Origin of the sequence: Streptomyces scabichelini (genome assembly GCF_011045015.1) — a bacterium.
GTDB classification, from domain to species: Bacteria; Actinomycetota; Actinomycetes; order Streptomycetales; family Streptomycetaceae; genus Streptomyces; species Streptomyces scabichelini.
Genome location: NZ_JAAKZY010000023.1, coordinates 1 through 57671 on the forward strand (window position 1 = coordinate 1; position 57671 = coordinate 57671).

The window sequence follows — 57671 nt, forward strand, 5'->3', positions numbered from 1 at the left end:
CGCGGCCCACGCCCCACACCCGACACAAACTCCGGCGCAGGCAACGCCCCCCGATCCACCTTCCCGTTCACCGTCAACGGCAGCCGCTCCAACTCCACGAACGCCACCGGCACCATGTACTCCGGCAGTTCGCGGGCGGTGTGGGCGCGCAGGTCCGCCGGGTCGGCGCCGTCGCCCTCCGGCACCACGTACGCCACCAGTCGCCGCTCGCCGGGGCGGTCCTCCCGCGCGACCACGACCACCTGGGCCACCGACGCGTGGCCGGCCAGAACCGCCTCCACCTCGCCCAGTTCGATGCGGAAGCCGCGTACCTTCACCTGGAGGTCGGCACGGCCCACGTACTCCAGTCGTCCGTCGGCCCGCCACCGGACGAGGTCCCCGGTGCGGTACATGCGCTCGCCGGGAGCGCCGTACGGACAGGCGACGAACCGTTCGGCCGTCAGGTTCGGACGGTTGTGGTAGCCGCGGGCCAGTCCAGTGCCCGCCACGTACAGTTCGCCGACGACGCCGACCGGCGCCGGTCGCAGGCCCGCGTCCAGGACGTACGCCCGCATGTTGTCCAGCGGTGTGCCGATGGGCGGAACGGTGCCGATGTCGTCGGCGGACCGTGCGAGCGCGGTCACGGCGAACGTCGTGGTCTCCGTGGGGCCGTAGCCGTTGCCCACGGTGATGCCGGGGCAGGCCTCCAGGACACGGCGCATCGCCGCCGCGGAGGCCGCGTCACCGCCTGTCCACACCGTGCGCATCCCGGCGAAGGCCTCGGGGTGCTCATCGGCGATCAGGTTGAACAGGGCCGTCGTCAGGAAGGCGGCGGTCACGCCGTGTTCGGCGGTCATGCGCTCCACCACTGCGCCGTCCACCTGTCCCGGTGGGGCGACCACGACCCGGCCGCCGTTCAGGAGCGGCACCCAGAGCTCGTAGGTGGAGGCGTCGAAGGACTGCGGGGCGTGCATGAGGACGCGGTCGTGGGCGCCGCCGCGCCAGCGCCGGTCGAAGGCGAAGTCCACGACGTCGCGGTGCCGGACCCCGACGCCTTTGGGCACCCCGGTCGAACCCGACGTGTACATCACGTACGCCAGTTGGTCCGGGAGCACGGTGATGTCGGGAGCCCCGGGGTTCTCGTCCTCCGACTCGCCCGACCATGTCTCCCTGTCGAGGGTCACCACACGCGTCGAGAGGCCGGGCACGTCCCGGTCGGTGAGCAGCACCGAGGCGCCGACGTCGTCCAGTACCCACGCCATCCGCTCCGGCGGGAGGCCCGAGTGCAGCGGCACGTAGACGCCGCCCGCGCGCACCACCGCCATCGTCGCCACCACCGCGTCCACGGAGCGCTCCAGCAGCAGCGCCACCGGCGACTCCGCCGTCACGCCGAGCGTCACCAGCCGTCGCGCCAGCCGGTTCGCGCGCGCGTCCAGTTCGGCGTACGTCAGCTCCGCCCCGTCGGCCGCCACGGCGACCTCGTCCGGGGTGGCCGCCACCTGCGCCGCGAACAACTCGCCCAGAGGACCGGCCGGCACTGCCCGGTCCGTCGCGTTCCACTCCGTCAGCAGCCGCTGCCGCTCGCCGGGCGACAGCACCTCGATCCCGCCCGTCGGGCGCTCCGGCTCGGCCACCACGCCCTGGAGGAAGCGCAGGAAACGGTCCTGGTGGGCGGCGAGCAGGCCGGCGTCGTAGTAGTCCGGGTTCGCGTCGAAGGCGAGGATCAGGCCCTCGCCGTCGGCCCGGTGGTACGCCGCGAAGGACAGTTCATCGACGGGGCCGTTGGACAGGTTGTGGGCGGTGGTGCGCAGGCCCGCGAAGTCCAGGTCGTAGTCGAGGTCCATCATGTTGACGACGGGGCCGGTCAGGGTCTGGCCGTCGCCGAGGCGCTTGAGGTCGCGTCGGATGTCCTCGTAGCGGTAGCGCTGGTGCTTCAGGGCCGCACGGGTGGCACGGGTGACCTGGGCGACCAGTTCCGCGAGGGAGTCGCCCGGGGTGACACGGACCCGGAGGGGCACCACGTTGGAGCGCAGAACGGGAGTACGGCGGTCGGCCGGCGTCTTCCGGGCGGTCACCGGGAGGCCGAGGACGATGTCCTGTCTGCCGGTCATCCGCGCCACGTAGGCGGCCGTGGCGGTGATGGTCAGGACGGGCCACATCGTGCGCAGTCCCCGGGCCACGTCCCGCAGCCGGTCGAAGTCGGCCGCGGGCAGCCGGGTGGTCCGCCGCAGGAACAGGATCTGCTCGTCCGCCGGCGCGAGCCCGAGGGTGTCCGCCAGCCGGGGCGGTTCCGGGGTGTCGGCGAGGAGGCCGGCCCAGTAGTCCCGGTCGGCGGTGAAGACCGGTGAGCGCCGGTAGTCCGCGTCCTCCTCCACCAGCTGGGTCAGGGGGGCGAACCCGCTCGGGCCGAACTCCTCGCCGCGGGCCAGGGCGGAGTAGACCTGAGCCATCCTGCCGGTGATCAGCGGTCCGCCGGAGGCGTCGATCAGGATGTGGTGGATGCGCTCGTAGAAGTGGAAACGGTCGTCGGCCACCTTCAGCAGGGCGAAGGTGGTGAGGCCGCCCTCGGCGAGGTCGACGGGGCGGTGCCGGTCCTGGTGCATCCAGTCCTGGGCCGCGGCCTCCGGGTCGTCCTCCCCGGTGAGATCGATCAACGGCAGTCCGGGGCGCAGCTCCGCAGCGACCAGCTGGCGCAGTTCCTCGCCCTCCTTGACGACGACGCGCACACGGAGCGTCTCCGCGTCCTGGAGCAGTTGGTGCCAGGCGGCCTCCAGCAGCCGGTGGTCGACGGCGCCGTGGAGGGTGATGTACTCGGAGATGTTGTACTTCGCACCGGACGGGTCGAGTTCATGCCCTGCCCAGACACCCGCCTGCGCTGCCGACAAGGGGAGACTCACGGTTCGTGCTGTTTCGGGTATGGGCATGGCTATCCACCACCAGGATCCGGGTACTGAGGAGAAGTCGGGCGACGGCGCGAGTGCGCGGGCCAGAAGGAGGCAGGGGAGTGCGCGGCTACGGCGGCGTGGTCACGCCATCTGCCGGCGCAGGCTCCGGGGGCGCATGTCCGTCCAGTGGGCGTCGACGTACTCGACGCACGCCTGGCGCGCGGCCTCGTGCAGGACGACGGCCCAGCCGGCCGGGACGTCCGCGAACGCGGGCCACAGGGAGTGCTGCCCCTCTTCGTTGACCAGGACGTGGTAAGCGGTGTCCCGGTCCTCGAACGGGTGAGTGCTCATGGGTTGATCACCTCCTCTTCGTCACGTCGCTCAGCGTGTCGGCCACCAGCGTCACGAGTTTGTCGGTGGCCGTCTCGGTGTAGAAGTGACCGCCGGGAAGGGTCTGCAGGTCGAACGGCCGGGCAGTGTGGCGGGCCCAGTGCCGGGCCTCGTCCTCGCTCACCGAGCCGTCCTCGTCACCGATGACGGCGGTGACGGGGCAGTCGAGCAGGGCTCCGGGGACGTAGCGGTAGGAGGCGACGAGCCCGAAGTCGTTGCGCAGCATGGGCAGCATGAGCTGGAGCAGGTCGCCGTCCTCCAGCAGTGCGGCGCCCGAACCGCCCAGGTTCCGGACGTAGTCCATGATCTGCTCCTCGGTGCCGAACCGGACGGTGTCAGGGCGGGGTACCGAGGGGGCCTTGCGCGCGGAGACGAACAGCCGGTTCAGCGCCGGTGCCCCGGAGGCCCGCAGGGCGCGGGCGACTTCGTAGGCCACGGTCGCGCCGAGGCTGTGGCCGAAGAACGCCACGGGCCGGTCCAGGCAGGGGAGGACCGCCCGTGCGGCCTTCGACACCAGGGTCGGGAAGTCCCCGATGAGCGGCTCGGCGTACCGGTCCTGCCGGCCGGGGTACTGGACGGCGATCAGCTCGATGTCGGGCGGCAGCAGCTCCGGCCAGCCGCGGAACGCGCTGGCGCTGCCACCGGCGTGCGGGAAGCAGACCAGCCGCAGCCGGGCGTCGGCGCGTGGAACGTACCGGCGCAGCCACGCGCCCGAGGTCGTGGAGTGGTGCCAGGTCATGGCGTGGTTCACTCCCCGGCGCTCTCGGACCGCGCGTCCGGTGCGTAGGGCTCGGCCATGGCGACGGCGATGCGGCGCGTGCCGGTGAACGGTTCCCGGCCGTGCGCGGCCAGCATGTTGTCCACGACGAGCACGTCGTCCTGCTGCCAGTCGAAGCGCACCGTCGCCGCGCGGTAGCAGGACCTCAGATGGTCCGTCACCTCGTCGGGGAGGCGGCCGCCGTCACCGTAGTAGGTGTTGGTCGGCAGGCCTTCCTCGCCGAACAGGCCGAGCAGGCCCTCCTGGACCTCGGCGGGCAGTGTGGTGTGGTGGAAGAACACGACGTGGTTGAACCACACCGTCTCCCCCGTCTCGGGGTGGGTGTGGATCGCCTTGCGGCGTGCCGTGGTGCGCAGCCCGTCGGCTCCCAGCCACTCGAACTCGATGTCCTTGGACCGGCAGTACGCCTCCACCTCGGCGCGCTCGTCGGTGTTGAACAGCTCCCGCCATGCCACGCCGAAGCGCTCGTGGAAGTTGCGCACGACCATCCAGCCGCGGCGGCCGAACTCCTCGCGGACTGCCGGGTCGAGGGCGGCGTACACCTGCCGGACGTCGGTCAGCGGGGTGGCCCCCTGTGTCTCGGGCGGGTGGTCGCAGTAGAAGTAGAGCGTCCGGGGCCAGCTCGACTGGTAGGAGTTCTCGTTGTGGACGAAGATCTCCTCCTCCGGCGGATAGTCGGTGGAGGTGTAGACGTTGCCCTTGATGGTGCTGCGCGGGGACGACCGCTCGGAGTAGGTCAGCGGGTCGCCGGACAGGTCCCTGACCACCTGGTCGAAACCGTCGATGCCGCCGATGTCGAAGCCGCGCAGCAGCAGCGCGCCGTGTGTCCTGAGCGACGCGCGCAGCCGTTCTCGGTCCGACTTGATGAGGCGGGTGACGTCCCGGTCCTCCGGATCGGCCTCGACCAGGTGGGGCAGCGGCTGTCCCGCTGGTGCTGTGCGGTGGGCGGACATCGTCGTGGCGTGCCTTCCTGAAAGGGTGTGAGGTGCCGAAGGCGGGCGTCGTTGCGCGCCGCGGCCCCGGACCGCGTGATGCGCGGGCGCTCGTGCGCGAGCTGGTCCCGTCCGTCTCCCCACTGTGTGGGTTCGGCCTATATTTCTTCGGTCATTTCTCCGGTGTACGTCTCGGCGCATCCTCGGTGTGCGCCGCCGCGTCCTCGTCGGGGCGCGGCTCGACGGGTTCCTGTCCCGCGGTCCTGATGGCCGGGCTCGCCACGGCGGCCAGCGCCATGACGGCCATCGCGGCCGCGACTCCGGCGACGGTCGGCGTGGTGCCGAAGGCCGCGAGGAGCAGTCCCCCGACGAGTGCCCCGGCGGAGTTCATGCCCGAGCCGATGAGCGCGAAGACACTGGTCACCCGGCCCTGCATGGCATCCGGTGTGATCTGCACCTGGTAGACGCCGGCGGCCACGTTCAGCAGCGCCCCGGCGAAGGACATGCCGGCGAACAGCGCCCCGATGACCACCGGCCGGGTGACCACGGCGAGCGGCAGCATCAGCAGCGCCCACACCGCCAGCGTGCCGGTGACGAGGGCGCCGGGCGACAGCCGCTTCAGCCACCACGCACCGGTGAAGGCCCCGCAGATGCCGCCCACGCCGGACACCACTCCGATGAGGCCGATGGTGGCCGGGGACCCGCCGTGCTCCTTGATGATGAGCACCAGGGCCAGGGCCAGCACCTGGAAGAGGATGTTGCTGCCCGCGATCAGCCCCACGGCGGCCCGCATGAACCGCTGCCGCCACACCCACACGAGGCCCTCGCGCACTTCCCGGCGCAGGTCGTGGGGCTCCTGCGGGCGCTCGGTCTGGAACTTCTTCCGGATCAGCAGCAGAGTGACCAGGGCGCACAGGTGGGCCACGGCCGTGAGCAGGAACGGCAGCCATTTGGCCAGGGCGTACAACGAGGTGCCGGAGAGCTGGCCGAGCAGCCCGGCGCCCTGTCCGCGTGCCTCGTTGCGCGTGAGTGCCACGGTCAGGTGGTCGGGGTGGACGAGGTTGCGCACAGCGGCCCGCTCGGCGAGCCGGTAGAAGATCACCGCCGAGCCCTCGACGAACGCGGCGGCCATCAGGTGCGGCAGCCACAGGTGTCCGCTGATCAGCGCGGCCGCGACACTGCCCATGGCGGTCAGCCCGGCGAGGTCGCACGCGATCATCAGCCGGCGGCGGTCCCAGCGGTCCACCAGGGCCCCGGCCGGCAGTTGCAGGAGCAGTTGGGGCAGCAGGGCGGCGAACCCGACGAGTCCGGCGCCGGTCGGGGAGCCGCCGTACCAGATCATCAGCAGCGGGTAGGCGGCGGTGCTCGCCCGGGTGCCGAGCAGGGAGAGCCCGGCGCCGGTCCACAGCAGCAGGAAGTCCCGGTTCTTCCGCAGCGGGGGCGGCGCCGTGCCGGTCCGGGCGCCGTCTTCGCCGTGGTGCTCCTCGGTCAGGCTCATTCGGCCGGGCCGGGCGTGCCGACGGCGCCGAGGCGGCACCATTCGAGCACCGCCATGGCGCTGTGCATCTTGTTCTCGGCCTGGTCGAAGGCGATGCTCGCCGGGCCGTCGAGTACCTCGGCGGTGACCTCCTCGCCCCGGTGGGCGGGCAGGTCGTGCATGAACACCGCGTCGGCGTTGTGCGTCCACAGGTCCCGGGTCACCTGGAACGGGGCGAAGAGGGTGCGCCAGTCGGGGTCGGGCTTGCTGGTGCCGGTCGTCTGCCAGCGGGTGGTGTAGACGACGTCGAGGTCCTTGGGCAGTTCGTCCATCGTGTGCCGCTCGGTCACGGTGGCGCCGGAGCGCCGCGCGTGGGCCTGGGCGCGGGCCAGGACGCCGCCCGGCAGTCCGTAGCCGGGCGGCGTGCGCAGCTCCAGTTCGGTACCGGCGAACCGGGACAGGCCGAGCGCCAGCGCGACGGCGGTGTTGTTGCCCTCCCCCACGTACAGGAGCCGCAGTCCCTCGACGCGGCCGAAGCGGCACTTGAGGGTGGTGAGGTCGGTCAGCCCCTGGGTGGGGTGCTCGTCGGAGCTCATGGCGTTGATCACGGACATCCGGGACTGGGCCGCCCACCCCCGCATCTCCGCGGGGTCGTCGGACGTCCTGGCGACCAGGACGTCGAGCATCCGGGAGAAGACCTGCCCGGTGTCCTCGCTGGTCTCCCCCGTGTTGATCTGCAGGTCGCCGCCGTTGTACGCGATGATCCGCGCGCCGAGCCGCAGCGCCCCCGCCGAGAAGGCCGTACGGGTACGGGTCGAGGTGCGCCGGAAGTAGATGCCGGCGATGGTGCCGTCGAGCACCGGGCCGGGCCGTGCCGTGCCGTTCGAGAAGGCGGCTCCCCGGTCCACGAGGTGGCGCAGGTCGGCGTCGGAGAGGTCGTCGAGGGATATCAGGTGTCGGGCGGTCATACGGCGCTCCTCGGAATGCGTCGTGCGGGTGGAAGAGGGGCCGGCGGCGTCTGTGGACGGGCATCGCCGGCCCCGGGCGGCGCCGGCGGACCACGGGGTCCGCCGGCGCCCGCCGGTCAGCCCTGGTCGGGCAGCCCCAGCGGGGAGCGCCGGCCGCTGTGGCCCAGCGCTTCGGCGACGGCGGCGACGACGTTCTTGCCGGCCGCACCGTTGGTGAGGGCGACGAAGCCGTCACCGCTGTGCAGGTTGCACAGGGACACCGCCTGGTAGCCGACCGGGGAGCCGGCGTGGCCGAACTGCACCTCGTCGTTCGTGCCGTCCACGACCGTGCCCAGGCCGTAGAAGCTGTCGCTGCTCGGGGACAGCATCAGGCGTGCCGTCTCACGCGACAGCAGGCTGAGCGGACGGCCCAGCGCGGAACGGCGGAGCTCCAGCGCGGCCTTGGCCAGGTCGGCAGCGGTCGTCCACAGACCGGCCGCGGCCTGGTCCGGGCGGACCAGCCAGCCGCCGTCGACCGGTCGGCCCTCCTCGTCGTGCCCGAGGGCCACCGGGCGGCCGTACCGCTCGGGAAACGCCTGGTCGAAGCTGGTCGCCCGCACGCCGATCGGTTCGAGCACAAGGTCCCGCATGGCTTCGTCGAACGGGCGGCCGGTGATGTCGGTCAGGAGCTGCTGGAGCACCGAGTAGTGGACGTTGGCCTTGCGGAACTCCTTGCCCGGGACGCCCTCGCGCCCGACCGGGGGTGTCGTCGCCGGTGCCCGGCCGTGCAGCAGGTCGAGCAGCGAAGGCACCGGACCTCCGGCGCGCGGGAAGCCCTTGCCGGGGGTCGGGGTGAGCCCCGACAGATGTCCCAGCAGGTGCCGGGCGGTCACCGGTGCCGCGTCGGCGTCTCCCGGTACCCGCCAGTCGACGAGGTACCGGTTGACGTCCGCGTCGAGGTCCAGTCGTCCCTCGTCCACGAGCCTGAGCACGCCGAGCGCGGTGATGTGCTTGCTCAGCGAGCCGACGTGGAAGACGGTCTCCTGGGTGACCGGGTCGGTGCCGTCCGCGGCCAGGGTGCCGAAGCTCTCGACGGCGACGAGTTCGCCGCCCTCGACGACGGCGACCACGGCGCCGGGGACCCGGTGCTGGGCCAGCGCGGCGGGCAGGCCGGACAGGGCCGCTCCGGCCGACGGCACGGTGGGCGCCGCCTGCTGTTCGGCGCTACCGGCCTCAGCCTCGGCCTCGGCGGCCGCGTCGACCAGGGCGGCCAGTTCCGCCAGGTCCCGCGCCTGGTAGTGCATGAACAGTGACAGCGGCAGTCCTTCCCGGCGGGCGGCCGCGATCACCTGGATGACCAGGATCGAGTGCCCGCCCAGCTCGAAGAAGCTGTCCGTCGAGCCGATGTGCTCCCTGCCGAGGACCTGGCTCCAGATCTCGGCGAGTCTGCGTTCGGTGGGCGTACCGGGTGCGACGTGCTGTGTGTCGTCGGTGCCGTCGTCCGGGGCGGGCAGGGCCTTGCGGTCGACCTTTCCGTTGGCGTTCAGCGGGACGGCGTCCAGTTCCATGAACGCCGACGGCACCATGTACTCCGGCAGCAACTCGGCCAGGTGGGCGGCCAGTTGGTCCGCAGGAGCGGTGCCTGGGCCGTCAGCGGGTACGACGTATCCGACCAGACGTGTTTCGTCGCCATCGGTGCGGGCGACGACCACGGCCTCGCCGACCAACGGGCAGCCCGCCAGTACGGCGGCGACCTCGGCCGGCTCGATCCGGTAGCCGCGGATCTTCACCTGGTCGTCCACGCGCCCGAGGAAATCGACCGCGCCCTCGGTGTTCCACCGCACCATGTCCCCGGTCCGGTACAGCCGTTCACCGGCGGCGCCGAACGGATCCGGCACAAAGCGCTCCGCCGTCAGCTCCGGCCGGCCCACATAGCCGCGGGCCACGCCGACGCCACCGACGTACAGTTCGCCCACGGCGCCCACCGGCACCGGCCGCATCCGCTCGTCCAGCACGTGGACGCGCATTCCCGGCAGCGGGTGGCCGATCGGCACCACCGCGTCCAGGTCCGCGCCGGCCGGCACTGGGTGGATCGTGGTACCGACGGACGCCTCGGTCGGCCCGTACTCGTTGATCAGCCGGCCCTCGCCCAGCCATCCGGCCCAGCGTGCGGCCAGGGTGCCCGCGAGCGCCTCACCGGCCACCACGACCACGCCCGCAAGGCCGGCGGCCTGCTCGGGTGTGACCTGATGCGACAGCACTTCCAGGTGACCTGGGGTCAGTTTCAGGAAGCTGAACGGCCCGTGGGCCAGCAGCCAGCCGCCCAGTTCGTCCAGTCCCGCGTCGGAGGGGAAGAGCGCGACGCGCTGTCCGGCGCACAGCGGTGCCCACAGGTTCGGCACGACCAGGTCGAACGCCACCGACGAGAACACCGCCCCGCCACCGGTGCCCCGGCCCGCCAGTTCCCGCACGGCCCAGCCCACGTGGTTGCCCAGGCCGCGATGCGAGACCATCACGCCCTTCGGACGGCCCGTGGACCCCGACGTGAACACCACGTACGCCACACCGTCGGCGTCGGCACGCCCCTCGGGCCGCGACGACGGCCGCCCCGCGATCGTGTCCGCGTCGGCGTCCACGTCGACGAGAGTGCCGTCGAAGCCGGCCACCGGGCCGCGGCCGACCAGGACCCGGGCTCCGGCGTCCGCCAGCATGCCGGCCACCCGCTGCCCCGGAAGCACCGGATCCAGCGGAACGTACCCGGCCCCGGCCTTCCACACGGCGAGCAGACCCACCATCAGGTCGGCGCCGCGCTCCAGCAGGACACCGACGACGGACCGGGAACCGACACCCAGTGCCCGCAGGTGATGCGCGAGCCGGTTCGCCCGCGCGTCCAGTTCCGCGTACGTCAGCGACACCTGACCGGCGACCACCGCCACCGCGTCGGGCACCCGGGCGGCCTGCTCCTCGAACATCTCCACCACCGGCCGCTCCACCACCGGCCCCGCGCCCACCGACCAGCCGCCGAGGGTCTCCGCCTCCTCCGCCGGCAGGTGGACGAGGCGGGCGTCGCCGTCCGGGTCGGCGGCCATCGCCTCCAGCACGGCCCGGTACATGCCGGCGAGCCGGGTGGCGTGCGCACGGCTCAGCGTGCGGGAGTCGGCCCGCAGGTTGATCCGGCCCGGTGCGGTCGACACCGAGAAGCCGAACTCGTTGGTGCTGTTCCCGGTGCTGGCGGAGGCGTCGATCATGCTGGTGTCGCTGCCGCTGAAGTCCTGGTAGCTGAAGTACACGTCGACGAGCCGGCTGCCGCCGCCCAACTCCTGCTGGAGGGCGGGCATCGGGAAGTTCCGGTGTTCCCACATGCCGAGTTCCTGCCGGAAGACGTTCCGCACCATCTCCTGCCAGGTCCGGGCCGTGCGGTCCACCGCGAACGGCAGGATGTTGAGGTACATGCCGTACACCCGCTCGGCGCCCACCGCCTCGGGCCGGACGTGCGCGACCAGGCCGGTGAAGAACTCCTGCTCGCGGGTGAGCTGGCCGAGCACCTTCAGATGCGCGGTGTGCAGCACGCTCTTCAGCGACACCCTCGCCGCTGTCGCGAGGAGCTGGAGCCGGTCCGTCAGATCGTCGAAGGCGACCTCCAGCTTGTACTTCTCCGGTTCGGCGTCCCCTGCGTCACCCCAGCCCTCGGGCATGGTGAACTTCTCACGCCCGACGACGACATCACGCCAGTAGTCCCGGTGCCGCTCCGACGCCAGAGCGGAGAGCTCGGCGGCGACGGTGTCGGCGAACCGTATGGCCGGGGCCGGCGGCCGCTCGGGCTCGCGGCCTTCGGCGTACGCGCGGTAGATCTCCAGCAGTTCGGTCAGCAGGCCGCTGAAGCTCCAGCCCTCCAGGATCACGTGGGACTGCGCGATGGTGAACTGCCAGCTCCCGTCGGCGCATTGGTGGATCGTGATGCGCACGAGGGGTGCGGCGGCGTGGTCGAGCGCCGTCGTGTTCTCGCTGTCGACGAACTCCCGCAGGGCACGGTCCTGTTCGTCCTGGGCCAGGGCGCTCAGGTCGAAGAACCGGACGGGCGTGGGCACGTCGGCGTGCACCAGCTGCATCGGCACCGAGAAACGGTCGAGCTCCAGGGAGGTGCGCAGCACGTCGTGCCTGCGCAGCAGTTCCGCGACCGCCGACCGCATGGCCTCCTCCACCACCGGCCGTCCGTCCCGGACCCGCAGGGACGTCACGAGGTGGTAGTTGAGCCGGTCACCCGCGCCGAGCATCTCGACCAGCATGCCGATCTGGTTCTGCATCATCGGGTAGGCGTCGGCCAGTCCGTCGGGCAGCAGTGCCCGGTCGGCGTCGCCGACCAGCGCGAACGGTGCGACCGCCGCCGAGGTGACGGGGCCGCCGTCGACCGCGCTTCCGGAGAGCCGCTCGCACAGCGCGCCGAGCGTCTGCGCCTCGAGCGTCTCGCGGACGGTGACGTCGTAACCGGCCTCCCGCAGGGCACCCACCAGCATCACGGCCCGGATGGAGTCGCCGCCCAGTTCGTAGAAGCCGTCGTCGACACCGACCCGCCGTACGCCCAGTGTCTCCTGCCAGATGGCGGCGACCCGTTCCTCCAGCGGGGTGCGGGGGGCGGTGTAGTCCCGCCCGGTGCTCACGGCCGAGGCGTCGGGCGCGGGCAGGGCACGACGGTCCAGCTTGCCGTTGACCGTCAGCGGGATCCGCTCGACGGTCACGAAGACCGCCGGGACCATGTACTCGGGCAGCTCCAGAGCCGTGAACGCCCGCAGGTCTGCCACGGCCGGCAGCTCACCCTCCGCGACAACGTAGGCGACCAGCCGCTCGTCGCGGACGATCACCACCGCTTCCCGGACCGCCGGGTGCGCCGCCAGCCTGGCGCTGATCTCGCCCGGTTCGATCCGGTAGCCGTGCAGCTTGACCTGGTCGTCGATGCGGCCGAGGAACTCAAGACTGCCGTCCTGTCGGCGGCGCGCCAGGTCGCCGGTGCGGTACAGGCGGGAGCCGGGCGGGCCGAACGGGTCCGGCACGAAGCGTTCCGCGGTCAGCTCGGGGCGGCCCAGGTAACCGCGCGCCACGCCGGGACCACCGATGTGCAGTTCGCCCGCGGTGCCCACCGGGACCAGCTCACCGAACCGGTCCAGCAGGTGGATGGTGGTGTCGCTGAGCGGACGCCCGATCGGGGCGACCGCGCCCGGGGCGACATCGCGCTGGGTGAGCCGGTGGTAGGTGCAGTAGACCGTGGCCTCCGTCGGCCCGTACATGTTGACCAGGGCCGTGCGGCCAAGACCCAGCCGTTCGACCCACGGGCGTACGTCGGCCACCTCCAGCTTCTCGCCGGCCAGCACCACCGCGCGCAGCGACAGCTGCTTGAGCCGCCTGTCGCCCGGCGCGGTCGCCGTGGCGAGAAGTGAGCGGAAGGCGGTCGGGGTCTGCGCCAGCACCGTGACCTCGCGCTCGACCAGCAGATCCAGGAACTCCTCCGGAGAACGCGTCACCTCACGCGGCACCACCACCAGGGTCCCGCCGTGCAGCAGCGCACCCCACATCTCGAACACCGACACATCAAAGGCGTACGAGTGGAACAGAGCCCACACGTCATGCTCGTCGAAGCCGTAGTGCTCCTGCATCGTGTCCAACAGGCGCACCACCTGCGCGTGCGCCAGCGTCACACCCTTCGGGCGGCCCGTCGAACCCGACGTGTAGATCACGTACACGACGTTCTCCGGCACCGTCAGCGCCACCGGGGCGGCCTGGGGGCGGGCCACGATAGCGTCCGCGTCCCTGTCCAGGACGACGAGTTCACCGTCGTACACGTCCTCCAGCACCGACACCAGACCGCCGGAGGTCACCACAGCCCTGGCACCCGCGTCCGCCAGCACGAACCCCAGACGATCCGCCGGGTTCGCCGGATCCAGCGGCAGATAGCCCGCCCCTGCCTTCAGCACACCCAGCAGCGTCGGCATCAGATCCGGGCCGCGCTCCAGGCACACCCCCACCAAAGACTCGGGACCCACACCCAACGACCGCAGATGATGGGCGAGTTGGTTGGCCCGCGCGTCCAGCTCCGCGTACGTCAGCGACACCTCACCGGCGACCACCGCCACCGCGTCCGGCGTCAGCGCGGCACGCTCCTCGAAGAGCTCGTGAACACACCGCTCCACCGGAGCGGTCTGCGCCGCCGACACCGCGCCGATCAAGGCCTCCCGCTCACCGGCGGGCAGGTACACCGCACGCGCGTCGCCGTCCAGGTCCGCGGCCATCGACTCCAGCACCGCCCGGTACATCCCCGCCAGCCGGTCGCCGTTGGCGCGGCTGATGGCGTGGCTGTGAGTGGCGAGCGTGAGGTGGTGCGTGCCGTGGCCGTGCACGGACAGCTCGAACTCGTTGGGCGCGTCGTTGATCCCGGTTCCGGTGTCGACGACGTCCGTGTCCACCTGGTGGAAGTCGACGTAGTTGAAGTAGGCGTCGATCAGACGGCGGCCGCCGCCCCACTGGCGCTGGATCTCGGGCATCGGGTAGCGCCGGTGCCGCCAGCCGGCCAGTTCCGTCGCGAGTACCTGGCGCACCGTCTCGCGCCAGGTCCGGGTTCCGCGGGAGAACGCGAACGGCAGCGTGTTGAGGTGCATGCCGAGTACCCGCTCGGCGCCCGGGGCCTCCGGACGGGTGTGGTAGACGACGCCGGTGTGGAAGGCGTCCTCCTCCGTGAGCTGGCTCAGCACCTTCAGGTGCGCCGCCAGCAGCACGCTCTTGACCGGGACCTGCGCCTCGGTGGCCAGGGCGCGCAGCCGGTCCGCGAGGTCGTCGACGGGGACGCGGACGCTGTACACCTCCAGCGGGCGGCTGGGGGCGTCGGCCCAGTCGTCCGGCAGGGTGAGCGGCCGGTGGTCGAGGGCGACCCGCTCCCAGTACGCGCGGTCCTCGGCCGAGGCCAGGGACTCCAGTTCACCGGCGACGCAGTCCGCGAAACGCACGGCGGGGGCCTGGTAGGGCTCCGGTGCGCGGCCGTCCCGCAGGAGCCGATAGCACTCCAGCAGTTCCGTCTGGAGCGAGTGGTGGCTCCAGCCCTCCAGGATGACGTGCGACTGGGTGAGCGTCAGCCACCACGCGTCGTCGCTCTCCAGGTGCGCGAAGACCCTCAGCAGCGGCGCCTCCGTCAGGTCGAACAGGGTGGCGCGTTCCTGTGCCGCATGGTCGACGAGCAGCTGCTCGCCGGCCTTGCGGTCGGTCGTCCCGCGCAGGTCCGCCCAGCCGACCGGAACCTCGGCCGTCGCGTGGACGATCTGCACCGGCACCGAGTAGCCCGACAGGTGCAGCGACGTCCGCAGCACCTCGTGCCGCTCCACCAGCAACGCCACGGCATCGCGCAGCGCCTCGGCGGAGAACGGGCCCTCGTCCCGGATCCGGACCATGGTGACGTTGTGGTAGTTGTTCCGGCCGTCGTCGGAGAGCAGTTCGGCGGCCATGCCCAGCTGCGCCCGGGTCAGCGGGTACGCGTCCACCGCGTCCTCCGGCAGCCGGGCCAGGTCCGCCTCGGGCAACAGTGTGAACGGCCGTACGGCGTCCTCGTCCACCGCCCGGCCGACGGCCGGGGTGCGGCCCGCCAGCAGCACGGCCATCCGTGCGACCGTGTGGTACTCGAAGACCTCCTGGACGCCGACCTCGAAGCCGGCCCCGCGCAGCGCGCCCGCCAGGGCGACGGCCCGGATGGAGTCACCGCCCATCTCGAAGAAGCCGTCCTCGACACCGATCCGTTCGAGGTCGAGCACCTCGCACCACACGGCGGCGACACGGGCCTCCAGCCAGGAGCGCGGCGCGACGTACTCACCGGCCGCGAAGGCGTCCAGGCCGGGTGCCGGAAGGGCACGCCGGTCGGCCTTGCCGTTGGCGCCCAGCGGCATGACGTCCAGCCGTACGTACGCCGACGGGAGCAGCGCCTCGGGCAGTTCGTGGGCGAGCCGGGCGCGCAGCTCGGCCGGGTCGGCCGACTGGCCCGGGGCCGGGACGACGTAGGCGACCAGGCGGGGCAGGCCCGCGCTGTCCTCGCGGACCACGACCACGGCGTTCGACACCTCGGGCAGCGCGCTCAGCGCGGCCTCCGTCTCACCGGGCTCGACGCGTGCGCCGCGGATCTTGACCTGGTCGTCGGTGCGGCCCAGGAACTCCACGGTGCCGTCGGCCCGCCACCGTGCCCGGTCGCCGGTCCGGTAGAGGCGGGCGCCCGCGGGTCCGAACGGGTCGGGCACGAAGGAGCGCGCGGTCAGGTCCGGCCGGTTCAGGTAGCCGAAGGCCAGCGCGACACCGCCGATGTACAGCTCGCCCGGGGTGCCGACCGGGACCGAGTGCATCCGGGAGTCGAGGATGTGGATCGTGACGTTCTGCATGGGCGCACCGAGCGGCACGCGCTGCAGTCCCTCCAGGCCCTCGGGTGTGCAGTGCCAGGCCGAGACGTCGACCGCGGCCTCACAGGGCCCGTACTGGTTGTGCAGTTCCGCCCACGGCAGGCGGGTGGTGAACTCCTTCGCGAGGGCGACGGAGAGGTCTTCGCCGCCGGACACGACGATCCGCAGGGAACCCAGTTCGGACAGGTCGTCGACGGCGAGGACGGCGGCCAGCATCGACGGCACGAAGTGCAGGTTCGTCACCCCGTACCGGGCGATCGCCGTACGCAGGTAGGCGGGGTCGCGGTGGCCGCCGGGCCGGGCCACGGCGATGCGGGCGCCGGCCATGAGCGGTCCGAAGATCTCGGCGAGCGACGGGTCGAACCCGATCGGGATCTTCTGGAGCACCACGTCGGCGGCGGTGAGCCGCAGGTAGGTGCGCTGCGTCCAGTCGAGCCGGTTGACCAGGCCCCGGTGGTCGCAGAGCACACCCTTGGGACGGCCGGTCGAGCCGGAGGTGTAGATGAGGTACGCGGCGTCGTCCGGGCCGGTGACGGGCTCCGGGTCGTGCGAGCCCTGCCCGCTCCAGCGGGCCTCGTCGTCGAGCAGCACCTCGGTGGCGCCGCTGCCCTCGACCAGCGGGAGCAGTTCGCGCCGGGTGACCAGGACGGCGGCCTTGGCGTCGCGGACCATGTGGGAGAGCCGGTCGGCCGGGTAGTCCGGGTCCAGCGGCACGTATACGCCGCCCGACTTGAACACCGCGAGGACAGTGGCGACCAGCTCCACGGACCGCTCGACGCAGACGCCGACGAGGGTGCCCGGGAGCACGCCCGTGCCCCGCAGGTGGTGGGCGAGCCGGTTGGCACGCGCGTTGAGCTCGGCGTAGGTGAGCTCCTCGTCCTCGTAGACCAGGGCCACGGCGTCGGGGGTGGCCGCGACCTGGCGCTCGAACAGTTCGTGCAGACAGGCGTCGACCTGCTCGGCGCCGGTGTCGTTCCAGGTCCCGAGAATCCGTTCCAGCTCCCCGGCGGGCAGCCGCGGCACAAGGGCGTCGCCCTCGTCGTCGGCGGCCATCGACTCCAGCACCGCCCGGTACATCGCGGCCAGCCGCTCCCCGTCGGCCCGGCCGAAGTGCTGGGTGCCGGTCTTCAGGACCAGGCCCTCGGCCGCCGTGGTCACGGCGAGCGAGAACTCCATCGAGCCGGCGCCAAGACCCGCATCCACGTCGATGACGTCGGTGTCGACGGCGCCCGTGAAGTTCAGGTAGTTGAACATCACGTCCAGCAGCCGTCGGCCGCCGGCGGCCTGGCGCTGGATCTCGGGCAGCGGGTGCCGCCGGTGCGGCCAGAGCTCGACCTCGCGGTCGAAGACCCGCTGGACCAGCTCGCGCCAGGTCCGCGCGCCGCGGTCCACAGCGAACGGAAGGGTGTTGAGGTACATGCCCGGCACCCGGTCGGCGCCCAGCGCCTCGGGGCGCGCGTCGCAGACCAGACCGGTGTGGAAGGCCTCCTCGTCGGTGAGCTGGCTCATCACCTTCAGATGCGCCGCCAGCAGCACGCTCTTCAGCGAGACCCTGGACCGGGTGGCGAAGGCACGCAGCGGCGCCTCCAGGTCCCGCAGCGGGACGACGACCGCGTAGTCCTCAGCCGGCTCGCCGGACAGGGCCGGCGCGGAAGGCAGCGACAGCGGCGTGTACTCCTCGACGACGTGCTGCCAGTAGGCGCGGTCCTCGGTGCCGGCCAGGGACTCCAGCTCGCCGGCCACGAAGTCGGCGAAGCGCACGCTCGGCACCTCGTACAGCTCCGGCTCCAGACCGTCGCGCAGCCGCCGGTAGCAGGAGACGACCTCCGTCAGCAGGGAGTGCTGGCTCCAGCCCTCGGTGATGGCGTGGGTCTGGGTGAAGGTCAGGCGCCAGCCGGCGTCGTCCTCCACGTGCACGGCGGCCCGCAGCAGCGGCGCGGCCGCCAGGTCGAAGACCGCCTCCCGCTCGGCCGCCACGAAGTCCCGCAGCACCTGCCGGCGCGCGTCCTCGTCCAGCTGCCGTACGTCGTGCACGGTCAGCGGGATGGCCGCCTCGGCGTGCACCAACTGCATCGGCACGGAGTAGGTGTGCATGTCGAACGACGTGCGCAGCACGTCGTGCCGCGCGGCGACCAGGTCTACGGCGGCCCGCAGGGCGTCGGCGTCGAAGGGCCGGTCGTCCCGGATCCGGAAGCCGCTGACGTTGTGGTAGTTGTTGCGGCTGTCGTCGACCAGCATCTCGACGACCATGCCGAGCTGCACCTGCGACAGCGGATAGGCGTCGACCACGCCCTCCGGGAGCTTCGCCCGGTCCTGCGTGCCGATCAGCGCGAACGGCTCCACACCACGATCCGCGTCCGACACCGCCGGCCGACCGGTGATCAACTCCGAAAGCCCGGCGACCGTACGGTGCTCCAGGACGTCCCGCACCGCCACGTCGAACCCGGCCGCACGCAACGCACCCACCAGCGCCACCGCCCGGATCGAGTCACCGCCCAGCTCGAAGAACCCGTCCTCGACACCGACCCGCTCGGCCCCCAGCACCTCCTGCCAGACAGCCGCCGTCCGCTCCTCGGTCGGCGTACGGGGCGCGATGTAGGTGTGACCGGTCTCCACGGCGGACGCGTCGGGCGCGGGCAGGGCACGACGGTCCAGCTTGCCGTTGACCGTCAGCGGGATCCGCTCGACGGTCACGAAGACCGCCGGGACCATGTACTCGGGCAGCTCCAGAGCCGTGAACGCCCGCAGGTCGGCCACGGCCGGCAGCTCACCCTCCGCGACAACGTAGGCGACCAGCCGCTCGTCGCGGACGATCACCACGGCGTCGCGGATCGCGGGGTGAGCGGCCAGGCGGGCACTGATCTCACCCGGCTCGATCCGGTACCCGCGCACCTTGACCTGGTCGTCGACCCGGCCGAGGAACTCAAGACTGCCGTCCTCCCGGCGGCGCGCCAGGTCGCCGGTGCCGTACAGGCGGGAGCCGGGCGGACCGAACGGGTCCGGCACGAAGCGCTCCGCCGTCAGCTCGGGGCGGCCCAGGTAGCCACGCGCCACGCCGGGACCACCGACGTGGAGCTCGCCAGGAGCACCCACAGGCACCAACTCGCCGAACCGGTCCAGCAGATGGAGGGTGGTGTCGCTGAGCGGACGCCCGATCGGGGCGACCGCACCCGGGGCGACATCGCGGGAGGTGAGCCGGTGGTAAGTGCAGTAGACCGTGGCCTCCGTCGGCCCGTACATGTTGACGAGACCCGGCCGCTCAAGGCCCAGCCGGTCCGTCCACGGACGCAGGTCACCGACTTCCAGCTTCTCCCCCGCGAAGATCACCGTACGGAGGCTCAGCCGCCCGATCCGCGGGTCGTCCTGGCTCGCCGCCGTCGCCAGTGAGCGGAAGGCGGTCGGGGTCTGCGCCAGCACCGTGACCTCGCGCTCGACCAGCAGATCCAGGAACTCCTCCGGCGACCGCGTCACCTCACGCGGCACCACCACCAGAGTCCCGCCATGCAGCAACGCACCCCACATCTCGAACACCGACACATCAAAGGCGTACGAGTGGAACAGAGCCCACACGTCATGCTCGTCGAAGCCGTAGTGCTCCTGCATCGTGTCCAGCAGCCGCACCACCTGCGCGTGCGCCAGCGTCACACCCTTCGGGCGGCCCGTCGAACCCGACGTGTAGATGACATACACCGTGTTGTCCGGCACCGTAAGCGACACCGGGGCCGACTCCGGACGCGACGCGACGAGATCGGCATCCCGGTCCAGGACAACCAACTCGCCGCCGTACACACCCTCCAGCACCGACACCAGGCCACCCGAGGTCACCACGGCCCTGGCACCCGCGTCCGCCAGCACGAACCCCAGACGATCCGCCGGGTTCGCCGGATCCAGCGGCAGATAACCCGCCCCCGCCTTCAGCACACCCAGCAGCGTCGGCATCAGATCCGGCCCACGCTCCAGACACACACCCACCAAAGACTCCGGGCCAACGCCCAACGACCGCAGATGATGGGCGAGTTGGTTGGCCCGCGCGTCCAGCTCCGCGTACGTCAGCGACACCTCACCCGCGACCAACGCCACCGCGTCCGGCGTCAGCGCGGCCCGCTCCTCGAAGAGCTCGTGAACACACCGCTCCACCGGAGCCGATGCCTTGACGGGCAGAGCGGACGCCGCCAGCAGCTCTCGGTCGGCGGCGGGCAAGTACACCGCGCGCGCGTCGCCGTCCAGGTCCGCGGCCATCGACTCCAGCACCGACCGGTACATGCCGACCAGCCGCTCGACGTTGGCCTGACTGATGACGTGGGAGTCCCCCCGTACGCCGAGCATGCCGCTGATCGCCGTCACGGCGAGGGAGAACTCGTTGGGGTTCTCCCCCATCTCCGCGCCCTCGTCCACCAGGTCACCGTCGACCTGGTGGAAGTCGAGGTAGTTGAAGAAGATGTCGACGAGGCGCTCGGTCGCTCCGACCTCACGCTGGATCGCCGGCATCGGGAAGTGCCGGTAGGACCAGTTGGCGATCTCACGCGCGAAGACCTGCTGGACCAGCTCGCGCCAGGTCCGGGCGGTGCGGTCGGCCGCGAACGGCAGGGTGTTGAGGTGCATGCCGAGCACCCGGTCGGCGCCCGGGGCCTCCGGACGGATGTGGTAGACGACGCCGGTGTGGAAGGCGTCCTCGTCGGTGAGCTGGCTCATCACCTTCACGTGCGCGGCCAGCAGCACGCTCTTCAGGGAGGCCTGGGCCGCCGAGGCGAGCGCGCGCAGTCCCGCTTCCAGGTCGTTCAGGCGGAACGCCGTGCCCACCGGCTCGGCGGGCACGGAGAGATCACCGTGCCAGCCGGACGGCAGGGAGAACTTGGTGTGCCCGGTGACCACCTCGCGCCAGTACGCGCGGTCCTCCTTCGACTCCAGCGCCCGCAGTTCCGCTGCGATGGCGTCGGCGAACCGTACGGGGGGCGCCCGGTGGGGCTCCGGCCGTGCACCGTCGCGCAGTCGGCCGTAGACCTCCAGCAACTCGCTGCACAGCGAGTTGATGCTCCAGCCCTCGAGGACGACGTGCGACTCCGTCAGACCGAGCCACCATGCCCCGTCGCTCTCCAGGTGCGCGGACACCCGCAGCAGCGGGGCCGCCGACAGGTCGAACACCGTGGCGCGCTCCGCGGCGACGAAGTCCCGCAGCGCACGCTCGCGCCTGTCGGCGTCGTCCACCGTGCGCAGGTCGCGCACCGTCACCGGAACCTCGGCGGCCCGGTGGACGACCTGCACCGGAACCGTGTACCGGTCCAGGTGGACGGAGGTGCGCAGCACCTCGTGCCGGTGTACGAGGATGCTCGCGGCCTCGCGCAGGGCGTCGGCGTCGAAGGGCCGGTCGTCGCGGATCCGGAAGAGGCTGACGTTGTGGTAGTTGTTCCGCCGGTCGTCGGCGAGTTGCTCGGCGATCATGCCGAGCTGCACCTGTGACAGCGGGTAGGCGTCGACCACGCCCTCCGGGAGCAGGGCCCTGTCCTCCTCGCCGATCAGCGCGAAGGGGGCGACGGACTGCTCCTCCAGCTCGGGAGCGGGCAGGCCGGTGATCAGTTCGCCGAGTCCGGCGACCGTACGGTGCTCGAAGACGTCCCGTACCGCCACGTCGAATCCGGCGGCACGCAACGCGCCCACCAGCGCCAGGACCCGGATCGAGTCACCGCCCAGCTCGAAGAACCCGTCCTCGACACCGACCCGCTCGACCCCCAGCACCTCCTGCCAGACGGCCGCCACCCGCTCCTCGGTCGGCGTACGCGGCGCGACGAACGCCGACTCGGCGAACGCCCCCTCACCCGGCTCGGGCAGGGCACGACGGTCCAGCTTGCCGTTGACCGTCAGCGGAATCCGCTCCAGCTCCACGAACGCCGCCGGCACCATGTACTCCGGCAACGCCTCGCCCACGAACGCCCGCAGCTCGGCGGTCGACGGCACTTCCCCGTCCGTGACCAGGTAGGCCACCAGCCGTTCGTCGCGGACGATGACCACGGCCTCGCGGATCGCGGGATGAGCGGCCAGCCGGGCACTGATCTCACCCGGCTCGATGCGATACCCGCGCACCTTCACCTGGTCATCGCTGCGGCCCAGGAACTCCAGACTCCCGTCCGCCCGCCGCCGCGCCAGATCACCACTGCGATACAGCCGCCCACCCGCAGGACCGAACGGATCGGGCACAAACCGCTCCGCCGTCAACTCCGGCCGGTTCAAATACCCCCGCGCCACCCCCGGGCCGCCCACATGAATCTCACCCGGCACCCCCACCGGCACCAACTCACCGAACCGGTCCAGCAGATACACCGACAGGTCACTGAGGGGATACCCGACGCGGTTGGCCGCCGACGGCTCGAAGTCCTCCCCGGTGACCTGGTAGTAGGTGGTGTGCACGGTGGTCTCGGTGATGCCGTACATGTTCGCCAGCACGGGCCGCTCAAAGCCCAGCCGGTCCGTCCACGGACGCAGGTCACCGACCTCCAGCTTCTCCCCCGCGAAGATCACCGCACGCAGGGCCAGCCGGCCGATCCGCGGATCACCCTGGCCCGCCGCCGCCACCAGCGACCGGAAGGCCGTCGGCGTCTGCGACAACACCGTGACCTTCCGCTCGACCAGCAGATCCAGGAACTCCTCCGGAGAACGCGTCACCTCACGCGGCACCACCACCAGAGTCCCGCCATGGAACAACGCACCCCACATCTCGAACACCGAGACGTCAAAGGCATACGAGTGGAACATCGTCCACACGTCATCCGCACCGTAGGCATAGTGCTCACGCGCACTCTCCAGCAGCCGCACCACCTGCGTATGCGCCAGCGTCACACCCTTCGGACGACCCGTCGAACCCGACGTATAGATCACATACACCGTGTTATCCGGCACCGAGAGCGACACCGGGGCCGACTCCGGACGCGACGCGACGACCTCCGCATCCCGGTCCAGGACCACCAGTTGGCCGTCGTACACGTCCTCCAGGACCGGCATCAGAGCGCTGGAGGTCACCACGACCCGGGCCCCCGCGTCCGCAAGCACGAAACCGAACCGGTCCGCCGGGTTCGCCGGATCCAGCGGCAGATAACCCGCCCCCGCCTTCAGCACACCCAACAGCGTCGGCATCAAGTCCGGCCCGCGCTCCAGACACACACCCACCAACGACTCCGGACCGACACCCAACAACCGCAGATGATGGGCAAGTTGATTCGCCCGCCCGTCCAGCTCCGCATACGTCAGCGAGACGTCACCCGTGACCACCGCCACCGCATCCGGCGTCAGCGCAGCCTGCTCCTCGAACACCTCATGCACACACCGCTCCACCGGAGCCGATGCCTTGACGGGCAGAGCGGACGCCGCCAGCAGCTCTCGGTCGTCGCCGGGCAGGTACACCGCCTGTGCGTCGCCGTCCGCGTCGGCGGCCATGGCTTCCAGGACGGCGCGGTACATGCCCACCAGCCGCTCGGCGTTGGCGCGGCTGAGCATGCGGGGGTCGGCGGTCAGGATGACGTGACCGGCACGCGTTGAGACCGTCAGCGGGAACTCGGTGGGGCTGTCGTCCAGGCCGGCCCGGTCGTCCACGACGGTGGCGTCCATCTGCCGGAAGTCCTGGTAGTTGAACATGACGTCCAGCAGCCGTCGGCCGCCGGCCGCGTCCCGCTGGATCTCCGGCATGGGGAAGCGCCGGTGCGGCCAGAGCTCGACCTCGCGGGAGAAGACCCGCTGGACCAGCTCGCGCCAGGTCCGCGCGCCGCGGTCCAAGGCGAACGGAAGGGTGTTGAGGTACATGCCGAGCACCCGGTCGGCGCCGAGAACCTCGGGGCGCGCGTCGCAGACGACGCCGGTGTGAAAGGCGTCCTCGTCGGTGAGCTGGCTCATCACCTTCAGGTGGGCCGCCAGCATCACGCTCTTCAGCGATGTCTTCGAGTTTGTCGCCAGCTTGCGCAGGTCGCGCTCCAGGTCCTCCCACGAGGTCCCGGCCTGGAACAGCTCGTACGGTCCGTCCTGCTGCTCACCCCAGCCGGTGGGCAGGGAGAACGGGGCGTGCCGGTCGACGATGCCCTGCCAGTAGGCGCGGTCCTCCGCCGAGGCCAGGGACTCCAGCTCGCCGGCCACGAAGTCGGCGAAGCGCACGTTCGGGGCGTCGTACGGCTCCGGCTCCAGACCGTCCCGCAGCTGCCGGTACAGGGCCAGGATCTCCATCAGGAGGGAGTGGTGGCTCCAGCCCTCCAGGACCGGATGGCATTCGGTGACCGAGATCCACCAGCAGTCGCCGTCGGTGACGTGCGCGAAGAAGCGCATCAGGGAGGGCGTACCGAGATCGAACAGGGTGGCGCGCTCGCGAACGGTGAAGTCGCGGAGCTCCTGCTCCACCGACTCCGGGGTGAGCCCGCGGAGGTCCTGTGTGCCGAGCGGGAGTTCGGCGGTGGCGTGGACCAGCTGGAGGGGCATCGAGTAGGCGTTGAGGTCGATCGAGGTGCGCAGTGCCTCGTGCCGCTCGACCACCAGCCGGCCCGCGGCCTCCAGGGCCGCGAAGGAGAACGGCTGGTCGTCCAGGACGCGGAACGTGCTGACGTTGTGGTAGTTGTTGCGGCTGTCGTCGACCAGCATCTCGACGACCATGCCGAGCTGCACCTGCGACAACGGGTAGGCGTCCACCACGCCCTCCGGGAGCTTCGCCCGGTCGGCGTCGCCGACCAGCGAGAACGGCTCCACACCGCGGTCCGCGTCCGAAACCGCCGGCCGACCGGTGATCAACTCCGAAAGCCCGGCGACCGTACGGTGCTCGAACACGTCCCGTACCGCCACGTCGAACCCGGCGGCACGCAACGCGCCCACCAGCGCCACGGCCCGGATCGAGTCACCGCCCAGCTCGAAGAACCCGTCCTCGACACCGACCCGCTCGACCCCCAGCACCTCCTGCCAGACGGCCGCCACCCGCTCCTCGGTCGGCGTACGCGGCGCGACGAACGCCGACTCGGCGAACGCACCCTCACCCGGCTCGGGCAGGGCACGACGGTCCAGCTTGCCGTTGACCGTCAGCGGAATGCGCTCCAGCTCCACGAACGCCGCCGGCACCATGTACTCCGGCAACGCCTCGCCCACGAACGCCCGCAGCTCGGCGGTCGACGGCACTTCCCCGTCCGTGACCAGGTAGGCCACCAGCCGCTCGTCCCGTACGACCACCACGGCCTCGCGCACAACCGCGTGCTCCGACAGCCGGGCGCTGATCTCACCCGGCTCGATGCGATAGCCGCGCACCTTCACCTGGTCATCGCTGCGGCCCAGGAACTCCAGACTCCCGTCCGCCCGCCGCCGCGCCAGATCACCACTGCGATACAGACGCCCACCCGCAGGACCGAACGGATCGGGCACAAACCGCTCCGCCGTCAACTCCGGCCGGTTCAGATACCCCCGCGCCACCCCCGGACCACCCACATGAATCTCACCCGGCACCCCCACCGGCACCAACTCACCGAACCGGTCCAGCAGATACACCGACAGGTCACTGAGGGGATACCCGACGCGGTTGGCCGCCGACGGCTGGAAGTCCTCCCCGGCGACCTGGTAGTAGGTGGTGTGCACGGTGGTCTCGGTGATGCCGTACATGTTCGCCAGCACGGGCCGCTCAAAGCCCAGCCGGTCCGTCCACGGACGCAGGTCACCGACCTCCAGCTTCTCCCCCGCGAAGATCACCGCACGCAGGGCCAGCCGGTCGATCCGCGGATCACCCTGGCCCGCCGCCGCCACCAGCGACCGGAAGGCCGTCGGCGTCTGCGACAACACCGTGACCTTCCGCTCGACCAGCAGATCCAGGAACTCCTCCGGCGAGCGCGTCACCTCACGCGGCACCACCACCAGAGTCCCGCCATGGAACAACGCACCCCACATCTCGAACACCGAGACGTCAAAGGCATACGAGTGGAACATCGTCCACACGTCATCCGCACCGTAGGCGTAATGCTCACGCGCACTCTCCAGCAGCCGCACCACCTGCGTATGCGCCAGCGTCACACCCTTCGGACGACCCGTCGAACCCGACGTATAGATCACATACACGACGTTGTCCGGCACGGCGAGCGGCGCCGGTGCGGACTCCGGACGAGACGCGACGACCTCCGCATCCCGGTCCAGGACCACCAATTGGCCGTCGTACACATCCTCCAGGACCGGCATCAGAGCGCTGGAGGTCACCACGACCCGGGCCCCCGCGTCCGCAAGCACGAAACCGAACCGGTCCGCCGGGTTCGCCGGATCCAACGGCAGATAACCCGCCCCCGCCTTCAGCACACCCAACAGCGTCGGCATCAGATCCGGCCCACGCTCCAGACACACACCCACCAACGACTCCGGACCGACACCCAACGACCGCAGATGATGGGCAAGCTGGTTCGCCCGCACGTCCAATTCCGCGTACGTCAGCGACACCTCACCCGCGACCACCGCCACCGCATCGGGCGTCAGCGCAGCCTGCCGCTCGAACACCTCATGCACACACCGCTCCACCGGAGCCGGTGGGACATGGCCGTCGAGGGCTCCGCTGACGATGGCGCGCTCGGCGCTGTCGAGCATGTCCAGCCGGAAAACCGGGGTGGACGGAGCCGCGACGGCGCTCTGCAGGAGCTGGAGGAAGTGGCGGGCCGTGCGCCGGGCGGTCTCCGGGTCGAACAGGGCGCTCGCGTACTCGATGCGCCCGTGGAACGAGCCGTCGGTCGCCTCCTCGACCTGGAGGGTCAGGTCGCACTTGGCCACGGGGACGCCGCCGGAGAACGGTTCGATACGCAGACCCGGCAGGTCGACGGCGTCGAGCCGGGACTCGTGCATGGTGAACGCGACCTGGTACAGCGGGGTGCGCGACAGGTCGCGTTCCGGCTGGAGTTCGTCCACGAGCCGGGCGAACGGCACCTCCTGGTGGTCGAAGGCGTCCAGCACGGTACGACGGGTCCGGTCGAGCAGCTCGGTGAAGGCGGGGTCGGCGTTCTCGTCCCAGTGTCCGCGCAGGACCAGGCTGTTGATGCCGTAGCCGATGAGCGACTGGAGCTCGGGCCGGGCCCGGCCGGTGACGACCGTACCCACGGAGATGTCGCTCTGGCCGGTGCTGCGGGCGATGACCGCCTGGAACGCGGCCATCATGACCGTGAAGGGGGTCGTCTCGTGCGCGGCGGCGAGTCGGCGCACCGACTCCGGCAGTCCCGCGGGGAAGTCGAAGAGCACCTCGGCGCCGGTGTGGTCGCGCACGGCGGGGCGCGGCCGGTCCGTCGGCAGTTCGGTGGGGGCTGCGTCCTCCAGCACCTGGCGCCAGTGGGCGAGCTGCCGCCGCAGGGAGTCGCCGGTCAGCTGCTCCCGCTGCCAGGCCGCGTAGTCGCCGTACTGCACCGGCAGCGGCTCCAGCGGTGACGGCCTGCCCTGGGTGAACGCGCCGTACAGAGTGCTGAGTTCGGTCAGGAGGATGCGGGTGGACCAGGCGTCGCAGGCGATGTGGTGGAAGACCAGGCACAGGACGTGGTCGTCGTCGGCGAGGCGCAACAGCCTGGCCCGCAGCGGCCAGTCGGTCTCGAGGTCGAACGGGGCCGAGGTCTGCGCCGCGACCAGTTCGGTGAGCCGGCGCTCGCGCTCGGCGGAGGACTCGCCTGGTACCTGTTCCCGCGGTAGGACGGCGGCGGACTCGGCGGGCGGGTCGACGACCTGGACCGGCTGCCCGTCCTGCGTCATCTCGTAGCGGGTGCGCAGGATCTCGTGCCGTGCGCTGATCTCGCCGAGGGCACGCTCCAGCGCCCCGGCGTCGAGGGTGCCCCGCAGACGCACCACGAGGGGAATCAGGTACTCGGTGCTGTCCGGGTCGAGGCGCTGGAGGAACCACATCTGCTGCTGTCCGGAGGACAGTGGCAGCGGCGCGGTCCGCTCGGCCCTGGGGATCGCCGAGCGGCGGCCGCCCGACCGCCGGCCGGCCAGCCGTCGGCGCAGCAGCTCCTCACGGGCAGATCCGGCGGCGGAAGGAACGGCGTTGGACTCGGGGCCCCCGGTGCTCATCAGTTCTGCTCCTTCAGCAGCGTCGAGTCCGCCACGTCGAGGTCGGACATCATGTCGATTTCGTTTCTGATGCAGGTCTCGACCGACTCGGCGAGCGCGGCGACGGTCGGGCCCTCGAACAGGGCGCGGACCGGGAGGTCGATCTCGTACTCGGCGCGGAGTGCGGCGATCAGGCGGATGGCGAGGATGGAGTTGCCGCCGACGGCGAAGAAGCTGTCGTGCACGCCGAACCCGGACTCGCCGAGGACCTCCTGCCACAGCTCGGCGATCCGCTCTTCGACGTCGTTGCGCGGCGCGACCCGTTCGGGGTCGTCGGTGCCGTCGGCCGGGGCGGGCAGGGCCTTGCGGTCGACCTTGCCGTTGGCGTTCAGCGGGACGGCGTCCAGTTCGACGAAGGCCGAGGGCACCATGTACTCCGGCAGCGCCTGTGCGAGATGGGCCGCCAGCTCCTCCGCCGGTGCCGTGCCCGCGCCGGCCGCGGGAACCACGTACCCGACCAGGCGTGGCTCGCCGTGCTCGGCGCGGGCCACGACCACGGCCTCGCGCACCAGCGGGCATGCCGCCAGCACCGCGCTCACCTCGGCGGGCTCCACCCGGTACCCGCGGATCTTCACCTGGTCGTCCACCCGTCCCAGGAACTCCACGGCTCCGGTCGCGTTCCAGCGCACCATGTCCCCGGTCCGGTACAGCCTGTCGCCCGCGGCACCGAACGGATCGGGCACGAACCGCTCCGCCGTCAGCTCCGGCCGGCCCACATATCCGCGGGCCACACCGGCCCCGCCGACGTACAGCTCGCCCACGGCGCCCACCGGAACCGGCCGCATCCGCTCGTCCAGCACATGCACCCGCATCCCGGGCAGGGGGCGCCCGATCGGCACCACCGCGTCCACGTCCGCGTCGAGCGGCACCGGGTGGATCGTGGTGCCGACGGATGCCTCGGTCGGCCCGTACTCATTGATCAGCCGGCCCTCACCCAGCCACCCCGCCCAACGAGCGGCCGGCGAACCCGGCAGCGCCTCACCGGCCACCACGACCACACCCGCCAGAGCGGCCGCCTGCTCCGGCGTGACCTGGTGCGACAGCACCTCCAGATGCCCGGGAGTCAGCTTCAGGAAACTGAACGGCCCCTGCCCCACCAGCCAGCCGCCCAGCTCGTCCAGCTCCGCATCCGGCGGGAACAGCGCCACCCGCTGACCGGCACACAACGGCGCCCACACATTCGGCACCACCAGGTCGAACGCGATGGAGGAGAACACCGCCCCGCCACCGTCCCCGCACGACGCAAGCTCACGCACCGCCCAGCCCACGTGGTTGCCCAGACCTCGGTGCGAGACCACCACACCCTTGGGACGGCCCGTGGAGCCGGAGGTGAAGACGACGTACGCCACGTGGTCGACGTCGATCCGGCCCTCGGGCCGCGACGACGGACGTTCGGCGATCGCCGTCGCGTCGGCGTCCACGTCGACGAGAGCGCCGTCGAAGCCGGCCACCGGGCCACGGCCGACCAGGACCTGGGCTCCGGCGTCCGCCAGCATGCCGGCCACCCGCTGCCCCGGCAGCACCGGATCCAGCGGTACGTACCCGGCCCCGGCCTTCCACACCGCCAACAGCGCCGTCATCAGCTCGACGCCCCGCTCCAGCAGCACACCGACGACGGACTCCGAACCGGCACCCAGGGCCCGCAGGTGATGAGCCAGCCGGTTCGCCCGCGCGTCCAGTTCCGCATACGTCAGCGAGACGTCACCACAGACCACCGCCACCGCGTCCGGCAGCCGGGCGGCCTGCTCCTCGAACATCTCCACCACCGGCCGCTCCACCACCGGCCCCGCGCCCACCGACCACTCAGCGAGCAGTCCGCTCTCGCGGGCCGGGACGACGGGCAGATCGGCGAGCCTGGTGTCGGGGCCGGCCGCCACCGCCCGCAGCAGGTGCGGGAACTGGTCGGCCAGGCGCTCCATCGTGCCGTGCTCGAACAGCGCGGTGGCGTACTCGAAGACACCGTCCATGCTTCCGTCGGCGCCCCTGCGCATCAGCAGCGTGAGATCGGTATGGGCGAGCCGCCAGGCGTCCACGACGGTGTCGTTGTCCTCCAGGCTGGTGGCGCGGCCGGTGAACTCCTGGTCGTGCAGGTCGAAGGCGACCTGGTACAGCGGCGTCCGGGACAGGTCGCGCTCGGGGGCCAGGGCCTCGACCAGGAGGTCGAACGGCAGATCGTGATGGGCGAAGGCGTCCCGGCAGGTGTCACGGACGCGGTCCAGTGCCTCGACGAAGGTGAGGTCGGCGTCGAGCCCGCAGCGCAGCACCACGTTGTTGAGGAAGAAGCCGACGACGTCCTCGAGTTCGGGGCGGTCGCGTCCCGCGACGGGTGTGCCGACCGGCAGGTCCCACTGGGCGGTGTGCCGGGCCAGCAGCGTGGCGTAGGCGGTCAGCAGGGTCATGAAAGGGGTGGCGCCACGGCTTCGCCCGAGGTCGGTGAGGGCCGTCACGACCGGGGCCGGGACGGTGAAGGCCGCCGCCGAGCCCCGACCGTCGCGGGCCGCGGGCCGGGGCCGGTCGGTGGGCAGCGCCACCGGGGTGGAGCCGTCCAGCACGGCGCGCCAGTGGGCGAGTTCGCGCTCGATCGCGTCGTCGGTCAGGCGGGCGCGCTGCCAGTCGGCGTAGTCGGCGTACTGCACGCCGAGGGGCGGCAGGAGCGGCTCCCGGCCGGTGACGGCGGCGGTGATCAGTTCGTGGAAGTCCCGCTGGAGGACCTGCGTCGACCAGCCGTCGCTGCAGATGTGGTGCACGGCCAGCAGCAGGACACGCTGCCGGTCGTCGAGGGTGCGCACGAGCGTGGCCCGCAACAGCGGCCCGCGTTCCAGGTCGAACCCGTCGCCGAGGGCGGTGCCGAGCAGGCCGGCGAGCCCCTCCCGGGTGGTCTCCGTCTCGCGGAGCGCCACGGGTGCTGGGGTGTCGATGCGCTGGCGGGGTTCGCCGTCCTCGGTGACGTACCGGGTGCGCAGCGACTCGTGCCGCGCCACGAGGGCGTCCAGGGCTGTGCGTACGACGCCGGTGTCCGCTTCCGGCGGGACCGGCAGGAACACGCCGGCCACCCACTCGGCGCTGTTCGGGTTCATCCGGTCCAGTGCCCACAGGCGGCGCTGGCCCGAGGAGACCGGCAGCGTTCCGCCGCGCGGGACGGGCGGGATGGTGTCGGGGGCTGCCGGGTCCGCGGCGGGGGTGTCCGTGTGCGGAGCGATCAGCAGGGCCTGGGCCTCGACGGTGGTGGCCGTGAGCAGGCCGCGCAGCGGGATGTCCCGTTTGGCCGCCGCGCGCAGCTGGTTGGCGAGCCGGGTGAGCTGGAGGGAGGAGCCGCCGAGCTGGAAGAAGTCGTCGTGGACGCCCACGTCCTCGGTCTTCAGCAGGTGCTCCCACACGCCCGCGACGAGCTTCTCGGCGTCGGTGCGGGGAGCGGTGCGGGCCGGTCCGGCGTCCAGGCCCCGGGCGGCGAGCGCGGCACGGTCGACCTTGCCGTGGGCGGTGAGCGGGAATTCGCCGGCGTCCATGAAGGCGGCCGGTACGTGGCTCTCGGGCAGCCGGTCGCGCAGGAAGTCCCGCAGCTCGCCCAGGGCTTCGGAGGTGTGCAGCAGCAGGTGGGCGGCGAGCCGGACGGCCCCGTCCTCCCCGGTGGTGACGGGGACGACGACGGCGGCCCGGACGCCGGGGTGGGTGACGAGCGCCGCCTCGATCTCGCCGGGTTCGATGCGGACACCGTTCACCTTGGTCTGGTCGTCGAACCGGCCGAGGTACTCCAGGTAGCCGTTCGGGTTCCAGCGGACCCGGTCGCCGGTGCGGTAGAGCCGGGCGCCACCGGTCCTGCCGTACGGGTCGGGTACGAACCGGTCGGCGGTCAGGTCCGGCCGGCCCAGGTAGCCCCGGGCGACACCGACTCCGCCGACGTGGAGTTCGCCGGGCGCGCCGATGGCGGCGGGGGTGCCGGCCGCGTCGAGCACCAGCACACGCATGCCGGGGATGGGGCGGCCGATGGGCACAGGGCCGGTCGTCGTCGCCGGGTCGAAGCGGTGCGCGGTGACGTCGATGGCGCACTCGGTGGGGCCGTACGTGTTCCAGATCGTCAGGCCGGGGCGGCGGGCCAGGATGCGCTGGGCCAGTTCGGCGTGCAGGGGCTCGCCGGCCGAGAACAGCAGCCGCAGCGCGGTGCAGTCCGCCCAGGCGGGCTCCTCGGCGAGCGCCTGGAGGACCGAGGGGACGACCTGGAGGACGCTCACCTCGTGCTCGGCCACCGCCCGCAGCAGGGCCGCGGGGTCGCGTTCGGCGCCGGGCGGGGCGAGCACCACCGTGCCGCCGCCGATGAGCGGGGCGAAGATCTCCCAGCAGGAGGCGTCGAAGGTGACGGCCGTCTTCTGCAGCACCCGGTCGCGGGCGCCGAGGCCATGGGTGTCGACCGCCCAGCGGACCCGGTTGGCGATGCCTTCGTGAGTGATGACCACACCCTTGGGCCGCCCGGTGGAGCCGGAGGTGTAGATCGCGTACGCGGCCTGGGCCGGGTGCACCTCCAGGGCCGGCGGCCGGTCGGCCGACCGGTCCGCGAGCTGCCGTGCGGTGTCGGCGGAGCCGAGGACCAGGGGGCGGACGCCGACGCGTTCGGCGGTGGGCGCTGTCGCCTCGTCGGTCAGGACGAGATCGCCTCCCAGGTCCTCCAGCAGCCATTCCAGCCTCGCGCTCGGCTGGGCCGGGTCCATCGGCGCGTACGCCGCGCCCGCCTTCCACACGCCCAGGACGGCGGTCACCAGGTCCAGGCTCCGGCCCAGGCAGATGCCGACCCTGGAGTCCGCGACGACCCCGTGGTCACGCAGGAGGTGGGCAAGCCGGTTGGCCCGCGCCTCCAGTTCCGCGTAGGTGAGGGCCTGCGACCCGTCGGTGACGGCGATCGCGTCCGGCGTCCGAGCCGCCTGGTTCGCGACGAGTTCGTGGACGGTGATGGCCTCGTCGAGCGAGCCGTGCCGTGCCGACTCGGACTTCATGGGTACTCCTGGGTGGTCAGCGGTGGATGGGGTGCGGCGCGGCCGCGCACGACGCGCCGACGGACGGCCGACGGCGGTGGGGGGGGCGGGTGTCAGGCGCTCGCCTGCTCCATGCGCCGGCGCAGGCTCAGCGGGCGCATGTCCGTCCAGACCTCGCCGATACGGGCGAGGCACTCCTCGCGGGTGCCGGTGGTGCCCTCCGCGCGCCAGCCGGCCGGGAGGTCACGGTCCGCCGCCCAGATCGAGTACTGCTCTTCGTCGTTCAGGACCACGTGGTAGATGCGGTCGTCGGCACGCTCGTCGGCCATGACAGGACTCCTCGTCGGGGTGGTGTGTCGGTGCTGCCGGCCGTGACGCGGCAGCGGCTCCGTGGCCTGCGGTCACGTCCTTCAGGCTGCGGGCATCGTGCTGTCCATCCTTCCGAGGGCGCCCATAATCCGGCTCTACCGGAGCTATCGGGACACCGGGACGGCAACGCGACGGCCCGGCCGCCCCATGGGTGGGGGCGGCCGGGCCGCTGCGTTGAGGGAAGTCCGGAGTGCCGGAGTGCCGGAGTGCCGGAGTGCCGGAGTGTCAGACGCGTTCGACGTCCTTGTCCCGGTCCTCCGTCGTGGTGTCCTCCGTCGTGGTGTCCTCCGTCCTGGTGTCCTCCGCGGCCTCCTTCTGGGTGGCGGCGGGCGGTTCCGGGCTCTTCTCGGCGGCCACCGCGGGGATCCAGGCGAGCGCCCGGGGCAGCGTCCAGCTGCGGTCCCCGAGCAGGACCAGCGCCGCGGGCAGCAGCACTCCACGCACCAGCGTGGCGTCCACCAGAATGGCCACCGCCATGCCGATGCCGAGCATCTTGTAGTCGAGCATGGACAGCGTGGCAAAGATCGAGAACACGGCGATCATGACCACGGCGGCGCTGGTGACGACACCGGCGCTGCCGCCGATGCCCCGGGTGACGGCCGTGTTCGTGTCGGCACCGTCCATGCGCAGTTCCCTGATCCGGCTGAGGATGAAGACGTGGTAGTCCATCGACAGGCCGAACAGGATCACGAACATGAACAGCGGGAGCCAGCTGATGATCCCGCCGTACGACTCGAAGCCCAGCAGTCCGCTGAGGTGGCCGTCCTGGAAGATCAGCGTGACGACTCCGTACGCGGCGCCGATGGACAGCACGTTCAGCGCGATCGACACCAGGGGGATCGCCAGCGACCGGAACGCCGAGACCAGCAGCAGGAACGCGAAGACCAGGACGAACCCGAAGACGACCGGCGTACGGCTGTCCAGCGCGGCCGCCATGTCGGTCGGCCCGGCGGTCTGCCCGGTGACGGCGTAGCGCAGTCCGTCGACCTCGCCGAGGCTGCGCGGCAGTGCCGTGTCACGCAGCAGCTTCAGCGCCTTCTGGGACTCGGCGTCGTTGCCGGTGCCCGCCAGCGGGACGGTGACGACGACGGTCCCGCCGTCACCGATCTTCGCGGTCCTGACCGGTTCGGCCAGCGCCCCGTCGCTCTTGGCGACCTGCTCGCGCAGGGCGGTGACCGCCTCGTCGAAGGCGCCGGTGCCGATGGCGGAGCCGGTGACGACCACCTGGGCGGGGGCCGGCTTTCCGGGGAACGCCTCCTGGATGGCGACCAGGTGGGAGATCTCCGGCACGCTGTCCGGGAACCGCTCCTGCAGTCCGGGGTCGGCCAGCCGCATGCCGGCGGCGGGCAGCGCGGCCAGCACGAGGGCGGCGACCGCCGCCCCGCCCCAGATCACCGGCCGGCGCACGACCTGGGCCACGACAGCCGTCCAGGCCCGGGAACTGCGGGCCTCGGCGCGGCGTCGGCCGATCCAGGGGATGCGCAGGCCGTCCACCTTGGAGCCGAGCATGGACAGTACGGCGGGCAGCGCGGTCAGCGAGCCGACGACGGCGAGCAGCACCACGGCGATGGTGCCGACAGCCATGCCGGTGAAGGTGTCGATGCCGGTCAGGAGCAACCCCGCCATGGAAACGGCGACGGTCAGCCCGGAGATGACGACGGCCCGGCCGGAGGTGGCCGCGGTGATCCGCAGGGCCTGTGCGGTGTCGCGTCCCGCCAGCCGCTCCTCACGCTCCCTGCGCAGGTAGAACAGGGTGTAGTCGACGCCGACGGCCATGCCCACGAGGAGCACCACGGAGGACGCGGTGTCGTTCACCGGGAGCCAGTTGGCGGCCAGGGTCAGCAGCCCCATGGCGGCGAGGACGGCGGTCACGGCGAGCAGCAGCGGAATGCCCGCCGCGATCAGCGCACCGAAGACCACGAGGAGGATGACCAACGTCAGCGGGATGGAGGTCATTTCAGCGGTGGCGAAGTCCTCGCTGGTGGCCTCCTCGACGGCGAAGTCGACGCTGGCGTCACCGGCCTGAACGATCGTCAGAGCCTGGTGTCGCTCGGCGAGTTGCCCGACCTTCTGCTTGGTCTGCTCGACCACCTCGGCCGCGTTGTCCCAGCCGTAGCCGGGTCCGGCGAGCGAGAAGGTGACGAGCACGGAACGGCCGTCGGCGGAGACCAGGCCCCCGGGTTCGGCGGGCGTCGGCACCACCACGTCCGACACCTTGCCGGTCAGGCCGCGCAGCGTCGCGCCGACGTCCTGGACCGCCGTCTGCAGCGCGGTGTCGGTGCGGAAGCCGGGGGAGTCGGCGCCGGCCTGGACGAGGACGTTCTCGCTGGGCGGCCGGGTGTCGTCACCCGCCTCCTCGATCATGACCTGGGCCCGGCCCGACTCTCCCGGGTCGTGGTTCTGCGGCCCTTGGCCGCCTACGGCCGCGCCCACCGCGAAGGTGAGCACGACGAACAGCAGCCAGCCGAACAGCGCGGCCTTGCGGCGGCGTGCCGACCACGCGGCCACTCTCTCGATCAAGGGCTGGGGCTGTCCCCGTCCCGGAGGCAGCGGGGTGGTGGGGGCAGCCGGCTCACCGTTGGAGGGCACGAGCAGCTCTCCCTTCTCGTTCGTTTCCTTCAAGTACCGCGCGGACGCGCGACACGCCTGAGGGTCCGCCGGCCGCGGTGTGCGGGGAGCCGGCGGACCGTGGGGGGCGCAGGGGTTCAGCTGTCGCTGCCCTTCTGCTGCTTCCACAGGTGGGAGATCTCACCGAAGGACGAACTGACCCAGTGGTCGGAGTAGATGGTGTCCAGGTATCTGTCGCCCCCGTCCGGGAAGATCAGAACGCAGTTGGAGCCGGGAGCGATGCGGTCGCCGAACTTCTCGAGCGCCGCCACGGTCGCCCCGGAGGAGCCTCCGGCGAGCACCGCCTCGGTCAGGACGAGCCGACGGCAGGCCACCACGCAGTCGATGTCGGACACGTGGACCACGTGGTCGGCGGCGTCCGGGTCGAGTAGCGCCGGTGGTACGGACGCTCCGTGCCCCGGGATGAGCCTGGGCGCCCCCTGCTGTCCGAAGATCCTGCTGCCCACCGCGTCGACCGCCACAACAGTGGTGTCCAGCTCCTGTTCGCGCAGGTACTCCGAACATCCGCGCAGGGTGCCGAACGTGCTGACCGCGGCGAACAGGTAGTCCACCTTCCCGTCCAGCGTTTCGACGATCTCCCTCATGGTGTCCCGGTGGGCCTGCGGGTTGAGCGGGTTGGAGTACTGGTTGGGCCAGTAGGCGCCCGGCACGGTCGCCACCAGTTCCCGCACCCGCTCCAGACGCGCCGCCAGGTACTCACCCGTCTTCGGGTCCGGTGTCACGACCACTTCGGGCTTCGCTCCGTACGCACGCAGCAGCGCGAGGTTCTGCTGTGTGGTCTTGGCGTCGACGACGCAGATGAAGTCGAGTCCGTAGTACCGGCAGATCTGGGCGATACCGACTGCCAGGTTGCCGGAACTCGACTCGATCACGACCGAGCGCCCCGGGACGAGCCGGCCGTCCTGGATCCTGCTGAGCAGCATGCCCAGGGCCGAACGGTCCTTGACGCTTCCTCCCGGGTTGAACCTCTCAATCTTGGCGAAGACCCTGGAGCCCAGTCCAGGGAAGATCTTTCCCAGCTCCACCAACGGGGTTTCCCCAATGGCCGCCAGAATTCCGTCGAGCACGGGACGGCCCATATCGGGTGCCCTCCGCTGCTGAATCGTGTTGTCCCGGGGCCCGTCGCTGTCTTCCGCGTGCCACCGGCTGACCGCGACCAGCGTGCGGGGCGCCTCTATGCCGCACCTATCGCGCTTCCATGGCGAGGACTTCGCCGCAGGCTGCGCGCAGGCGTGACCCCCACGATCGTCCATGTGTGCCGGCCCCCGTCGGTCCGCGCACACCCGGCAGAACTGCCTGGGTGTGGGTGTCCTCGCGTCCGGACGCCGGACGCGGCAGCCCGGGCCGTCGGCCGGGGCACCGCATCACCATGGCACACCGCGCACGGCCGAAGGGGCGGGCCCGGGGCGCCCGCGGAGGCAACATGCTGCCACCGCAGCGTCCTGCCATCGAGGTCGCCTGACAGCCCTTCGAGGTGTCAGCAGACTTGTCGACTGGGGGCTTTCGGCCCTCCGCGCGCCATGTCGCCCAAGGCAAAGGAAACACCACCGTGAAGACCAAGGCTCACGCCGCAGCGGCTCTGACGCTCATGGCGCTTCTCTCCGGTTGCATGACGGACGAAGAGACCTCCGAGACCAACTCCTACACAGTGAAGGAGACCGTCTCGGCCCTGGACGTGGAGAGCAACGGCGGTCTCATCGAGCTGGTCGCGAGCGACCGCACGACCGTGCAGGTGACCGAGAAGTTCCGTTATTCGGGTGGCAAGCCGAAGACCGAGCACGCGGTGAGCGGCTCCACGCTCACCCTGAAGACCCCCGGCTGCTCGTCGGACTCCTCGCCCTGCGAGGTGTCGTACCGGCTGGAGGTGCCCCGGACACTTTCCGTGACCCTCGCCTCCGAGGGCGGCGCCGTCGAGGTCACCGCTCTGGCCGGGAACCTCACCGTCGACACCGACGGCGGAAGCGCGGACGCCGCGTTCTCCGCCGCGCCCGACACCGCCGACGTACGCACCAGCGGCGGAGACCTCAGCCTGCGGCTGCCCGGCGGCCCCTACGCCGTCGACGCCGACGCCGACGGCGGCACGGAGAAGGTGACCGTCAAGACGGACCCCGCCTCCGCCCGCAAGGTGACCGCCAAGTCCGGCGGCGGAGACATCACCATCGGCTCCTGAACGCACACCCTCCGCCGGAAGCCCGGCCTCCGTCCACGGCCGACCGGGCTACGCGCCATCGACGCGAACGCCGACGGCGGCCGGCGGAGGGGAGACCGTCACCCCTCCCGCGGAGGTCCGGCCTCTGCCGGAGGGGTGCGGAGTCAGGCCACTTCGCCGCGCTCGCTGACCAGCCGCCGGTGCGGTCGGCCGGTCCGGTCGAGCGCCGTGTGCTGTTCCCGGCCCGTCTCGCACCGCGCGGCCTGCTCCAGACCGAAGGTGCGGACCAGCCGGTGCATGCGGTAGCCGCGGTTCTCGCCGTCGACGGGCTGCAGCAGGTGATCGTCGACCAGCAGTTCCACCAGGTCCTGCGCCGCGTCCAGGGGCAGGTCGAGCAGCAGCGACGCCGTACGGGCGGTGAAGGCGGGAACGTCGGGCCTGGCCAACAGGCGCAGCGCGCGCTGGGCGGGCTCGGTCAGCCGGCGGTAGCTGGCCTCCAGGGCGTCGCGCACCCGCAGATCGGCGAGGCACAACTCGTCCAGACCGCGCCTCGGGTCGGCGAGCCGGTCGGCCAGCCCGCGCGGTGTCCAGTGCGGCCGGGCGGCCAGCCGTGATCCGGCGATCCGTACCGCCAGCGGCAGCCCCCCGCAGGCCTCCGCGAGCTCTTCGGCCGACTGCGGATCGGCACCGATCCGCTCCTCGCCGACCGTGCTGCGCAACAGCGCGGCCGCCTCGGACCGGGTGAAGGTGCCGAGCACGATGGGGCGTACGCCTTCCAGGGCGGTCAGCTGACTGCGGCCGGTGACCAGGACGCCGCAGCCGGGAGCGGCGGGTACCAGGGGCCGCACCTGCCAGGCGCCCGCGGCGTCGTCCAGCAGGATCAGGCAGCGCCGGTCGGCGAGCGTACTGCGGTACAACCGGGTGCGTTCGCCGAGGCCGGCCGGCATGTCCCGGCTGTCGACGCCCAGCGCCCGCAGGAGGTCGGCGAGGGCGTCGGCGGGGTCCAGCGGAGTCGTCGAGGTACCGCGCAGATCGACACAGAGCTGGCCGTCGGAGTAGTCGTCGACGAGCTGGTGCGCGACGTGCAGCGCGAGCGAGGTCTTGCCCACACCCGGCATGCCGACGACGACGCCCACGGCCGGAGTCCCGGCGCCCTGCCGGCCGGCGAGCTGGGTCCGCAGCCGTATGACCTCCTGCTCCCGGCCGGTGAAGTCCGGGAGCGCGGGCGGCAGTTCGGCGGGCGACGCGGGAGCGGGCCGGGGTTCCTCGTCCCGGGTGGCCACCGTGGTGGGCGTGGCCAGGACGGGGGCGGCGGAGAGGATCGACTGGTACAGCCGCTGCAGCGACGGAGTGGGGTCGATGCCCAGTTCGTCTGCCAGGGTCCGGCGGCAGTCGTGGTAGACGGTGAGCGCGTCCGCCTGCCGGCCGCACCGGTACAGGGCGGTCATGAGGTGGCCGCACAGTTGCTCGCGGAGCGGGTGGGAGGCGGCCAGGCCGATCAGCTCGGAGACGAGTTCGGCCTCCCGCCCGAGAGCGAAGTCGGCCTCGATACGCCGTTCCAGGACGGTGAGGCGCATCTCCTCCAGCCGGCCCCGCTCGGCCTCGGCCAGAAACTCGGTCACCCCGCCCAGTACCGGTCCGCGCCAGACGGCCAGCGCCTGGCGCAGCAGATGCGCGGCGCTGTCGGCGTCGCCCGCGGCCAGTGCGTCACGGCCGAGCGCGGCGAAGTGCTCGAACTCGGCCACATCCGTGTCCCAGGTGCCCGCCTCCCGCGTACCGTCCGGCACCCGCAGGAGATAGCCGGGCCGCTGCCTGGCCACCTCGGCGTGGTCGCCGAGCAGTTGGCGCAGCCGCGACATGTACGTCTGTATCTGCGCGGCCGACGTCGCGGGTGGGGCTTCACCCCACAGCAGGGCGGACAGCCGGGAGTCGGGGACGACCCTGCCCCGTGCGAGGACCAGCGCGGCGAGGGCGGTTCTCAGCTTGGATCCGCTGAGGGCGACCTTGTGATGGGGAGTCGTCCATGCTTCGACCGAACCCAGGACCAGGAATCTCATGTTCTCCCTCTGATCGCATGCGCAAGAGGGGTGCATCCCCACTGAGGACGCCCGCCTGCTGTGGCTTGGTGCGTACTGGCTCGTGGAGCGGGAACCGACCCTGTGGGGAAGGCGGTTGCTCCGTGGGCGGCAGGCGGTGGGGGAGACACCTGTCGAAGGGCCGGGGACGGCGGGCACGGCGTGGCGGCCGTGCGCCGTCGGTGGTGAAAGTCGTTCGAGTGGGCCGGTTCGGTCGGGCCGGTTCAGTCGCGCCCGTATCGGTCCAGCTCGTGGAAGAAGCCGTCGACAACGGCCAGTTCGCCGCGTCGCTGGATCTCCTCGTACACGAACCCGCCGACCGCGAGGTCGAGGACGCCGAGGCCGAACGGGGAGAAGACCAGCGGCCGGTCGTCGGGCAGGACGGCCTCGCCGGCCAGCACCTCGGGCAGTGTGGCGTGTACGAAGTCCCGGTGGCCGACGCGCTGTTCGGCGAGGTGGGGTGAGGTGTCCGCCTTCAGACAGTGTTCGACGTCGTCGACGACGTTCGTGGCGGACAGAATGATCTCCGGCGACAGGTCGCGCAGCGACACGTGCAGCACCAGGGGGTTGTGGGCGAACGACGACGGGTCCGTGATGTGCGGTGCGGCCGCGACGGTGGCGAACACCACCAGGTCGCAGGAGCGGATCAGGTCCTCGGCCCGGTCGTGCACGGTGACGCGGCCGGCGCCGCCGGTGCGGCCGAGGTAGGAGCTGAAGCCGGCGGCGGACTCCGCCGCCACGTCGTACACCCCGGTCTCCTCGAAGGACCATCCGGTGCCCGTGAGATAGGTGTGGATGTAACGCGCGATCAGTCCGGTGCCGATGAAGCCGACCCGCGTGGGGCGGTGGCGGTCACGGGTGAGGACGTCGGCCGCCAGGGCCGCGGAGGCGGCGGTGCGGGTGGCACTGACGATGGAGCTTTCCAGACAGGCGAAGGGGTAGCCGGTGTCGTAGTCGTTGAGGACGAGCACCGCGGAGGCCCGGGGCAGACCCTCCGCCACGTTGCCGGGGAAGCTGGAGATCCACTTCATGCCGTCCAGCCGCATCCGGCCGCCGAGGGAACCCGGCAGAGCGATGATCCGTGAGGTGGGACGGTCCTGGAAGCGGAGGAAGTAGGACGGGGGATTGACGGTCTGCCCGGCTCCGTGCAGCCGGTAGGTCTCCTCGACCAGTTCGACGATCTTCTTCTCCTGGCCGCGCAGTGCGTCATGCACCTGAGCGCCGGAGATGACGGCGAACGACGGTTCCGCCACGCCTTTGGACATCCAGGACTCCCCCCAAAGCCTCACCTGAAGTGAGGCACACCAGGTCACGTCGAGGGGTGGTCCCGATACTGGTCAGTTCCGCTCAAATACCGTTCAGAAACGGTCAATCGAACTCGCGAACTACCAGGACTCCCCCGTCAGTCAGAATCCTGCCGTCCTGGCACTGAACTGTCAGCCGCTCAGGCTGTCAGCCTCCTGCAATGACAGGACGATGCCAATGTGATCTCCGGTGCGTTTCAGAGCGCCTGAGGCGCCTGGGAAACCGGCCACAACTCGCTGTACAGCCGGCTGTCCGCGGTCGTGACGGTGACCCCGCGATAGTTGCCCGCCGTCTCGGCGAGCCAGAAGCCGGGGCCGAGGCGCGTGGCCAGAACTGTGCGCGGGGCGCCGCCCTGGGCCTCGCCGACGAACTCGGCACAGACGCTGAACTCGTCGGCACACAGCCGCCCCCAGGCCAGCGACCACGGTCGCTCGCCGCGCCTGCCGTGGAGGGCCCCGGCCAGCACGCGCCCGGAGCCGGCCCGGGCCGGGGTCAGCGCCACCGGTTCGTCGTTCGCCAGCAGCACCAGAGACGCACGGCCCTCGGACGCCGGGTTCGCAACCAGGCGGACCACGATGCCGCTGTTCGCCAGCACCAGTTCGCCACCGGCTCCCGGCGGGCGGACCCGGCCCGCCGGGAGCGGTGCGGGCCCGGCTGCCGGATCGGCGGCCACCGCCAGGGCCGCCGTCGGAATCTGGGTCGTTACGACGTTCCGGAGCATGGCAGTTGTCCTTCCAGCGGGGGTGGAGGTACGGGGCTGCGGACCGAGCCCCTACGTACGCGGAGCGGGGCGGCGCCGAGTCACTCGACGTCCTTGAGGACCCGCTCGACGGATTTCACCCGGTCGCTCATGTCGTTGAGCTGGAGGCGCACCTCGACCAGCTCGCGCTCCATGTCCTGCTGGGCCATCACCGCCTTCTCCGCGATGCTCTTGAAATCGCTCTCCCTGGACATCGTGGTCTTGGCCCGCCATACCGCGATCGTCGGCCAGATCACCAGCATCGCGCACACGAGGATGAATCCCATGGACCCGAAGGACCAGATCATGCCGTCACTGTCGGCGGCCATCTGCACGGGGCTCATTTACGGTCTCCTTGGCTTTGGTCAACGGTGAGAGAGAGCGCAGCCGCTGCGAGGGCCTCAGGTGTGAGGTGCAGCGAGAACGGCTCGATGTCGTAGTACTTCATGGCTTTGCCGTCCTCGGACAGCTCGAGCCTCGAGGTGACAAGCCCTGCTGCTTCCAGCTTGCGCAGGTGGACCTGGAGCAGCGCACGACTGATCCCCAGTTCGCGCGCCAGCCGGCTCACATAGTCCTGGCCGCCCGCCAGGGCGGCCAGGATGCGCACCCGGTGCGGGTTGGCGAGCGTGGCCAGGATCTGCACCAGTCGATCACCCGTCACTTCGGAAAGCTCCATGCCCCTCCTCTATCTGCAAACAAATCCTTGCAGGTGCCATGACGAGTTGTCAACCGCCTTGCAAAGTAGGCACATGCAACAGCTTCGCCCGCCCTGAGCGGAGAACGACTCCGCACAACGCCGCTGTCGACAAAAGGGACTTGCCGTCGCGGCCATTGCATGCGATCGATGCCGTCACCGGCCGACAGTTCCGTGGGAGTCCGCCCCGCCTGCGATCACGCCGGAAATGGAAGAGATTTTCCGTTGACGGGTCTGCTACGCGCCCGACATGCCGGTGCAACACCCGGGCCCTTAGCTGACGCATCAACCGTCCGGCACGACGCCGGGAGGGGATGGGGCACGGCAAGAAGGAGCAGGACATGACGGCCACGGACAGCGCGGACGCGGACAGAACCGCCACCCCGCCCGGGTACTCCCCCCGTCTCTACAACGCGGACCTCGCCCCCGCCACCGAACGCAAGTGGGGCGCCTTCAGCATCTTCAACGTCTGGACCTCGGACGTGCACAGTCTGTACGGCTACTTCCTGGCCGCCAGCCTGTTCCTCGTCGCGGGCAACACCTTCAAGTTCCTCATCGGCATCGGTGTGGGCTCGCTGATCATCTACTGGCTGATGACCCTCATCGGCAAGGCGGGCGTCAAGACGGGTGTCCCCTACCCGGTCCTCGCCCGCGCCTCGTTCGGCACCTTCGGCGCCAACGTCCCGGCTCTCGTACGGGCCGTGGTCGCCACCTTCTGGTACGGCGCCCAGACCAGCGCCGCCGCCGGCGCCATCGTCGCCTTCCTCGTCCGCTACGACGGCCCCGAGAACCTGCACGAGACAACCCGGCTCTTCGACCACAGCGGCCTCGAAGTGCTGTGCTACCTCGGCGTCTGGGCCGCCCAACTGCTCATCATCAGCAAGGGGATGGAAACGGTCCGCCGTTTCCAGGACTTCGCCGGCCCGGCGGTCTGGCTGATGATGCTGATCCTGGCGATCGCGCTGTCAGTGAAGGCCGGGGTGCTGTCCTTCTCCGTCGACATGCCGGCCAAGGACCTGGCCGCGCTCGCCAAGAGCGCCACCGGACTCGATGTCTCCCCGGGCTCGTTCGCCGCGATCGCGGCGATAGCCGCCACCTGGGTCACCTACTTCGCCGCCCTGTTCCTCAACTTCGGCGACTTCGCACGCTTCACCCCCGACGAGAAGGCCCTGAAGAAGGGCAACATCTGGGGACTGCCCGTCAACCTGATCCTCTTCTCCCTCGTCGCGGCCATCACCACGGCCGCCGCCAGCAAGGTGTACGGGGAGGTCATCCTCGAACCGGCCGAGATCTCCGCCAAGTTCGACAGCGCGTTCCTCGTCCTGCTCGCCGCCCTGACCTTCGCCGTGGCGACCCTCGGCATCAACGTCGTCGCCAACTTCGTCAGCCCCGCCTTCGACTTCGCCAATGTGGCCCCGAAGTACGTGACCTTCCGGCGGGGCGGCCTCATCGCCGCCTTCATCGCGCTGCTGCTCTACCCGCTCCACCCCTGGGACAACGCCCCCAGCTTCGTCAACGCCATCGGCTCGACGATGGGCCCCATCTTCGGTGTGATCGTCGTCGACTACTACCTCATCCGGAAGACACAGCTGAACGTGCCCGCCCTGTACGACGAAGGCGGGGAGTTCCGCTTCCAGGGCGGCTGGAACGTACGGGCGTTCGCCGCCGCGGCGGTGGCCGCCGTCTTCTCCAGCATCCTCCCCGTCTACGGACCGTCCGGATACGGGGCGACGCTGGGTCCGTACTCCTGGTTCATCGGAGTCGTCGTGGCCGGGGTCCTGTACTTCGCGTTCAGCGGGGGCAAGAGCCCCCTCGCAGCGAGGACGGCGGCAACGGAGACGCCAAAGGCAACAGAGGCAACAGAGGCATAAGAGTCAGCTACTTCCAAGCGCGGTCAGTGGAACAGCACCGTGAGCAGGTCGTCGCCGATGCGGCGTACCCGTTCCAGGTTCAGCTGGTAGTAGGCACGCCGGCCGTCGCGCTCGACCGTGACGAGGCCGGCGTCGCGCAGCCGGGCGAGGTGGCGGGAGACCTGGGGCAGGGACATGCCACTGCGGGTGGCCAGTTCGGAGGGTGTGAGCGGTTCCCGGGCGATGGCGCGCGCGATGCGCTGCCGGCCCGGGTCGCACAGCACTTCGAGCCGGCGCTGCACCACCGCGTGGCCGGGCTGGTCGTCGCGCTCCAGGAGCAGGGGGTACTGGACGACCGCCACGAAGCCGGGCTCGTGCTTCACCAGCAGGTGAGGGCGGCCGAAGGCCGACGGCACGACGAGTACCGGGGTGGTGGCGACGTTCACGATCCCGTGGTGGAACTTGTCGAAGACCACGCGCGGCGGCTCGGAGCGGTACGAGGCCGTGGGATCCAGGCCGGCCAGCGTCCTGCTGGGGCCGTCGCGATCGAGGGAGGCCCGCAGCTGCGGTAGCCGGCCGCCGATCGCCCGGGCCGCCCGCGCCAGGTCCGGCTCCAGGGCCCGGGCCGCCTGGGCCAGGAGATCGAGCAGATCCGCGCGCAGGGAGTCCGGCGCGTCGAGGAGCCGGTGGGCAAGCTCGGCGCGGGCGGTCGAGCGCCGCTCCGCCGCGGCCAGCAGACCCTCGCGTTGTGTGCGGTCGGACAGCACTCGGTCGAGCGGAGTGCCGGAGTTGCCTCCTCGGATCGCGTATCCGGTGAGCTCCGCGAAGAGCGGGGGCGGCAGGTCCGCGATGTCGGCGAGTTCCGCGTCGAGCGGCCTGTCTCCGGCGGCGCTCAGCGGGAGCAGGTAGCGGGCCCGGTACGAGGCCCACAGCGGTGCCCAGCCCCTGATGCGTCGCCGCAGACCGGGAGTGAGCGCGGAGGCGGGTGCCGCCGTGTCGGGCGCGGACGCGCCGTTTCCGGACACCCCGCTTACGGACGCGTCGGTTTCGAGGCCGCGGGCCCAGCGGATCGCGTGGGGATGGTGCTCGGCCTCCGTGTAGGCGTGCAGCGCGGCGGTCAGCTCGGCGAGTGGTGAGGCATCCGCGGACACACACGAGGGGTCGGCGCCGGCGAGTGAGAGGACGACGCTCATGGTCACCTCCGGCCCGTCGGGAGTGTCGGTTACCGCGACCGCGGCAAGCATCGTGGGTGGAGTGTCCGGCACGGCCTACGGTTCCGGCAACCCGAAAGCGACCTCCCGGAGTTGCCGTGAAAGCTTGTGTCCCCGCAGACCTCCACGCCGCCGTACGCGAGCGTCGGTCCGCGCTCGAGCAACTCAGTCTCGATCTGCACGAGACGCCGGAGACCCGGTTCGAGGAGCACTACGCCGTCGAACAGCTCGCAGGCCGGCTCGCCGCCGCGGGCTTCGAGGTGGACAAGGGCGTGGCAGGCCTGCCGACGGCCTTCACGGCCACCCACCGGGGACCGTCGGACGGCCCGACGGTCGCGGTGCTGCTGGAGTACGACGCGCTGCCGGGCATCGGTCACGCCTGCGGCCACAACCTCATAGCGGCCGGCGGGCTGACCGCCGCACTCGCCGTGGCCGCCACGCGACCGGATCACCCCGGCACAGTGAAGGTGATCGGCACACCCGGGGAGGAGGGCGGCGGCGGCAAGATCCTGATGCTGGAGCGAGGCGTGTTCAGGGGTGTGGACGCGGCGGTGATGTTCCATCCGGCCGACCGCAGCCTGCGGGCCCGGCACGCGCTCGCCGCCAGCCATCTGCGGCTGGTCTTCCGCGGGGTCGCCGCGCACGCCGCCAAGGCGCCCTGGGACGGCCGCTCCGCAGCCGCCGCCGCCCAGCTGTTCCTCACGGCGGTCGACTCGATGCGCCAGTTCGTCCCGCCGACCGCACGGGTGCACGGCATCATCGCGCACGGCGGCGCGGCCCCCAACGTCGTGCCCGACCGCAGCGAGGTGGAGATCTTCGTACGCGAGGCCACCTCCGCCGCCCTGGACGCGCTGCTGCCACGGGTCCTCGCGGCCGCCGACGGGGCCGCGCTCGCGACCGGTACCAGCGTGGAGCCCACCGAGACAGCACCCCGCTACGCCGAGCGGAACAACAACATGGTGATGGCCGACCGGCTCGCCGCATACGCCGCCGGCCTCGGCCTGGCTCTGGAGCCACCGTCTCCGGCGAATCCGGCCGGCTCCTCGGACATCGGCAATGTCTCGATCGAGCTGCCCGTCATCCATCCTTATGTGCAGATCTGCCCCCGCGACACCCCGGGGCACTCGGTCCCGATGCGCGTTGCCGCCCGCAGTCCGCAGGCGCACGACGCGGTCGAGACGATCACGACCGCCATGGCCGCGCTGATTCTGGACCTGCTCGGCGACCCGGACCTCCTCGCCGCCGTCCGCGAGGAGTTCCACGCGTCCACGTCCCGCCCCGCTCATGGTCAGGAGTCGCGATGACACCTTCGTCCCCGATCCCCCTGGCGTCGAACGCCCTGGTCAACACGTTCTTCGACTGGGATCTCATCGCCAGGACCTTCCCCCGGCTGATCACCGAGGGACTGCTGAACACCCTGATCATCGCCGCGGGCGCGATCGTCCTCGGCGTCGCCATCGCCCTCCTGGCGGCGATGCTGCTGCTGTCGAACCGCTGGTGGGTGAGACTGCCCGCGCGGCTGTACGTCGACGTCTTCCGCGGCCTGCCGGTCATCATCACGGTGATGCTGGTCGGCGTGGGGCTGCCCGCCGCGGGGTTCCGTCCCTTCGGCACCGACCCGTTCGGCTACGCGATCCTGGCGATCGGCATCATCTCCGGCGCCTACACCGCGGAGATCTTCCGCTCCGGCATCCAGAGCGTCGACCCGGGCCAACTTCAGGCGGCCCGCAGCCTCGGCATGAGCTACCTCTCGGCGATGCGACTGGTCGTGGTGCCGCAGGGCATCCGCCGTGTACTGCCCGCGCTGGCCGGCCAGTTCGTCAAGGACATCAAGGAGAGCTCGCTGGTCTATCTCCTCGGCCTCGCCGCCGGGCAGCGCGAGCTGTACTTCATCGCGCAGGAGGAGGTCGCCCGGACCTACAACTCCTCTCCCCTGATCGCCGCGGGCCTGTGCTACCTCGCACTCACGATTCCCATGACCTACTTCGTGAACTACCTCGACAGGCGACTGCGCGAAGGCCCCCGCCCCGGGAACACCCCGGCGCTCACCGAGCCGGACCTGCCCAAGACCCCCGTCCCGGCCGCCGGAGGAGAGACTCGATGACCCCCGTGACCAAGGCCCCCGTCACCCCCGCCGCTCTGCAGGTCACCGGCCTCGGCAAGAGCTACGGCGAGAACACCGTGCTGCGCGACATCACTCTCGACGTCCAGCGTGGTGAGACGCTCTGTCTGATCGGTCCGTCCGGCTCGGGAAAGTCCACCCTCCTGAAGTGTCTCAACCTGTTGGAGGCTCCGGACGCCGGTGAGATCTGGCTCGGTGAGACCTGCCTGACCGCCCCGGGCGCCGACGTGGACGCCGCCCGCGCCCGCATCGGCATGGTCTTCCAGCACTTCAACCTCTTTCCGCACATGAGCGTCGAGCGCAACGTCACGCTCGCCCTGACCTCGGTCAAAGGCATGGGGCGCGAGCAGGCCCGGCACATCGCCCTGCGCCAGCTGGATGGAGTGGGCCTCGCCGCCTTTGCCGACCGGCGGCCGGCCCAGCTGTCCGGCGGGCAGCAGCAGCGCGTCGCCATCGCCCGTGCGCTGGCCATGGAGCCGGAACTGATGCTCTTCGACGAGGCCACCTCCGCGCTCGACCCCGAACTGGTCAAGGACGTGCTCGCCGTGATGCGGGATCTCGCATCGGCCGGCATGACCATGGCCGTCGTCACCCACGAAATGGGCTTCGCCCGGGAGGCCGCCGACCGCGTCGCCTTCATGTGCGACGGCCGCCTCGCCGAGATCGACACCCCCGACCGGATCTTCGAACGCGCCGACCACCCCCGGCTGCGCCAGTTCCTCTCCCAGGTCTTGTGAACGGTCTGTGACCGGCCCTAACCCGTCCTGTGACCGGTCCTGTGACCCGTCCTGTGACCGGCCCTAACCCGTCCTGTGCCCCGTCCTGTGACCGGTCCTGCGACCGGTCCTGTGAACTTCCCTCCCAGCAGAAAGCCCACGCCATGCACTCCGCCATGCACTCCGTCATGAACATCTCTTCCCGCAGATCGCTGCTGATCGGCGCCGCGGCCACCAGCCTGCTGCTCTCCCTCACCGCCTGCGGCGGGGACAGCGAGGCGGCGGGATCCGCGACCGCCCAGTACAAGCTGGTCCAGAACGGTGTGATCACCGCCGGCACTCAGGCCGAGCAGCCACCCTTCGCGGTCACCGACGCGGCCGGCAGGCCCAGCGGATTCGCCGTCGATCTGATGAACGAGGCCGCGAAGCGTCTCGGCGTGAAGGTCCAGTACAAGACCACGAACCTCCAGGGCATCCTCGCCGGTCTCTCGGCCGGGCAGTACGACATCGGCGTGGCCGGAGTCGGCGCCACCCCCGAACGCAAGAAGCAGGTCGCCTTCACCACCCCGTACTACTGGGGCTTCACCGACGTCGTGACGCTCAAGAGCGGCAAGCAGACCAAACTGCCGGACTTCCGCGGCAAGCGGGTGGGCGCCGTCAGCGGTTCCGTCCAGGAGACCTTCGTCAACCGCGAGATGCCCGGAGCGCGTCTGGTGAAGTTCAAGGACCAGACCGCACTGATCACACAGTTGCTCTCCGGAGGAGTCGAGGCAATCGTCCTCGGCGGCGCCGACGCTGACGAGTACGCCAAGAAACAACCCATACGCATCGCCGTCGAAGTGGACAGCCTCCAGGGCAGCGCCTTCCCCCTGCGCAAGGACGGCGATCCGAAGCTCCTGAAGGACCTCGACACCCAGATCGACGCGATGATCGACGACGGCACCTACATCAAGCTGTACAAGAAGTACTTCCACGACCCGATCGCCACCGACCTGATCAAGGAACGGCCGAACCTCGCAAGCCAGGTCGTGAACACCGACCTGGAACCCACTCAGCGTTGACCCGGCCTTGGGGGCGCATCCGGGAATCGAGCGCCCCAGGTTTCCTCCTCCAGGAGGAGCCCGTTGGCCAGACAGCTGATGGTTCGGTACCAGCCGGTCAGTACGAGGAGTTCGAGTAGCTGAGCGTCCTCGTAGTGAACGCGCAGGGCATCCCAGGCGGACTGCGAGAGCTGGGCCGTGTCGTGCAGTTCGTCGACTGCGTCGATCAGTGCGGCATGGCGTGGCGGCCATGTCGCACTGGCTGCCGTATCGGTTTCGGTGGTTGCCCGTAGCTGTTCCGGGCTGAGTCCGGCCTGCTGGGCGAGAGTCGCGGCGTGCACGCCCCATTCGTAGGCACAGCCGGCACGCGCGGTCACGCGGGCGATGACGATCTCGCGGTCGATGGCCGGGAGGAGTCCATGGCCCAGCAGCCCGGCGCCCAGGGAGAACATGCGTGAGGCCAGTTCCGGGTTGCGGTGGAGTACTCGGAACAGTGCGAGTGGCTCGTGCGGCACGTCGGGAGGCATCCACCGGCGGAGTGCCTGGTCGACGGAGGCAGGGTACGGCGGATGGAGCGGTTCGATGCGCGGCATGTGGCACCTCCTGCTTCGATTTTCGAATCACTATGATGCTTCGAGAACCGAAGCGCAAGGAGTGGGCAAGGAGTGGGCATGGAAGCCAGAGCGCCACGGCCGGGTGTGCCGGTACGAGGGTCCGAGTCGGGTCGACCCGTCATGGCGGCACTCGACCTGCTCGGACGACGCTGGACGATGCGCATTCTGTGGGAACTGAGCCAAGCCCCGGCCGGCTTCCGGGAATTGCAGCGCCGATGCGAGCGCATGTCCTCCAGCGTGCTCACCACCAGGCTCGACGAGCTGACCGGCGCCTGCCTGCTCACCCTGCAGACAGACGGCTACCACCTCACCCAGCTCGGCCAGGACCTCGTCGAGGCGCTGAGCCCGCTGGACGCCTGGAGCCGACGATGGGCCAAGGCGACGGGCAACGTCACGACCGGAGGCTCCGAGGGCTTGAAATGATCCCAGCGTGGCTGGTCCCCGACGATCATTTACGGGACAGCCCTCAGCCGGTCGCCGCTTCGGCGAACTGGTTGGTGTCGAAAAGCTCGTTGATGTGGCCGCCGAGCTCGGACCAGTGCTGTCCGGAGAGTTCGGCGGCTGCGCGGGCGTCGCCGCCGGCGCAGACGGTGATGAGTTCGTCGTGGTGCTCGATGGTGTTGCGGCCGCCGAGCAGCGTGGAGAACTTGCGGTAGAGGATGCGGTGGATCTGCGGGTGGAGCTGCTCGACGATCCGGCTGAGTACGGGATTGTCCGCGGCCGCGATGGGGACGGCGTGGAAACGGTCGTCGGCGGCGAGCGCGGCGGTGGTGTCGTTGGCGGCGACGGCCCGCTCGAAGTCGCGGTTGGCCTCGCGCATGCGCTCCAGGTCCTGCTCGGTCATGACCGGAACCGCTGTCTCGATGGCGAGTTGGTCGAGGGAGCGCAGGACGGCGAGGGTCTTTTCGACGTCGCGGCGGTTGAGGGTGGTGATACGGGTGTAGACGCCGGGCTTGGCCTCGACCAGGCCGATGTCGGCGAGCCGGGCGAGCGCCTCGCGCACCGGGGTGCGGCTGAGGCCGAGGCGCTCGGCGAGCTCACCGTCCTTGACCTTCTCGCCGGGGACGAGTTCGCCCCGCACGATGGAGTCACGCAGGCGGTCGAAGACCTCGTCACTGAGGAGGCGGCGCGAGACAGGGCTGTCGAGTGACATATTGCGTACGGTACATCGCTCCTCCATCCGCTCCCTGTCCGGCTCTGCCTTGCGTCATGGCCCGGTTCACCGTCGTGGCCCGGCGGACCAGGGCCTTGGCCAGGACGAGCGCCGGGTCGATGACGGGGACGTGCACGGCGTCGGCGGGCAGGCCGAGGGGGATCTCCGTGCAGCCGGCGATCACCGCTTGCGCGCCCTGATCGGTCAGGGCCTGTGCGGCACGGGACAGGAGCGCGGTCGTCGTGTCGTCGTGAGTGCCCGCCTTCACCGCGCGGATGGCGGTCATGACCTCGTGGTCCTGGCTGCCGGCGTCGGGCAGTACGAGGCGGATACCGAAGCGGTCCAGCCACTCCTGGTAGAGGCAGGCACGGACGGTACCGGTGGTGGCGAGCAGTCCGGCGGTGTGGATACGAGGGGTCAACTCGCCGAGGTGCCGGGCGACTTCGCCGATCATGTGGACTATGGGCAGGCCGACGTGGTCGGCGATGCGCGGGACGAAGGCGTGCGCGGTGTTGCAGGGGATGGCGATGACGGTGGCGCCGGCCTCGCGCAGCACGCGACTGCCCGCCAGGAGCCAGGGGGTGGGATCGGGTCCGTCGCCCAGCAGGGCCTCGGTGCGGTCGGGGATGGTGGGGTCGGACCAGATGACCGTACGCAGGTGGTCCTGGTCGCTGGAGCCGGGGGTGATCGCGACGAGCTTGGCGTAGAAGTCGGCGGTGGCGGCCGGGCCCATGCCGCCGAGGATGCCGATGATCTCCGTACCGGTGGAGGTGCTCACTGTGCGGGTTCCTTCTCCAGGACGGTGACCCGGTGCTCGGCCGGGGTTTCGTGACGGCCGCGTTTGGCTTCGCGCCGGTTCTCGGAGCTGTCGACGACGGCGGCGGCGAGCGAGTTGCCGATGACGTTCACGCCGGTGCGGGCCATGTCGACGATGAAGTCCACGCCTAGGAGCAGGGCGATGCCTTCGGCGGGCAGGCCGATGGAGTTGCCGGCGGCGATGAGGACGACGATGGAGGCTGAGGCGACGCCGGCCATGCCTTTGGAGAGGATCACCAGGACGCCGACCATGAGCAGCAGGGCGGGCAGTGAGGTGTCCGCGCCGTAGGCGTTGGCGAGGAAGACCAGGGCTGCCGCCTGGTAGAGGACGGAGCCGTCGGTGTTGAAGGAGTAGCCGAGGGGGACCACGAAGGAGGTCGTCGACCGGCTGACGCCGAATGCTTCCAGCTTGCCCATCAGCGGGGCCAGCACGGATTCGGAGCTGCGGGTGACGAAGGCGATTCCGGCCAGCCCGCCGATGGACTTGAGCAGTTCGACGTACCGGATGCGGTAGAGCGCGGCGATCAGCGGGAACAGCACGCCGACGACGACGGCCAGACCCGCGTACACGACGGCGATGAAGCCCAACAGGCTGCGCAGGTTGCCGAAGCCGTAGTAGGCGACGTCGTACGAGATGAAGCCGAGCACACCCAGTGGCGCGACGCGGATGACGTAGCCGACGACCTTGAACATCACCGCGGCGACGGACTCCAGGACGGCGGCGAAGGGCGTGGACTTCTCCCCGATCGCGGCCATGGCGACGCCCACGAGAAGAGCGAAGACGATCGCGCCGAGCAGGTTGCCCTCGCCGAACGCGGCGAAGATGTTTTTCGGTACGGCGTGCAGGACCAGCTCGTGGAAGTCGATGCCCTGGCTCATGCCATCCAGGTCCTTGGCGTCGGCCCCCTCGACGGGGGCGCCCTTGCCGATGCCCGTGAGCTTGGCCAGGCCCACCGCGATCAGCAGGATGACGGTGGTGACGAGCTCGAAGTAGAGGATGGCCTTGCCGGCGATCCGGCCGACCTTCTTGACCGACTCCATGCGGGCGATGCCCAGCACGATGAGCGGGAAGACCAGGGGCAGGACGACGACCTGCACCAGGTTCAGGAACACGTCTCCGAGGATCTTCATCTGCTCGCCCGCGGACGGGGCGAGGGATCCGATGAGGGCGCCGAGTCCCACGGCGAGGATCGACTGGATGCCGATCGGCATCTTCAGACAGCGTCGCCAGAATCGTGAACGCCGGGACGGTGGGGTGTCTGTGCTGGTGGGAGCGGGGTGAGTGGTGTCCATGAAGTCTCCTGCCATATGCAATATATTGCGTTCTGCGTGTTGGTCGGCAACACTGAGGCCGGAAGCGGTGACCTGTCAAGGGGTCCGCACGGACGAGGAGCAACGGATGGCGCAGCAGACGACGAAGGCCACCCGCATCGAGCACGACCTGGTGGGAGACAAGGAGGTCCCCGCCGACGCCTACTACGGCGTGCACACCGTGCGGGCCGTGGAGAACTTCGCGATCACCGGGTCGACCATCGCCCGGTTCCCCGACCTGATCGCCGCACTGGCCGCGGTCAAACAGGCCGCCGCGCAGGCCAACCGCGACCTCGGCCTGCTGCCTCCGGACATCGCCGCAGCGGTCATCAGCGCGTGCGAGGAGATCGGCTCAGGACGGCTGCACGAGCAGTTCGTCGTCGACCCCGTCCAGGGCGGGGCCGGCACCTCGACGAACATGAACGCCAACGAGGTCATCGCCAACCGGGCCCTGGAGATCCTCGGCCACCCCCGCGGCTTCTACGACGTGATCCACCCCTTGGACCACGTCAACCTCGGCCAGAGCACCAACGACGTCTACCCCACCGCCGTGCGTCTCGCCCTGGTCACCTCGCTGCACCGGCTCGACGGCTCGCTGGGGGCGCTGGCCGCGGCGTTCACCGAGAAGGCGACGGAGTTCGGCGACGTACTGAAGATGGGCCGCACTCAACTCCAGGACGCCGTTCCCATGACACTGGGCCAGGAATTCACCACGTACGCCGTCATGATCGAGGAGGACCGCCTGCGCCTCACCGAGGCCGCCGCCCTGCTGCTGGAGTCCAACCTCGGCGGTACCGCGATCGGCACCGGCATCAACGGCCACCCCCGCTACGCCGAACTCGCCTGCACCTACCTCGCCGAGATCAGCGGCGAACCCGTCCGGCCCGCGGGCGACTTCATCGAGGCCACCCAGGACTGCGGCGCCTTCGTCCAGCTCTCCGGCGTTCTCAAGCGCGTCGCCGTGAAGCTCTCCAAGACCTGCAACGACCTGCGCCTGACCTCCTCCGGCCCCACCGCCGGGCTCGGCGAGATCAACCTGCCGCCGGTACAGGCGGGTTCGTCGATCATGCCCGGCAAGGTCAACCCGGTGATCCCCGAGGTCGTCAACCAGGTCGCCTTCGAGGTCATCGGCAACGACCTGACCGTCACCATGGCCGCCGAGGCCGGACAGCTCCAGCTCAACGCCTTCGAACCCGTCATCGCCTACAGCCTGCTGCGCTCCCTGACCCACCTGCGCGCCGCCTGCGACACCCTGGCCACCCGCTGTGTCCCGGGCATCACCGCCAACCGCGACCACCTCCACGACAGCGTCCACCGCTCCATCGGCCTCGTCACCGCGCTCGCCCCGCACATCGGCTACACCGCCTGCACCGCCCTCGCCCGCCGGGTCCTGGCCACCGGCCGCCCCATCAAGGACCTCGCCGCCGAAGCCGGTCTGCTCACCGCCGACCAACTGGACACGATCCTGCGGCCCGCGAACCTCATCGGGCACCCCGCGCAGCCCTCGGCGACAGCCGCTCCGTGACACGACGCGCTGCCCGTGCGGAGGCGACGCGCGCGATGTGACCATCGTCGCTCTGGTGGGGTCGCGGTGCGTTCACCGGCGCCCCGACCGTTGGCGACGACGGCCGCGGCACATGTCCCATCGACGGACGTCACGGCGCTGCGGCCGGAAGTGCCGGCAGGAACACCGTGCCCGCGCAGTGCAATATCTGTGCTCGTGAAGTGAGAAATAGATACCGCACACGGTGCGTATTCCCCGGCCGCCGACCTGATGGGGATTATCGACCGTGCAGGGCTGATCGCGCCGTGCTAATGTCGATCTCAGTTGCAGGTGTGGTTGCCAGAAGGTTCATTTCCGACGGCGTAAGCATCACGGCGACACGGAATCCGCACACGGCGAATTCCTGACACCGTCTCCGAAGGAGAAATGAAATGGCTACTGGCACCGTGAAGTGGTTCAACGCGGAAAAGGGCTTCGGCTTCATCGAGCAGGACGGCGGCGGCGCCGACGTCTTCGCCCACTACTCGAACATCGCCGCCCAGGGCTTCCGCGAGCTGCTGGAAGGCCAGAAGGTGTCCTTCGACATCGCACAGGGCCAGAAGGGCCCGACGGCCGAGAACATCGTTCCCGCCTGACAACCGGCGCGGACACGCATACTTCGCAGCTGGGGCCCGCACCTTGGGGTGCGGGCCCCAGCTCGCTGCATTTCTGGGCGCAGCCCACATCGTCTTTGGCTCGTTCTCGCGATTCTCTGCGCCGCTCATGTGCTGCGGGAATTTCTTGGTACGCGCCGTATCAAGGAAGGTTCCGCATGAATCGCACACGCACAAATCCCACATACAACCGCTTCGGTGGAGGCACAGCCGCCAACCGCTCCGGTGTTCCGCGCCGTTCCAAAAGTTACGGCGGCCGACAGGCCGTACAGGGCGAGTTCGCGCTGCCGAAGACGATGACGCCCGCGCTGCCCGCCGTCGAGTCGTTCGCCGATCTCGCCATGCCGGCGCGGCTGCTGGCCGCGCTCGGCCACGAAGGCGTGACCGTGCCGTTCCCGATCCAGGCGGCGACCCTGCCGAACTCCTTGGCCGGTCGTGACGTACTCGGCCGTGGCCGCACCGGTTCGGGCAAGACCCTCGCCTTCGGACTCGCCCTGCTGGCCCGTACAGCGGGGCGGCGCGCCGAACCACGGCAGCCGCTCGCCCTCGTCCTCGTCCCCACCCGTGAGCTGGCCCAGCAGGTCACCGACGCACTCACTCCGTACGCCCGCTCCGTGGGTCTGCGGCTGGCCACCGTGGTCGGCGGGATGTCCATCGGCAGGCAGGCCGGTGCGCTGCGCGCCGGGGCCGAGGTGGTCGTCGCAACGCCCGGGCGGCTCAAGGACCTCATCGACCGGGGCAACTGCCGGCTCAACGACGTCGCCATCACGGTCCTCGACGAGGCAGACCAGATGACCGACATGGGCTTCATGCCCCAGGTCACCGCCCTGCTCGACCAAGTACGTCCGGGCGGGCAGCGGATGCTCTTCTCGGCCACCCTGGACCGCAACGTCGATCTGCTGGTCCGCCGCTACCTGACCGACCCTGTGGTGCACTCCGTCGACCCGTCGGCGGGTGCGGTCACCACGATGGAGCACCACGTACTCCACGTGCACGACGCCGACAAGCACCGGACGACCACCGAGATCGCGGCCCGCGACGGCCGGGTGCTCATGTTCCTGGACACCAAGCACGCGGTGGACCGGCTGACCAAACATCTTCTGAGCAGCGGCGTCCGCGCCGCGGCCCTGCACGGGGGCAAGTCCCAGCCGCAGCGCACGCGGACGCTCGCCCAGTTCAAGAGCGGGCACGTGACGGTACTGGTGGCGACCAACGTGGCGGCGCGCGGCATCCACGTCGACAACCTCGACCTGGTCGTCAACGTGGATCCGCCCAGCGACCACAAGGACTACCTGCACCGCGGCGGCCGTACGGCCCGCGCCGGTGAGTCCGGCAGCGTGGTCACCCTGGTGACCCCGGCCCAGCGCCGCGGCATGAGCCGGCTGATGGCCTCGGCCGGCATCACCCCCCGGATCGCCCTGGTGCGCTCGGGTGAGGCGGAGCTGAGCCGCATCACCGGTGCTCAGGCCCCGTCCGGTGTCCCGGTCGTCATCACCGCCCCGGTCGTGGAACGTCCCCGCCGCGCGTCCTCTTCGTCCCGGGGCCGCCGGGGCGGCACAGGCCATGGCCGGCCCGTCGGCGAAGCGGCGCGCCGCAGGGGACAGGGGCGGCGCTCCTTCGACTCGGCTGCCTGACACCACGGCATGACCGTCGAGGCGGCTCCGGCCGTCATGACCGGTGCCCGTGTCGAGTACCTGATCCTTTGCGACGGAGACGACCGGTGCACGGGCCTGATCACCCGGGCCCGGCTCGCCGTTCTCCGCGACAGTTACACGTACACGTACACGGACCGGATCCGTCTCCGGGACATCCTCGATGGACCTCGCCCCGGTCAGTCCGCTCTCCTTCCCCCTGTGAGGCATCATGCGCTGCGTCATCGCC

Annotated in this window: 32 protein-coding genes and 1 pseudogene (1 of these 33 running past the window's edge); 12 read left to right on the top strand and 21 right to left on the bottom strand. The window is 70.9% G+C overall.

Annotated elements, in window-relative coordinates; all coding sequences use genetic code 11:
- The 11 genes from G5C60_RS09945 to sbnA all read right to left on the bottom strand — a co-directional run.
- Window positions 1–2876: amino acid adenylation domain-containing protein (locus tag G5C60_RS09945; RefSeq protein WP_165256983.1), on the bottom strand; the 2876-nt coding region annotated here is incomplete at its 3' end.
- A 129-nt stretch (window positions 2877–3005) separates the two neighbouring features.
- Window positions 3006–3215: an MbtH family protein gene (locus tag G5C60_RS09950; RefSeq protein WP_165256994.1), complete on the bottom strand. Its 210-nt coding sequence runs from the start codon at window positions 3213–3215 to the stop codon at window positions 3006–3008.
- Between the two features lie 7 nt (window positions 3216–3222).
- The gene (locus G5C60_RS09955; RefSeq protein ID WP_165256997.1) at window positions 3223–3993 is read right to left on the bottom strand and encodes a thioesterase II family protein; all 771 of its coding nucleotides are present in this window, start codon (window positions 3991–3993) and stop codon (window positions 3223–3225) included.
- An 8-nt stretch (window positions 3994–4001) separates the two neighbouring features.
- Entirely contained in the window at window positions 4002–4985 is a 984-nt protein-coding gene (locus G5C60_RS09960) for a TauD/TfdA family dioxygenase (RefSeq protein ID WP_165256999.1), read from the bottom strand.
- A 151-nt stretch (window positions 4986–5136) separates the two neighbouring features.
- Entirely contained in the window at window positions 5137–6462 is a 1326-nt protein-coding gene (locus G5C60_RS09965) for an MFS transporter (RefSeq protein ID WP_165257001.1), read from the bottom strand.
- A complete protein-coding gene (locus G5C60_RS09970) occupies window positions 6459–7409 on the bottom strand; it encodes an ornithine carbamoyltransferase (RefSeq protein ID WP_165257004.1) in 951 nt (316 codons plus the stop codon). Before G5C60_RS09970 ends, G5C60_RS09965 begins: the two co-directional genes overlap by 4 nt.
- A 116-nt stretch (window positions 7410–7525) precedes the next feature.
- Window positions 7526–27838: a non-ribosomal peptide synthetase gene (locus G5C60_RS09975; RefSeq protein WP_165257014.1), complete on the bottom strand. Its 20313-nt coding sequence runs from the start codon at window positions 27836–27838 to the stop codon at window positions 7526–7528.
- A complete protein-coding gene (locus G5C60_RS09980; RefSeq protein ID WP_165257018.1) occupies window positions 27838–32862 on the bottom strand; it encodes a non-ribosomal peptide synthetase in 5025 nt (1674 codons plus the stop codon). The genes G5C60_RS09975 and G5C60_RS09980 overlap by 1 nt, the downstream gene beginning before the upstream one ends.
- A gap of 92 nt (window positions 32863–32954) precedes the next feature.
- Window positions 32955–33170 carry an MbtH family protein gene (locus G5C60_RS09985; protein WP_165257030.1) on the bottom strand — a complete coding sequence of 72 codons (216 nt, stop codon included), beginning with the start codon at window positions 33168–33170 and terminating at the stop codon, window positions 32955–32957.
- 265 nt (window positions 33171–33435) lie between these two features.
- Window positions 33436–35730, bottom strand: coding sequence for an MMPL family transporter (locus G5C60_RS09990; protein WP_206439316.1), 2295 nt, complete (start codon window positions 35728–35730; stop codon window positions 33436–33438).
- A 185-nt stretch (window positions 35731–35915) separates the two neighbouring features.
- On the bottom strand, window positions 35916–36917 hold the full coding sequence (gene sbnA, locus G5C60_RS09995) for a 2,3-diaminopropionate biosynthesis protein SbnA (RefSeq protein ID WP_165257041.1): 1002 nt from the start codon (window positions 36915–36917) through the stop codon (window positions 35916–35918).
- Window positions 36918–37387: 470 nt separating this feature from the next.
- Between sbnA and G5C60_RS10000 the strand changes: the two genes are divergently transcribed.
- On the top strand, window positions 37388–38008 hold the full coding sequence (locus G5C60_RS10000) for a hypothetical protein (protein WP_165257043.1): 621 nt from the start codon (window positions 37388–37390) through the stop codon (window positions 38006–38008).
- A 143-nt stretch (window positions 38009–38151) separates the two neighbouring features.
- Here the strand turns inward: G5C60_RS10000 and G5C60_RS10005 are convergent, their stop codons facing one another.
- The 5 genes from G5C60_RS10005 to G5C60_RS10025 all read right to left on the bottom strand — a co-directional run bounded on the left by G5C60_RS10005 (window position 38152) and on the right by G5C60_RS10025 (window position 42782).
- On the bottom strand, window positions 38152–40044 hold the full coding sequence (locus G5C60_RS10005) for an AfsR/SARP family transcriptional regulator (protein WP_165257045.1): 1893 nt from the start codon (window positions 40042–40044) through the stop codon (window positions 38152–38154).
- A 242-nt stretch (window positions 40045–40286) separates the two neighbouring features.
- The gene (sbnB, locus tag G5C60_RS10010; protein ID WP_165257047.1) at window positions 40287–41327 is read right to left on the bottom strand and encodes a 2,3-diaminopropionate biosynthesis protein SbnB; all 1041 of its coding nucleotides are present in this window, start codon (window positions 41325–41327) and stop codon (window positions 40287–40289) included.
- A 236-nt stretch (window positions 41328–41563) separates the two neighbouring features.
- Window positions 41564–42088 (bottom strand): hypothetical protein, encoded by a 525-nt coding sequence (locus tag G5C60_RS10015; protein ID WP_165257049.1) that lies wholly within the window; start codon window positions 42086–42088, stop codon window positions 41564–41566.
- An 80-nt stretch (window positions 42089–42168) separates the two neighbouring features.
- Entirely contained in the window at window positions 42169–42450 is a 282-nt protein-coding gene (locus tag G5C60_RS10020; RefSeq protein ID WP_165257051.1) for a hypothetical protein, read from the bottom strand.
- Window positions 42447–42782 (bottom strand): ArsR/SmtB family transcription factor, encoded by a 336-nt coding sequence (locus tag G5C60_RS10025; RefSeq protein ID WP_165257054.1) that lies wholly within the window; start codon window positions 42780–42782, stop codon window positions 42447–42449. The genes G5C60_RS10020 and G5C60_RS10025 overlap by 4 nt, the downstream gene beginning before the upstream one ends.
- A gap of 359 nt (window positions 42783–43141) precedes the next feature.
- Between G5C60_RS10025 and G5C60_RS10030 the strand changes: the two genes are divergently transcribed.
- Window positions 43142–44671, top strand: coding sequence for an NCS1 family nucleobase:cation symporter-1 (locus G5C60_RS10030; RefSeq protein ID WP_165257056.1), 1530 nt, complete (start codon window positions 43142–43144; stop codon window positions 44669–44671).
- Between the two features lie 23 nt (window positions 44672–44694).
- On the opposite strand, the gene G5C60_RS10035 is transcribed toward G5C60_RS10030, so the two are convergent.
- On the bottom strand, window positions 44695–45843 hold the full coding sequence (locus G5C60_RS10035; RefSeq protein ID WP_165257058.1) for an ArsR/SmtB family transcription factor: 1149 nt from the start codon (window positions 45841–45843) through the stop codon (window positions 44695–44697).
- A 116-nt stretch (window positions 45844–45959) separates the two neighbouring features.
- Here G5C60_RS10035 and G5C60_RS10040 point away from each other — a divergent pair, with 116 nt between their 5' ends.
- The 4 genes from G5C60_RS10040 to G5C60_RS10055 all read left to right on the top strand — a co-directional run bounded on the left by G5C60_RS10040 (window position 45960) and on the right by G5C60_RS10055 (window position 49760).
- Window positions 45960–47165, top strand: a complete 1206-nt coding sequence (locus G5C60_RS10040) for an amidohydrolase (RefSeq protein ID WP_165257060.1) — start codon at window positions 45960–45962, stop codon at window positions 47163–47165.
- Complete coding sequence (locus G5C60_RS10045; protein ID WP_165257062.1) at window positions 47162–47965, top strand: amino acid ABC transporter permease; 804 nt, start codon at window positions 47162–47164, stop codon at window positions 47963–47965. The genes G5C60_RS10040 and G5C60_RS10045 overlap by 4 nt, the downstream gene beginning before the upstream one ends.
- Entirely contained in the window at window positions 47962–48720 is a 759-nt protein-coding gene (locus G5C60_RS10050) for an amino acid ABC transporter ATP-binding protein (RefSeq protein WP_165257065.1), read from the top strand. The genes G5C60_RS10045 and G5C60_RS10050 overlap by 4 nt, the downstream gene beginning before the upstream one ends.
- 167 nt (window positions 48721–48887) lie before the next feature.
- The gene (locus G5C60_RS10055; protein WP_165257067.1) at window positions 48888–49760 is read left to right on the top strand and encodes a substrate-binding periplasmic protein; all 873 of its coding nucleotides are present in this window, start codon (window positions 48888–48890) and stop codon (window positions 49758–49760) included.
- Here G5C60_RS10055 and G5C60_RS10060 read toward each other — a convergent pair.
- Complete coding sequence (locus tag G5C60_RS10060) at window positions 49751–50332, bottom strand: carboxymuconolactone decarboxylase family protein (RefSeq protein WP_165257069.1); 582 nt, start codon at window positions 50330–50332, stop codon at window positions 49751–49753. The two genes, G5C60_RS10055 and G5C60_RS10060, sit on opposite strands and share 10 nt — an antisense overlap.
- Before the next feature lie 78 nt (window positions 50333–50410).
- Between G5C60_RS10060 and G5C60_RS10065 the strand changes: the two genes are divergently transcribed.
- Window positions 50411–50776: a winged helix-turn-helix transcriptional regulator gene (locus G5C60_RS10065; protein WP_165257072.1), complete on the top strand. Its 366-nt coding sequence runs from the start codon at window positions 50411–50413 to the stop codon at window positions 50774–50776.
- A gap of 43 nt (window positions 50777–50819) precedes the next feature.
- Here G5C60_RS10065 and G5C60_RS10070 read toward each other — a convergent pair whose 3' ends face one another.
- The 3 genes from G5C60_RS10070 to G5C60_RS10080 are packed head-to-tail and all read right to left on the bottom strand — an operon-like array spanning window position 50820 to window position 53615.
- Window positions 50820–51506 carry a GntR family transcriptional regulator gene (locus G5C60_RS10070; protein ID WP_165257074.1) on the bottom strand — a complete coding sequence of 229 codons (687 nt, stop codon included), beginning with the start codon at window positions 51504–51506 and terminating at the stop codon, window positions 50820–50822.
- Window positions 51466–52284 (bottom strand): cysteate racemase, encoded by an 819-nt coding sequence (gene cuyB / locus G5C60_RS10075; protein ID WP_338145765.1) that lies wholly within the window; start codon window positions 52282–52284, stop codon window positions 51466–51468. Before cuyB ends, G5C60_RS10070 begins: the two co-directional genes overlap by 41 nt.
- Window positions 52281–53615, bottom strand: coding sequence for a dicarboxylate/amino acid:cation symporter (locus tag G5C60_RS10080; RefSeq protein ID WP_241266650.1), 1335 nt, complete (start codon window positions 53613–53615; stop codon window positions 52281–52283). Before G5C60_RS10080 ends, cuyB begins: the two co-directional genes overlap by 4 nt.
- Window positions 53616–53721: 106 nt before the next feature.
- On the opposite strand from G5C60_RS10080, the gene G5C60_RS10085 reads away from it, so the two are divergent.
- The 5 genes and pseudogenes from G5C60_RS10085 to G5C60_RS10105 all read left to right on the top strand — a co-directional run.
- Window positions 53722–55158, top strand: coding sequence for an aspartate ammonia-lyase (locus G5C60_RS10085; protein WP_165257077.1), 1437 nt, complete (start codon window positions 53722–53724; stop codon window positions 55156–55158).
- Between the two features lie 410 nt (window positions 55159–55568).
- Entirely contained in the window at window positions 55569–55772 is a 204-nt protein-coding gene (locus tag G5C60_RS10090; protein WP_004986771.1) for a cold-shock protein, read from the top strand.
- A gap of 176 nt (window positions 55773–55948) precedes the next feature.
- On the top strand, window positions 55949–57424 hold the full coding sequence (locus G5C60_RS10095; protein ID WP_206439317.1) for a DEAD/DEAH box helicase: 1476 nt from the start codon (window positions 55949–55951) through the stop codon (window positions 57422–57424).
- 9 nt (window positions 57425–57433) lie between these two features.
- Window positions 57434–57619: pseudogene (locus G5C60_RS54030) on the top strand (CBS domain-containing protein); the annotation flags it as partial.
- Between the two features lie 34 nt (window positions 57620–57653).
- Window positions 57654–57671, top strand: the beginning of a protein-coding gene (locus G5C60_RS10105) for an SCO5918 family protein (protein ID WP_165257079.1). The gene runs 321 nt beyond the window's last position; the window shows 18 of its 339 coding nt (coding positions 1–18); the start codon lies at window positions 57654–57656; the stop codon falls past the right edge of the window.

Bases quoted from the DNA above. Each gene is read 5' to 3' on its own strand.
- G5C60_RS09950 (WP_165256994.1), bottom strand. From the start codon at position 3,215: ATGAGCACTCACCCGTTCGAGGACCGGGACACCGCTTACCACGTCCTG.
- G5C60_RS09955 (WP_165256997.1), bottom strand. From the start codon at position 3,993: ATGACCTGGCACCACTCCACGACCTCGGGCGCGTGGCTGCGCCGGTAC.
- G5C60_RS09960 (WP_165256999.1), bottom strand. From the start codon at position 4,985: ATGTCCGCCCACCGCACAGCACCAGCGGGACAGCCGCTGCCCCACCTG.
- G5C60_RS09965 (WP_165257001.1), bottom strand. From the start codon at position 6,462: ATGAGCCTGACCGAGGAGCACCACGGCGAAGACGGCGCCCGGACCGGC.
- G5C60_RS09970 (WP_165257004.1), bottom strand. From the start codon at position 7,409: ATGACCGCCCGACACCTGATATCCCTCGACGACCTCTCCGACGCCGAC.
- G5C60_RS09975 (WP_165257014.1), bottom strand. From the start codon at position 27,838: ATGAGCACCGGGGGCCCCGAGTCCAACGCCGTTCCTTCCGCCGCCGGA.
- G5C60_RS09980 (WP_165257018.1), bottom strand. From the start codon at position 32,862: ATGAAGTCCGAGTCGGCACGGCACGGCTCGCTCGACGAGGCCATCACC.
- G5C60_RS09985 (WP_165257030.1), bottom strand. From the start codon at position 33,170: ATGGCCGACGAGCGTGCCGACGACCGCATCTACCACGTGGTCCTGAAC.
- sbnA (WP_165257041.1), bottom strand. From the start codon at position 36,917: ATGGGCCGTCCCGTGCTCGACGGAATTCTGGCGGCCATTGGGGAAACC.
- G5C60_RS10005 (WP_165257045.1), bottom strand. From the start codon at position 40,044: ATGAGATTCCTGGTCCTGGGTTCGGTCGAAGCATGGACGACTCCCCAT.
- sbnB (WP_165257047.1), bottom strand. From the start codon at position 41,327: ATGTCCAAAGGCGTGGCGGAACCGTCGTTCGCCGTCATCTCCGGCGCT.
- G5C60_RS10015 (WP_165257049.1), bottom strand. From the start codon at position 42,088: ATGCTCCGGAACGTCGTAACGACCCAGATTCCGACGGCGGCCCTGGCG.
- G5C60_RS10020 (WP_165257051.1), bottom strand. From the start codon at position 42,450: ATGAGCCCCGTGCAGATGGCCGCCGACAGTGACGGCATGATCTGGTCC.
- G5C60_RS10025 (WP_165257054.1), bottom strand. From the start codon at position 42,782: ATGGAGCTTTCCGAAGTGACGGGTGATCGACTGGTGCAGATCCTGGCC.
- G5C60_RS10030 (WP_165257056.1), top strand. From the start codon at position 43,142: ATGACGGCCACGGACAGCGCGGACGCGGACAGAACCGCCACCCCGCCC.
- G5C60_RS10035 (WP_165257058.1), bottom strand. From the start codon at position 45,843: ATGAGCGTCGTCCTCTCACTCGCCGGCGCCGACCCCTCGTGTGTGTCC.
- G5C60_RS10045 (WP_165257062.1), top strand. From the start codon at position 47,162: ATGACACCTTCGTCCCCGATCCCCCTGGCGTCGAACGCCCTGGTCAAC.
- G5C60_RS10050 (WP_165257065.1), top strand. From the start codon at position 47,962: ATGACCCCCGTGACCAAGGCCCCCGTCACCCCCGCCGCTCTGCAGGTC.
- G5C60_RS10055 (WP_165257067.1), top strand. From the start codon at position 48,888: ATGAACATCTCTTCCCGCAGATCGCTGCTGATCGGCGCCGCGGCCACC.
- G5C60_RS10060 (WP_165257069.1), bottom strand. From the start codon at position 50,332: ATGCCGCGCATCGAACCGCTCCATCCGCCGTACCCTGCCTCCGTCGAC.
- G5C60_RS10065 (WP_165257072.1), top strand. From the start codon at position 50,411: ATGGAAGCCAGAGCGCCACGGCCGGGTGTGCCGGTACGAGGGTCCGAG.
- G5C60_RS10070 (WP_165257074.1), bottom strand. From the start codon at position 51,506: ATGTCACTCGACAGCCCTGTCTCGCGCCGCCTCCTCAGTGACGAGGTC.
- G5C60_RS10080 (WP_241266650.1), bottom strand. From the start codon at position 53,615: ATGGACACCACTCACCCCGCTCCCACCAGCACAGACACCCCACCGTCC.
- G5C60_RS10085 (WP_165257077.1), top strand. From the start codon at position 53,722: ATGGCGCAGCAGACGACGAAGGCCACCCGCATCGAGCACGACCTGGTG.
- G5C60_RS10090 (WP_004986771.1), top strand. From the start codon at position 55,569: ATGGCTACTGGCACCGTGAAGTGGTTCAACGCGGAAAAGGGCTTCGGC.
- G5C60_RS10095 (WP_206439317.1), top strand. From the start codon at position 55,949: ATGAATCGCACACGCACAAATCCCACATACAACCGCTTCGGTGGAGGC.